Annotated in this window: 53 protein-coding genes, 2 tRNA genes and 1 pseudogene (1 of these 56 cut by a window edge); 29 read left to right on the forward strand and 27 right to left on the reverse strand. The window is 69.1% G+C overall.

What is annotated here, in order from left to right:
• Window positions 1–100: 100 nt before the first annotated feature.
• Window positions 101–1,699, reverse strand: coding sequence for a glycoside hydrolase family 13 protein (locus ACFSJG_RS02795; protein WP_378483751.1), 1,599 nt, complete (start codon window positions 1,697–1,699; stop codon window positions 101–103).
• Window positions 1,700–1,790: 91 nt separating this feature from the next.
• On the reverse strand, window positions 1,791–2,186 hold the full coding sequence (locus ACFSJG_RS02800) for a globin (RefSeq protein WP_378483690.1): 396 nt from the start codon (window positions 2,184–2,186) through the stop codon (window positions 1,791–1,793).
• 198 nt (window positions 2,187–2,384) lie between these two features.
• Between ACFSJG_RS02800 and ACFSJG_RS02805 the strand changes: the two genes are divergently transcribed.
• Entirely contained in the window at window positions 2,385–3,044 is a 660-nt protein-coding gene (locus ACFSJG_RS02805) for an HNH endonuclease (RefSeq protein ID WP_378483691.1), read from the forward strand.
• 15 nt (window positions 3,045–3,059) lie between these two features.
• On the opposite strand, the gene ACFSJG_RS02810 is transcribed toward ACFSJG_RS02805, so the two are convergent.
• On the reverse strand, window positions 3,060–4,766 hold the full coding sequence (locus ACFSJG_RS02810) for a cation:proton antiporter (RefSeq protein WP_378483692.1): 1,707 nt from the start codon (window positions 4,764–4,766) through the stop codon (window positions 3,060–3,062).
• Window positions 4,767–4,934: 168 nt separating this feature from the next.
• Between ACFSJG_RS02810 and ACFSJG_RS02815 the strand changes: the two genes are divergently transcribed.
• From ACFSJG_RS02815 to ACFSJG_RS02825, 3 genes are all read left to right on the forward strand, one after another.
• Complete coding sequence (locus ACFSJG_RS02815; protein WP_378483693.1) at window positions 4,935–5,093, forward strand: hypothetical protein; 159 nt, start codon at window positions 4,935–4,937, stop codon at window positions 5,091–5,093.
• A 67-nt stretch (window positions 5,094–5,160) separates the two neighbouring features.
• Window positions 5,161–5,421: an aa3-type cytochrome oxidase subunit CtaJ gene (gene ctaJ, locus ACFSJG_RS02820; RefSeq protein ID WP_378483694.1), complete on the forward strand. Its 261-nt coding sequence runs from the start codon at window positions 5,161–5,163 to the stop codon at window positions 5,419–5,421.
• Complete coding sequence (locus ACFSJG_RS02825) at window positions 5,408–5,881, forward strand: DUF5130 family protein (RefSeq protein WP_378483695.1); 474 nt, start codon at window positions 5,408–5,410, stop codon at window positions 5,879–5,881. The genes ctaJ and ACFSJG_RS02825 overlap by 14 nt, the downstream gene beginning before the upstream one ends.
• Window positions 5,882–5,959: 78 nt before the next feature.
• On the opposite strand, the gene pepN is transcribed toward ACFSJG_RS02825, so the two are convergent.
• On the reverse strand, window positions 5,960–8,539 hold the full coding sequence (pepN, locus tag ACFSJG_RS02830) for an aminopeptidase N (protein WP_378483696.1): 2,580 nt from the start codon (window positions 8,537–8,539) through the stop codon (window positions 5,960–5,962).
• Between the two features lie 76 nt (window positions 8,540–8,615).
• Complete coding sequence (locus tag ACFSJG_RS02835; protein WP_378483697.1) at window positions 8,616–9,848, reverse strand: NAD(P)/FAD-dependent oxidoreductase; 1,233 nt, start codon at window positions 9,846–9,848, stop codon at window positions 8,616–8,618.
• 149 nt (window positions 9,849–9,997) lie between these two features.
• Between ACFSJG_RS02835 and ACFSJG_RS02840 the strand changes: the two genes are divergently transcribed.
• A complete protein-coding gene (locus tag ACFSJG_RS02840) occupies window positions 9,998–10,615 on the forward strand; it encodes a mycothiol-dependent nitroreductase Rv2466c family protein (RefSeq protein ID WP_378483698.1) in 618 nt (205 codons plus the stop codon).
• Window positions 10,616–10,687: 72 nt separating this feature from the next.
• Here ACFSJG_RS02840 and ACFSJG_RS02845 read toward each other — a convergent pair whose 3' ends face one another.
• Window positions 10,688–11,464: an SDR family oxidoreductase gene (locus ACFSJG_RS02845; RefSeq protein ID WP_378483699.1), complete on the reverse strand. Its 777-nt coding sequence runs from the start codon at window positions 11,462–11,464 to the stop codon at window positions 10,688–10,690.
• An 84-nt stretch (window positions 11,465–11,548) separates the two neighbouring features.
• Here ACFSJG_RS02845 and ACFSJG_RS02850 point away from each other — a divergent pair, with 84 nt between their 5' ends.
• The gene (locus ACFSJG_RS02850) at window positions 11,549–12,022 is read left to right on the forward strand and encodes a ribose-5-phosphate isomerase (RefSeq protein WP_378483700.1); all 474 of its coding nucleotides are present in this window, start codon (window positions 11,549–11,551) and stop codon (window positions 12,020–12,022) included.
• A gap of 14 nt (window positions 12,023–12,036) precedes the next feature.
• The gene (locus ACFSJG_RS02855; protein ID WP_378483701.1) at window positions 12,037–12,834 is read left to right on the forward strand and encodes an Fpg/Nei family DNA glycosylase; all 798 of its coding nucleotides are present in this window, start codon (window positions 12,037–12,039) and stop codon (window positions 12,832–12,834) included.
• A gap of 11 nt (window positions 12,835–12,845) precedes the next feature.
• On the opposite strand, the gene ACFSJG_RS02860 is transcribed toward ACFSJG_RS02855, so the two are convergent.
• Window positions 12,846–13,778 carry an ABC transporter substrate-binding protein gene (locus ACFSJG_RS02860; protein ID WP_378483702.1) on the reverse strand — a complete coding sequence of 311 codons (933 nt, stop codon included), beginning with the start codon at window positions 13,776–13,778 and terminating at the stop codon, window positions 12,846–12,848.
• 111 nt (window positions 13,779–13,889) lie between these two features.
• Window positions 13,890–14,717, reverse strand: coding sequence for a DUF1542 domain-containing protein (locus ACFSJG_RS02865; RefSeq protein WP_378483703.1), 828 nt, complete (start codon window positions 14,715–14,717; stop codon window positions 13,890–13,892).
• Between the two features lie 159 nt (window positions 14,718–14,876).
• Between ACFSJG_RS02865 and dinB the strand changes: the two genes are divergently transcribed.
• A complete protein-coding gene (gene dinB / locus ACFSJG_RS02870) occupies window positions 14,877–16,184 on the forward strand; it encodes a DNA polymerase IV (protein WP_378483704.1) in 1,308 nt (435 codons plus the stop codon).
• 8 nt (window positions 16,185–16,192) lie between these two features.
• Here the strand turns inward: dinB and ACFSJG_RS02875 are convergent, their stop codons facing one another.
• From ACFSJG_RS02875 to ACFSJG_RS02890, 4 genes are all read right to left on the reverse strand, one after another.
• Window positions 16,193–17,326: a nitronate monooxygenase gene (locus tag ACFSJG_RS02875; protein WP_378483705.1), complete on the reverse strand. Its 1,134-nt coding sequence runs from the start codon at window positions 17,324–17,326 to the stop codon at window positions 16,193–16,195.
• A gap of 76 nt (window positions 17,327–17,402) precedes the next feature.
• Window positions 17,403–18,374, reverse strand: a complete 972-nt coding sequence (locus ACFSJG_RS02880; protein ID WP_378483706.1) for an SDR family oxidoreductase — start codon at window positions 18,372–18,374, stop codon at window positions 17,403–17,405.
• The gene (locus tag ACFSJG_RS02885) at window positions 18,371–19,297 is read right to left on the reverse strand and encodes a bile acid:sodium symporter family protein (protein ID WP_378483707.1); all 927 of its coding nucleotides are present in this window, start codon (window positions 19,295–19,297) and stop codon (window positions 18,371–18,373) included. Before ACFSJG_RS02885 ends, ACFSJG_RS02880 begins: the two co-directional genes overlap by 4 nt.
• Window positions 19,284–20,657: a flavin-containing monooxygenase gene (locus ACFSJG_RS02890; RefSeq protein ID WP_378483708.1), complete on the reverse strand. Its 1,374-nt coding sequence runs from the start codon at window positions 20,655–20,657 to the stop codon at window positions 19,284–19,286. The genes ACFSJG_RS02885 and ACFSJG_RS02890 overlap by 14 nt, the downstream gene beginning before the upstream one ends.
• Window positions 20,658–20,775: 118 nt before the next feature.
• Between ACFSJG_RS02890 and ACFSJG_RS02895 the strand changes: the two genes are divergently transcribed.
• Window positions 20,776–21,813 (forward strand): Lrp/AsnC family transcriptional regulator, encoded by a 1,038-nt coding sequence (locus ACFSJG_RS02895; protein ID WP_378483709.1) that lies wholly within the window; start codon window positions 20,776–20,778, stop codon window positions 21,811–21,813.
• 90 nt (window positions 21,814–21,903) lie between these two features.
• Here ACFSJG_RS02895 and ACFSJG_RS02900 read toward each other — a convergent pair.
• Window positions 21,904–21,977: transfer RNA gene (locus tag ACFSJG_RS02900), tRNA-Gly, on the reverse strand.
• A 154-nt stretch (window positions 21,978–22,131) separates the two neighbouring features.
• Here ACFSJG_RS02900 and ACFSJG_RS02905 point away from each other — a divergent pair.
• The 7 genes from ACFSJG_RS02905 to ACFSJG_RS02935 all read left to right on the forward strand — a co-directional run bounded on the left by ACFSJG_RS02905 (window position 22,132) and on the right by ACFSJG_RS02935 (window position 29,104).
• Window positions 22,132–22,208, forward strand: a tRNA-Pro gene (locus ACFSJG_RS02905).
• 77 nt (window positions 22,209–22,285) lie between these two features.
• Window positions 22,286–23,644, forward strand: coding sequence for a trigger factor (gene tig / locus ACFSJG_RS02910; protein ID WP_378483710.1), 1,359 nt, complete (start codon window positions 22,286–22,288; stop codon window positions 23,642–23,644).
• Window positions 23,645–23,808: 164 nt separating this feature from the next.
• Window positions 23,809–24,396 (forward strand): ATP-dependent Clp protease proteolytic subunit, encoded by a 588-nt coding sequence (locus tag ACFSJG_RS02915; RefSeq protein ID WP_378483711.1) that lies wholly within the window; start codon window positions 23,809–23,811, stop codon window positions 24,394–24,396.
• Between the two features lie 44 nt (window positions 24,397–24,440).
• The gene (locus tag ACFSJG_RS02920; RefSeq protein WP_378483712.1) at window positions 24,441–25,103 is read left to right on the forward strand and encodes an ATP-dependent Clp protease proteolytic subunit; all 663 of its coding nucleotides are present in this window, start codon (window positions 24,441–24,443) and stop codon (window positions 25,101–25,103) included.
• 231 nt (window positions 25,104–25,334) lie between these two features.
• Complete coding sequence (gene clpX / locus ACFSJG_RS02925; RefSeq protein WP_378483713.1) at window positions 25,335–26,612, forward strand: ATP-dependent Clp protease ATP-binding subunit ClpX; 1,278 nt, start codon at window positions 25,335–25,337, stop codon at window positions 26,610–26,612.
• A 153-nt stretch (window positions 26,613–26,765) separates the two neighbouring features.
• Window positions 26,766–27,206, forward strand: coding sequence for a type II 3-dehydroquinate dehydratase (gene aroQ, locus ACFSJG_RS02930; RefSeq protein WP_378483714.1), 441 nt, complete (start codon window positions 26,766–26,768; stop codon window positions 27,204–27,206).
• A complete protein-coding gene (locus ACFSJG_RS02935; protein WP_378483752.1) occupies window positions 27,206–29,104 on the forward strand; it encodes a sugar phosphate isomerase/epimerase and 4-hydroxyphenylpyruvate domain-containing protein in 1,899 nt (632 codons plus the stop codon). The genes aroQ and ACFSJG_RS02935 overlap by 1 nt, the downstream gene beginning before the upstream one ends.
• Before the next feature lie 276 nt (window positions 29,105–29,380).
• Here ACFSJG_RS02935 and ACFSJG_RS02940 read toward each other — a convergent pair whose 3' ends face one another.
• Entirely contained in the window at window positions 29,381–30,760 is a 1,380-nt protein-coding gene (locus ACFSJG_RS02940) for an MFS transporter (RefSeq protein ID WP_378483715.1), read from the reverse strand.
• A 107-nt stretch (window positions 30,761–30,867) separates the two neighbouring features.
• A complete protein-coding gene (locus ACFSJG_RS02945) occupies window positions 30,868–31,566 on the reverse strand; it encodes a TetR/AcrR family transcriptional regulator (protein ID WP_007532067.1) in 699 nt (232 codons plus the stop codon).
• A 125-nt stretch (window positions 31,567–31,691) separates the two neighbouring features.
• Here ACFSJG_RS02945 and ACFSJG_RS02950 point away from each other — a divergent pair, with 125 nt between their 5' ends.
• Window positions 31,692–32,597, forward strand: a complete 906-nt coding sequence (locus ACFSJG_RS02950) for a shikimate dehydrogenase (RefSeq protein ID WP_378483716.1) — start codon at window positions 31,692–31,694, stop codon at window positions 32,595–32,597.
• A 69-nt stretch (window positions 32,598–32,666) separates the two neighbouring features.
• On the opposite strand, the gene ACFSJG_RS02955 is transcribed toward ACFSJG_RS02950, so the two are convergent.
• From ACFSJG_RS02955 to pcaH, 6 genes are read right to left on the reverse strand one after another with little or no spacing between them, the layout of a single operon-like run.
• Window positions 32,667–33,878 (reverse strand): acetyl-CoA C-acetyltransferase, encoded by a 1,212-nt coding sequence (locus tag ACFSJG_RS02955; protein ID WP_378483717.1) that lies wholly within the window; start codon window positions 33,876–33,878, stop codon window positions 32,667–32,669.
• A 20-nt stretch (window positions 33,879–33,898) separates the two neighbouring features.
• Window positions 33,899–34,678: an IclR family transcriptional regulator domain-containing protein gene (locus tag ACFSJG_RS02960; protein WP_378483718.1), complete on the reverse strand. Its 780-nt coding sequence runs from the start codon at window positions 34,676–34,678 to the stop codon at window positions 33,899–33,901.
• A complete protein-coding gene (pcaDC, locus tag ACFSJG_RS02965; RefSeq protein ID WP_378483719.1) occupies window positions 34,675–35,892 on the reverse strand; it encodes a bifunctional 3-oxoadipate enol-lactonase/4-carboxymuconolactone decarboxylase PcaDC in 1,218 nt (405 codons plus the stop codon). Before pcaDC ends, ACFSJG_RS02960 begins: the two co-directional genes overlap by 4 nt.
• On the reverse strand, window positions 35,889–37,214 hold the full coding sequence (pcaB, locus tag ACFSJG_RS02970) for a 3-carboxy-cis,cis-muconate cycloisomerase (RefSeq protein WP_378483720.1): 1,326 nt from the start codon (window positions 37,212–37,214) through the stop codon (window positions 35,889–35,891). Before pcaB ends, pcaDC begins: the two co-directional genes overlap by 4 nt.
• Before the next feature lie 9 nt (window positions 37,215–37,223).
• Window positions 37,224–37,844, reverse strand: a complete 621-nt coding sequence (gene pcaG / locus ACFSJG_RS02975) for a protocatechuate 3,4-dioxygenase subunit alpha (RefSeq protein ID WP_378483721.1) — start codon at window positions 37,842–37,844, stop codon at window positions 37,224–37,226.
• Window positions 37,837–38,556 (reverse strand): protocatechuate 3,4-dioxygenase subunit beta, encoded by a 720-nt coding sequence (gene pcaH, locus ACFSJG_RS02980; protein WP_378483722.1) that lies wholly within the window; start codon window positions 38,554–38,556, stop codon window positions 37,837–37,839. The genes pcaG and pcaH overlap by 8 nt, the downstream gene beginning before the upstream one ends.
• A 193-nt stretch (window positions 38,557–38,749) precedes the next feature.
• Between pcaH and ACFSJG_RS02985 the strand changes: the two genes are divergently transcribed.
• From ACFSJG_RS02985 to ACFSJG_RS02995, 3 genes are read left to right on the forward strand one after another with little or no spacing between them, the layout of a single operon-like run.
• A complete protein-coding gene (locus ACFSJG_RS02985) occupies window positions 38,750–39,499 on the forward strand; it encodes a CoA transferase subunit A (RefSeq protein WP_378483753.1) in 750 nt (249 codons plus the stop codon).
• Complete coding sequence (locus tag ACFSJG_RS02990) at window positions 39,496–40,143, forward strand: CoA transferase subunit B (protein ID WP_378483723.1); 648 nt, start codon at window positions 39,496–39,498, stop codon at window positions 40,141–40,143. Before ACFSJG_RS02985 ends, ACFSJG_RS02990 begins: the two co-directional genes overlap by 4 nt.
• A gap of 33 nt (window positions 40,144–40,176) precedes the next feature.
• A complete protein-coding gene (locus tag ACFSJG_RS02995; RefSeq protein ID WP_378483724.1) occupies window positions 40,177–41,445 on the forward strand; it encodes a LuxR C-terminal-related transcriptional regulator in 1,269 nt (422 codons plus the stop codon).
• Here the strand turns inward: ACFSJG_RS02995 and ACFSJG_RS03000 are convergent.
• Window positions 41,442–42,131: an SGNH/GDSL hydrolase family protein gene (locus ACFSJG_RS03000; protein ID WP_378483725.1), complete on the reverse strand. Its 690-nt coding sequence runs from the start codon at window positions 42,129–42,131 to the stop codon at window positions 41,442–41,444. The two genes, ACFSJG_RS02995 and ACFSJG_RS03000, sit on opposite strands and share 4 nt — an antisense overlap.
• 101 nt (window positions 42,132–42,232) lie before the next feature.
• On the opposite strand from ACFSJG_RS03000, the gene ACFSJG_RS03005 reads away from it, so the two are divergent.
• The 4 genes from ACFSJG_RS03005 to ACFSJG_RS03020 all read left to right on the forward strand — a co-directional run bounded on the left by ACFSJG_RS03005 (window position 42,233) and on the right by ACFSJG_RS03020 (window position 46,208).
• The gene (locus tag ACFSJG_RS03005) at window positions 42,233–42,838 is read left to right on the forward strand and encodes a TetR/AcrR family transcriptional regulator (protein ID WP_378483726.1); all 606 of its coding nucleotides are present in this window, start codon (window positions 42,233–42,235) and stop codon (window positions 42,836–42,838) included.
• Window positions 42,839–42,997: 159 nt separating this feature from the next.
• Window positions 42,998–44,083: an S-(hydroxymethyl)mycothiol dehydrogenase gene (locus ACFSJG_RS03010; RefSeq protein ID WP_378483727.1), complete on the forward strand. Its 1,086-nt coding sequence runs from the start codon at window positions 42,998–43,000 to the stop codon at window positions 44,081–44,083.
• Complete coding sequence (locus tag ACFSJG_RS03015) at window positions 44,080–44,706, forward strand: MBL fold metallo-hydrolase (RefSeq protein ID WP_378483728.1); 627 nt, start codon at window positions 44,080–44,082, stop codon at window positions 44,704–44,706. The genes ACFSJG_RS03010 and ACFSJG_RS03015 overlap by 4 nt, the downstream gene beginning before the upstream one ends.
• A gap of 173 nt (window positions 44,707–44,879) precedes the next feature.
• Window positions 44,880–46,208, forward strand: a complete 1,329-nt coding sequence (locus ACFSJG_RS03020) for a lipase family protein (protein ID WP_378483729.1) — start codon at window positions 44,880–44,882, stop codon at window positions 46,206–46,208.
• Window positions 46,209–46,322: 114 nt separating this feature from the next.
• Here ACFSJG_RS03020 and fdhD read toward each other — a convergent pair whose 3' ends face one another.
• Together fdhD and ACFSJG_RS03030 are read right to left on the reverse strand one after the other, a co-directional pair.
• A complete protein-coding gene (gene fdhD, locus ACFSJG_RS03025; protein ID WP_378483730.1) occupies window positions 46,323–47,147 on the reverse strand; it encodes a formate dehydrogenase accessory sulfurtransferase FdhD in 825 nt (274 codons plus the stop codon).
• 1 nt (window position 47,148) lies between these two features.
• The gene (locus ACFSJG_RS03030) at window positions 47,149–49,461 is read right to left on the reverse strand and encodes an FdhF/YdeP family oxidoreductase (protein ID WP_378483731.1); all 2,313 of its coding nucleotides are present in this window, start codon (window positions 49,459–49,461) and stop codon (window positions 47,149–47,151) included.
• A gap of 108 nt (window positions 49,462–49,569) precedes the next feature.
• On the opposite strand from ACFSJG_RS03030, the gene ACFSJG_RS03035 reads away from it, so the two are divergent.
• Both ACFSJG_RS03035 and ACFSJG_RS03040 read left to right on the forward strand, forming a co-directional pair.
• Window positions 49,570–50,559, forward strand: coding sequence for an iron-siderophore ABC transporter substrate-binding protein (locus ACFSJG_RS03035; protein WP_378483732.1), 990 nt, complete (start codon window positions 49,570–49,572; stop codon window positions 50,557–50,559).
• Window positions 50,560–50,582: 23 nt separating this feature from the next.
• On the forward strand, window positions 50,583–51,254 hold the full coding sequence (locus tag ACFSJG_RS03040; RefSeq protein WP_378483733.1) for an AIM24 family protein: 672 nt from the start codon (window positions 50,583–50,585) through the stop codon (window positions 51,252–51,254).
• Between the two features lie 10 nt (window positions 51,255–51,264).
• On the opposite strand, the gene ACFSJG_RS03045 is transcribed toward ACFSJG_RS03040, so the two are convergent.
• Window positions 51,265–52,242, reverse strand: a complete 978-nt coding sequence (locus ACFSJG_RS03045) for a hypothetical protein (RefSeq protein WP_378483734.1) — start codon at window positions 52,240–52,242, stop codon at window positions 51,265–51,267.
• Between the two features lie 111 nt (window positions 52,243–52,353).
• Here ACFSJG_RS03045 and ACFSJG_RS03050 point away from each other — a divergent pair, with 111 nt between their 5' ends.
• Window positions 52,354–53,154 carry an SDR family oxidoreductase gene (locus tag ACFSJG_RS03050; RefSeq protein WP_378483735.1) on the forward strand — a complete coding sequence of 267 codons (801 nt, stop codon included), beginning with the start codon at window positions 52,354–52,356 and terminating at the stop codon, window positions 53,152–53,154.
• 18 nt (window positions 53,155–53,172) lie between these two features.
• On the opposite strand, the pseudogene ACFSJG_RS03055 reads toward ACFSJG_RS03050, so the two are convergent.
• Together ACFSJG_RS03055 and ACFSJG_RS03060 are read right to left on the reverse strand one after the other, a co-directional pair.
• Window positions 53,173–53,503 (reverse strand): annotated as a pseudogene (locus ACFSJG_RS03055) (DMT family transporter); the annotation flags it as partial.
• Window positions 53,500–53,826, reverse strand: a complete 327-nt coding sequence (locus ACFSJG_RS03060; protein ID WP_378483736.1) for a DMT family transporter — start codon at window positions 53,824–53,826, stop codon at window positions 53,500–53,502. The gene ACFSJG_RS03060 and the pseudogene ACFSJG_RS03055, both read right to left, overlap by 4 nt.
• A gap of 63 nt (window positions 53,827–53,889) precedes the next feature.
• Here ACFSJG_RS03060 and ACFSJG_RS03065 point away from each other — a divergent pair, with 63 nt between their 5' ends.
• Complete coding sequence (locus tag ACFSJG_RS03065) at window positions 53,890–54,495, forward strand: GNAT family N-acetyltransferase (protein ID WP_378483737.1); 606 nt, start codon at window positions 53,890–53,892, stop codon at window positions 54,493–54,495.
• 24 nt (window positions 54,496–54,519) lie between these two features.
• On the forward strand, window positions 54,520–55,843 hold the 5' portion of the coding sequence (locus ACFSJG_RS03070; RefSeq protein ID WP_378483738.1) for a valine--tRNA ligase. 1,340 nt of this gene lie beyond the right edge of the window; the window shows 1,324 of its 2,664 coding nt (coding positions 1–1,324); the start codon lies at window positions 54,520–54,522; its stop codon lies beyond the right edge, outside the window.

Here is a 55,843-nt window from a genome sequence, read left to right on the forward strand (position 1 = left end):
GACCTCGGACAGGGCTGCAGCATCCACCCGGTCATCGTCTCGAGAACCACTCCGAAACTCGAGCTCCCACACCAGCTGTGGCAGACCTAACAAAGTCCTACTAGATCAACCAGGCCGCTGCGTTCGCCGGGAGTGCGCCGTCGACGAGCGGGGCGCTCGACAGCAGGACCTCACCCGGTGGGAGTGGGATCGCGACGTCGGTCGCATTGAGCGCGCAGATCAGCCCGCCCGGGCGCCGGAACGCCAGGCAACCGGGCGGGCTGCCGTACCAGTCGACCCCGCCGCCCGCGAACTCCGGTCGTTGTGAGCGCAGTTCGATCGCCGTCCGGTACAGGGACAGCATCGACCCGACGTCCTCGAGCTGCGCCTCCACCGTCAGCGGGGCCCAGCTCTCGGGCATCGGCAACCAGGTCGACTCGCCGGTGGTGAATCCGAACGGCGGCTCGGACCCCTGCCACGGCAGCGGCACCCGGCATCCGTCGCGGCCGCGTTCGGTGTGCCCGGAGCGCTCCCAGACAGGGTCCTGCAGGGCCTCCTCGGGCAGGTCGTCGACGTTCGGGAGGCCCAGTTCGGCGCCGTTGTAGATGAACACGGCGCCCGGCAGGGCGAACTCGACGAGGGTCATGGCCCGCGCCCGCGCCCAGCCGACCGCGCCGCCGCCGTACCTCGTCACCTCGCGCTCCACATCGTGGTTCGACAGTGTCCACGTCGGGGTTCCGCCCACCGAGGCGACGGCGGCGAGCGAGTTGTCGATGGCCGCCCGCACCTGCTCTGCGCTGAACTTCGCCTCGGCCAGCCGGAAGTTGAACCCCAGGTGCAGCTCGTCGGGGCGGATGTACTCGCCGAAACGCTCGTTGTCTCGGACCCAGATCTCGCCGACCGCCATGGTGTCGGGGAACTCGTTCATCACCTTGCGGATGCCGCGGTGGATCTCGTGCACGCCCTGATTGTTGAACCGGGGGTCGTCGTCGTCGTTGCGCATCAGCTCGTTGAGCGCCCAGTCGTGATCCGGCAGGCCCTCGGGCTTCGCCATGCCGTGCGCGACGTCGATCCGGAACCCGTCCACGCCGCGGCCGAGCCAGAACCGGAGCGTCGTGTGCAGGTCCTCGGCAACCTCCGGGTTGTCCCAGTTCAGGTCGGGCTGCTCGCGCGCGAAGATGTGCAGGTACCACTCGCCGGGGCTGCCGTCCGCCTCGGTGACACGCGTCCACGCCGGTCCGCCGAAGATCGACGGCCAGTTGTTCGGCGGCTCGTCGCCGTTCGGACCGCGGCCCTCGCGGAAGATGTAGCGGTCGCGCTCGCGGCTGCCCGGTTCGGCGCGCAGCGCGGCCTGGAACCACGGATGCTGCTCACTGGTGTGATTCGGCACCAGGTCCATCGTCACCTTGATGCGCCGGGCGTGCGCCTCGGCGATCAGGGCATCCATCGCGGCGAGATCGCCGAACAGGGGGTCGATGTCCCGCGGGTCCGACACGTCGTACCCGTGGTCGGCCATCGGGGAGCGCATCACCGGGCTGAGCCAGATCGCGTCGATCCCGAGCAGCTCCAGATAGCCGAGCCGGTCGCGGACTCCGCCCAGGTCACCGACACCGTCGTCGCCGCCGTCCGAGAACGAGCGCGGGTAGATCTGGTAGAACACCCCGGTCGTCCACCACTGGTCGGATTCCGCCTGTCCCGCAACCCCCTGCGGGCTCACCACGCTGCTCACGACGGTCACAGTGCCACACGTCCGCGACAGTCACGACTCGTGGCACCGCACAGCGGACGCGATGTCGGTCGGACGGTCGACCTCAGACGGGGGAGTTCACGAGAGAGTTCGCGGCCATGTCCATGTAGTCGACCAGCGCGCGGCGGTGTTCCGCGTCCAGGGTCTGCTCGTCGATCGAGTCGATCGCGATGTGCATGCACCGCAGCCACGCGTCCCGTTCCAGCGGGCCGATCCTGAACGGGTTGTGTCGCATCCGGAGGCGAGGATGGCCGCGTTCCTCCGAGTACGTCCGCGGACCGCCCCAGTACTGCTCCAGGAACATCCGCATCCGGCGCTCCGCGGGACCCAGATCCTCCTCGGGATAGAGGGGGCGCACGATCTCGTCCTTCGCGACCTCCTCGTAGAAACGGGAGGTCAGCTTGCGGAACGTCTCGGCTCCGCCGATCGCGTCGTAGAAACTCATCTCGGCATCACTCATGGCGCCACCATTGTGCCCTCCGGTCGCCGTGGCGTCGATCCGCGCCCGCGAGCAGGTGGGTCGCGGGTGTCGACGAGACGCGCCCGACGTCGGGTGTCGTCTCCTGTTCACCGGCCTGCCTGCAAACTGTCGCGGAAATGCACGTGCATGGGCGGGTCATCCGTGGTCAACTGGGACAGGTCCTGCACCGGAGGTCGCATGAAGCACCGACACAATGCCCGAGCGCACCGACAACTCGAGCCCGCCGACGCCCGTCACAAACCGGGGTCGGGGGCTTCCCCGCTCTATGCGATCAACGAGGGTGTCAGACCCTCCGACCCGGGCGACGATGCGGTACCCGCCTGGGTCAAACGCCGGGTGCTGCTGCTCAACGCCACCTATGAACCTCTCACCGCCCTCCCTGTCCGCCGTGCGGTCGTGCTCCTGGTCTGCGACAAGGCCGATTCCGTCCACGAGGATCCGCTCGGGCAGGTCATCCATTCCGCCGGCTGTTCGATCCAGGTTCCGTCGGTGATCCGGCTCCGGAACTACGTGCGCGTGCCCTACCGCGCCCGGATCCCCATGACCAGGGCCGCACTCATGCATCGTGACCGTTTCCGATGCGCCTACTGCGGCGACAAGGCGGAGACGATCGACCACGTGATCCCCCGCAGTCGCGGCGGCGAGCACTCCTGGGAGAATTGCGTCGCCTGCTGTGCGCCCTGCAACCACCGCAAAGCGGACAAACTGCTCAGTGAGCTCGGCTGGACGCTCCGCGCCGCCCTCGTTCCCCCGAAGGGCCAGCACTGGAGGCTCCTCGCGTCCACCAAGGAACTGGATCCGCAGTGGCTGCGCTACCTCGGCGAGGGCGCGGCCTGACCGCCGGTCGGGCGCTCACTCCGTCATCGGATCCGTGAGGATTTCCAGGCGCGTCTCCTCGAGGTCGAGCCGGCGCTGAGCTGCCGCGAGCGTGTCCGAGCTGTATCTGCCGTCCGACCGCGCCCGCAGCAGTGCGCCGCGCTCGGCGCGAAGGGCCACCAGTCTGAGCGCGAGGTACTCGTCGCGACGCCGGTCGTGGTCGGGATCCGGACGGTCACCCACCGCGTCCCGCTTGCCGATGAGACTGTCCGCGCGCACCCGTTCGAGCACCCCGGGGTCCACGTCCGACGCCAGGGTCAGCCTCGATTCGGCGGCATCGGCCAGCTCGGTGAGCAGTTGCGTGTACTCGGCCTGCAGTCGTTCGGTGTCGTCGCCGGGAACCTTCAACCAGCGAATGACCAGGGGAAGGGTCAGCCCCTGGAGCAGCAGGGTCGTCACGGCGACCACGAACGCGATGAAGATCAGCTCCGCCCGGAACGGGGTGCCGTAGGGCAGTGTCTGGGCAGCGGCGAGGGTGATGGCGCCCCGCATGCCCGACCACGCCAGCACAACCCCACCCCGCCAGCCGAGGGCCTCGTTCAGCTCGAACTCGATGTCCGCTGCCGCTCGCCGGAAACGGCGACGCAGGTACGCCTGCTTCCGCGGGTTCACGTCGTCGCGTTCGGCCATCCGGTCCAACCGCAACTGCATGCTGTCGAGATGCGGGACGATCTGCCGGGCGCGCCGTTCGTCCCGGCGCAGCACGCCGACCAGTGGGACGATGAACGCGGCCCGGACCGCGATGACGAACGCGGTGGCGATCAATCCGTAGAGCAGTCCCTGACCGGGGGAGAGTTGGGCGTCGCGCACCTCGTCCACCAGGTGTTCGAGGCTCAGGCCCATCGTCAGGAACACCGCGGACTCGAGAAGGAAGGCGATGGTGCGCCAGTTCATCTCCTCGGTGACCCGGTTCCGGGCCGAGAGGTGGCGTGGCGCCATGTGGCCGGTCACGACACCTGTGACGACGACGGCGAGCACTCCGGATGCGCCGAGTTCCTCCGCCGGAAGGTAGGCGACGAACGGGACGACGAACGAGATCGCGGTGTTGAGGACGGTGTCGTCGGTGAACCTGCCGCGAATCCGGACGTTCACGATGCCGATGACGATGCCGACCACGGTCGCGATCACCACCGCGTACACGAAGTCGCCGGCGACGTGCCACAGGGAGACCGCACCGGCGGTCGCGGCGATCGCGGACCGCAGCAGCACGAGCGAGGTGGCGTCGTTGGCCAGACTCTCGCCTTCGACCACGGTCAGCAGGCGCGACGGCAGGCCCAGCCTGCGGCCGACGGAGGTCGCTGCGACGGCGTCGGTCGGACTGATCACCGCGCCGAGGGCGAACGCCGTCGCCCAGCCGATGTCGGGGATCAGGAAGTGAAACAGCACGGCCGCACCGGCTGTGGTGACGAGGACGAGGAGCACCGCGAGTCCGGTGATCGCCTTGATGTTCCGCCGGAAGTCCTGGGCGGGAATGTTCACCGCGCCGGCGTAGAGCAGGGGCGGAAGGACCCCGGCGAGCATGACTTCGGGGCCCAGGACGACGTCGGGCACGCCCGGGATGTACCCGATGACGATTCCGACCACGACCAGGCTCAGGGGAGCGGCGAGGCCCAGTCGCTTCGAGAACGCAGCCACCGCAACGATGCTCGCGACACCGATGACCGCAATCAGCGTGTACTGCATGACGATCATTGTGTGCGCGCACCACGGAGCCTGCTGGTCGACACGGCGCGAGACCGGGGGGTGATTCGGACTCCGCTCGCGACGTCCCCAACGGATCGCGGCAGTTGAGTAGGTTCACCGAGAAGAGGGTTGTCGACTCGAACATCTGCACAGGGGGAGGACGGCCGAATGCGCAGGATTGCCGTGGTCGTGGCGCTGGCAGCGCTGGCAGCGCTGCTCGGACGAAGGCGGGTCGGGCGGGATCGTCCGTACCGGCGCGGTTTCGCGGTCGGGACCGACGACTTCGGTTACGACCCCGGGCTCGACCCGGACAGCGATCTCGACTGACACCGGCGTTGTCCGCTCCGACCGGGTTGTCGGGACCGGCAGCCGTTCGGTGGGCTACCGTTGGCGCGTGAGCATTCTCGAGACAACGCTGATTTTCGTCGGGATTCCCGTCGTCATCACGGCGATCATCGCGGGGCTGAGTTACCTGGCTCCGCGCGAAGCCGGTGAGACCCCCGCCCATTACTCGCTCGACGAGGAGTGGACCCACAAGCCGGTGCTGTGGTCCGCCGTCGACGAGGTGACGACCCGCCCGGGCCACCACGGTGGTCACGCGGAGATCGAGGGCTCGGCAGATCTGATCGGAGGTTCCGCAAGTGGCCGGTGGTAGCAAGTTCCCCGCAGTCGTCGAGGCCGATCTCCCGGTCGGTTCGGCGGTCACGCCCAGCGGTCGCGTCTCGGGCGTGCACCGTATCGGTGAGCCCTTCGTCGACGACCTTCCGTTCACCGTCGACGAGCTCGTCGCCCTCGACGACGCCCTGACCGACGCGACCCGCCTGACCAAGGTGCGGTTCAACGTCTACGTCGGCGCACTCGGAGAGGACCCGGCCGCCGGTGTGGCGGCGCTGTTCCCGACCACGCCCGAGGCCGAGCGGTCCGTGCTGATCGCCGTGTCGCCGAACCAGCGTGTCATCGAGGTGCGCTCCGGCAAGGGCGTCGAGGATCGCGTCACCGACCGCGTCGCGCAGCTCGGTGTCACGGCCGCGGTGTCGTCGTTCGCCGAGGCGGATCTGATCGACGGCATCATCAGCGCCGTCAACGTGATGAGCGCGGCCATCGGCCGGCCGTAACCCGCACCACCCGGTGGGCTGAATGTCACATCGTGCCGACTCGATGCGCACGATGTGGCATTCGGCCCATTCGCTTCTCTAACCGGCGTCGAATGCGCGGGCCTGCAACGAGCGGACGATGCCGGCCCGGCCCTCGACCACCAGGCGCCGGAGCGCGGGCGGATGATCGCCCGCCAGGAACTCGTCGGCCGCCGCGACCGAGTCGTCGCTGATCGACCACGACGGGTACAGCCCGATGACGACGGTCTGCGCCACCTCACTGGAGCGACGCTCCCAGACCCCGGCGATGTCGGCGAAGTACTTCGCGACGAACGGTTCCAGCAGTGCCGCCTGACCGGCGCCGGCGAAGCCGCCGATGATCGAGCGGGCCGTGATGTTCGGGATCGCGTCGTCGTGGACGACCGACTGCCACGTCTGCTCCTTCACCGCGGCCTGCGGACGCGCCGCCCGTGCCGCGGCCGCGGCCCGCGCACCGGCCGCCGTCGGGTCGCGCTTCGCCTCCGCGTCGACGAACGGCGACTCCGGACCGTCGGCGTCCACCTCACCGGCCGCGGCGAGTGCCGTCACGATCCGCCAGCGCAGGTCGGTGTCGACGACGAGGCCGGGCAGGCCCACCGTCGCCGGATCCGCGTCCAACAGCTCCGCGAGCACCTCGGTGTGCCACGCCGACAGCTGCGCGCCGGTCAGCGCGTTCACGAACGCCAACTGGTGGTCCGAGCCCGCCTCCGCCTCGCGGGCCAGCTCCAGCAGCCGGTTCGCGAACGCCGGCCACCCGATTTCGGCCGCCCAACCGGGCTCCGCGTAGCTGGCGATCGCGGTGTGCGCCTGCATGAGCAGCCGCTGCACCACACCCACCTCGGTCTCGGCGCCGATGCCGCGCTGGACCAGCGCGACGAAGTCGCGGGCCTTCATCTCCGCCTGCCGTGTCATCTCCCACGCCGCCGACCACACCAGCGTGCGAGGGAGCGGTTCGACGATGTCGCCGACCCGGGCGATCGCGGTGTCCAGTGACTCGGGATCGAGGCGCACCGAGCAGTAGGTGAGGTCGTCGTCGTTGACCAGCACCAGCTTGCCCCGCGGCACGCCGACCAGCTCCGGCACCTCGGTGCGCGCTCCCTCGACGTCCAGCTCGATCCGCTGCGTCCGCACGAGCCTGCCGCTCGCGTCGTCGTCGTAGACGCCGACGGCGAGCCGGTGCACGCGGGTCTCGCCGGCGCCGGGCGCGGCACCGTCCTGGAGGACCGCGAACGACGTGAACTTCCTGTCGGCGTCCACCTCGAAATCGGGACGCAGGGTGTTCAGACCGGTGGTCTTGAGCCACTGCGCACCCCAGTCGGACAGGTCCCGCCCCGACGACTTCTCCAGCGCGGCGAGCAGGTCGTCGAAGGTGGCGTTGTCGTAGGCGTGGTCCTGGAAGTAGGCGCGCAGGCCGGCGAGGAACGGTTCGAGGCCTACGTACGCGACGAGCTGCTTGAGCACCGACGCGCCCTTGGCGTACGTGATGCCGTCGAAGTTCACCTCGACGGCGGCGAGGTCCGGGATGTCCGCGGCGATCGGGTGCGTCGACGGCAACTGGTCCTGCCGGTACGCCCAGGACTTCTCGACGTTGGCGAACGTCGTCCACGCGTTCGTGTACTCGGTCGCCTCGGACTGGCAGAGCACCGAGGCGAACGTCGCGAACGACTCGTTCAGCCACAGGTCGTCCCACCAGCGCATGGTGACCAGGTCGCCGAACCACATGTGCGCCATCTCGTGGAGCACGGTCTCTGCGCGCCGCTCGTACGAGTAGCGGGTCACCTTGGACCGGAAGACGTAGTCCTCCAGGAACGTGACCGCGCCTGCGTTCTCCATCGCGCCTGCGTTGAACTCGGGGACGAACAGCTGGTCGTACTTGCCGAACGCGTAGGGCACCCCGAAGTTGCGGTGGTAGAACGCGAATCCCTGTTTCGTCTCCGTGAACAGCCGGTCGGCGTCCATGTGCTCGGCGAGGGAGGACCGGCAGAAGATGCCGAGTGGGATGTCGCCGTGCTCGTCGGAGTAGACGTCGTTCCACTCGGCGTACGGGCCCGCGATGAGCGCAACCAGGTAGGTGCTCATCCGCGGCGTTGTGCGGAACCGGTGCTCACCCGGTGTCGCGACCAGCGTCTCGACGACGGCGGAGTTCGAGATCACCTTCCAGTCCACCGGGGCGGTGACCGAGAGGGTGAACGTCGCCTTGAGGTCGGGCTGGTCGAAGCAGGCGAACATCCGCTTCGCGTCGGCGGTCTCGAACTGCGTGTACAGGTACACCGAGCCGTCCGTCGGGTCGACGAAGCGGTGCAAGCCCTCGCCGGTGTTCGTGTACAGGCACTCGGCGTCCACGACGAGGTCGTTCTCCGCTGCGAGACCGGTCAGCGCGAGGCCCGTCTCCTCGGTGTACCCGGACACGTCGACGGGCGAGCCGTTCAGCGTCGCCGAGTTGACGTTCTTCGCGATCAGGTCGACGAAGGTGGAGCTGCCTTCCGTCGCGGCGAACCGGACGGTGGTCACGGAGCGGAACGTCGTCTCGCCCGGGGCCCCGGCACCGTCCGTGAGATCGAGGTCGATGCCGTAGTGGTCGACGGTCAGCAACGCCGCGCGCTCGGCTGCCTGCTCGCGGGTCAGGTTCGGTGGGGCCACGTTTCGACGCTCCTCGGGGTCTGTTCGTTCACGGACGACCCCTATCCCACCACGTACGGGCGACGGCTTCGACCCCTCAGGTGGCCGCGTCGCCCAGCGCGACCGTCGGATCGGCCAGCAGGGCCGGATTCACGGGCGTGCGCGCGCTCACCAGCGCCTTGATGTCGTCGGTGACATCCCAGACGTTGACGTTCATTCCGGCGAGGACGCGGTCGGAGTCGTCGAGCCAGAACGCGACGAACTCCCGCCGGGTGACCTCCCCGCGGACGACGAGCCGCGTGTAGCCGTCGGGGGTGTGGCCCACGTACTCCATGCCGAGGTCGTACTGGTCGGTGAAGAAGTACGGGAGATTGGTGTACTCGGCGCTCTCGCCCAGCATCGTCGCCGCGGCGACCGCGGGCTGGTTCAGTGCGTTCGCCCAGTGCTCGACCCGTACCCGGGTGCCGAGGACGGGGTGTTGTTGCGCGGCGATGTCGCCGAGCGCCACGACGTCCGGATCGCTCGTCTGCAGGGAGGCGTCGACGAGGACACCCCCGTCGACGGCGAGTCCGGCGTCCTCCGCCAGCTCGATGTTGGGCCGGGCCCCGACCGCGACGAGCACCGCGTCCGCATTGAGGGTCTCTCCGGTGCCGAGATGCACCCCGACCGCTCGGCCGTCGCGGGTCACGACCTCCTCCACCGAGGCGTCGAGACGCAGGTCCACGCCGTGTTCGCGGTGGAGTTCGGCGAACACCGTGCCCATCTCGGGGCCGAGCGGCCCCATCAGCGGTAGCGGCGCGGACTCGACGACGGTCACCCCGGTGCCGCGGCCGCGCGCCGCGGCGGCGACCTCCAGGCCGATCCATCCTCCGCCGACGATCACCAGGTGAGACTGCGGCGTCAGGGCGGCGAGCAACGCATCCGATTCGTCCACCGTCCGGAGGTAGTGGACGCCGTGCGCGTCCGCACCGGGAATCGGGGGCCGCCGGGATCGTGAGCCGGTCGCCAGCGCGGCCTTGTCGTAGGAGACGGTGGAGCCGTCCGGCAGCGTCACGGTGTGTGCGGCCGGGTCGAGCGCGGTGACGGTGGTGCCGAGTCGGACGTCGACGTGGTGGTCACGCATCCAGTCGCCGGTGTGCACGGTGAACTCGGTGAGCGGTTTCCCCGCGACGAGGTGGTCCTTCGACAGCGGTGGCCGCTCGTACGGGAGGTGGTCCTCCGCGCAGAACAGCACGACGTCACCGTCGAAGTCCTTGGCGCGCAACGCTTCGGCGACCTTGGCTCCGGCGAGCCCGCCGCCGACGATCACGAATGTCCGGTTCTGCGACATGTGGCATCCTCCGGTTTCGGGTGCAACGGTCCCGGATTCGACGGTACTCGCGGGAGGAGCTTTCGCAGCCGGGGAAGCATTCGATTGCGGGGTGTGTTGTGCCGTCGGGGGCCTCCGTGCCCGCAACCGACTATCGATGGGAGCTTCGAGTGAGTGCGACACCGGCCAAGGACACTGCCGACTTCTGGTTCGACCCGCTGTGCCCGTGGTGCTGGATCACCTCGCGGTGGATCCTGGAGGTCGAGAAGGTTCGCGACATCGAGGCCAACTTCCACGTGATGAGCCTGGCGGTCCTCAACGAGGGTCGTGAACTCCCCGAGGAGTACGCCGAGCTCATGAAGAAGGCGTGGGGACCGGTCCGCGTCGCGATCGCCGCCGCACAGGCCCACGGCGACGAGGTCCTGGCTCCGCTCTACACGGCGATGGGTACCCGCATCCACGACCAGGGCAACAAGGATCTCGAGGTGGTGATCAAGGAGGCGCTGGCCGAGGTGGGCCTGCCCGCCGAGTTGGCTGGCGCCGCGGACGCCGACGACCACGACGAGGCGCTGCGCGCCAGCCACAAGGCCGGCATGGATGCGGTCGGTGACGACGTCGGCACTCCGACGATCCACGTCAACGGTGTCGCGTTCTTCGGTCCGGTGCTGTCGCGGATTCCGCGGGGCGAGGACGCGGGCAAGGTGTGGGACGGCGTGGTCGCGCTGGCCGGCTACCCCCACTTCTACGAGCTCAAGCGCAGCCGCACCGAGGGCCCGGTCTTCGACTGAGGCACTCCGTGCTCGTGCGCGCTTTACAGGTCCAGGGACCCGCAAAGCGCGCACGAGTGGCGTAGCCGCTTGCTACTTCGGGGGCATCCGGATGCCGCCGTCGACGCGGACGACCTCGGCGTTCATGTAGGAGTTGGTGAGCAGTTCGAGGACCATGCTCGCGAGCTCGTCCGGCACACCGAGACGGTTCGGGTACAGCACGCTCTCGCCGAGCTTCGCCTTGAACGCCTCGGCCTGCGGGCCCGAGCCGTAGATCGGGGTGTCGATCAGGCCGGGGGCGACGGTGTTGAGGCGGATGCCTGCGGCCGCGAGGTCGCGGGCGACGGGCAGGGTCATGCCGACGACACCACCCTTGGAGGAGGAGTACGCGGCCTGGCCGATCTGGCCGTCGAACGCGGCCACGGAGGCCATGTTGACGATCGCGCCGCGCTCGCCGGACTCGGTGAGCTCGAGGCGGCTCATCGCGGTCGCGGCGATGCGGGTGACGTCGAAGGTGCCGATCAGGTTGATCTCGATGACCTTCTTGTAGACGTCGAGATTGAAGGCCGACTCGTACGAGCCGTCGCGGCCGATGGTGCGGGCCGCGGAGCCGATGCCGGCGGAGTTGACGGCCGCGCGCAGCGGGCCGAGCTCGGAGGCGGTGTCGACGGCCTCGACGATCTGCTCGGTGTTGGTGACGTCGACCTGGACGAATGCGCCGCCGATCTCCTTCGCGAGGGCGGTGCCGACCTCGACGTTGAGGTCGGCGATGACGACCTTGGAGCCGCGGGCGGCGAGCTGACGGGCGGTGGCGGCACCGATGCCGGACGCGCCACCGGTGACGACTGAACTGGTTCCGTTGAGTTCCATGCCGGTCACACTAGCGCTCGTTCAACACCGCCTGCGGCGGTGTCCGTTTCGGGAGGACGATCCTCGGTCCCTATCATCGAGGGCATGCGCGTTTACCTGGGTGCCGACCACGCCGGCTTCGAGCTCAAGAACAAGATCAAGGACCATCTGATCGCGAACGGCCACGAGGCCGTCGACTGCGGAGCGCACGAGTACGACGCGCTCGACGACTACCCCGCCTTCTGCATCGACGCGGCCCGCCGGGTCGTCGCCGACGAGGGCAGCCTCGGCATCGTCCTCGGCGGCAGCGGCAACGGTGAGCAGATCGCCGCGAACAAGGTTCCCGGCGCCCGTTGCGCTCTGGCCTGGAGCGTCGAGACCGCACAGCTCGCCCGTCAGCACAACAAGGCGCAGCTGATCGGTATCGGCGGCCGCATGCACTCGGAGGAGGAGGCGCTCGCGATCGTCGACGCGTTCCTCGCCACCCCGTGGTCGGGGGAGGAACGCCACCAGCGCCGCATCGACATCCTCGCCGAGTACGAGCGGACCGGCGAAGCGCCGGCCGTTCCGGGCGCATAGCGCAGGGCGCCTGAGTGCCCGAGGGCCACACCCTCCATCGACTCGCACGGGAGCATCGGCGACACTTCGCCGGTGCTCCCGTGCGCGTGTCCAGCCCGCAGGGCCGGTTCACGGACGGCGCCGCGACGGTCGACGGACGGATCCTGGAGCGGGCCGAGGCGAACGGCAAACACCTGCTGCACCACTACGAGGGCGGCGCGGTCGTGCACGTCCATCTCGGCCTGTACGGCAAGTTCACCGATGCCGCTCTCCCGATGGGCGAACCGGTCGGGCAGGTGCGGATGCGGATGGTCGGGGCGGAGATCGGATCCGACCTGCGTGGCCCCACCGCCTGCGAGATCTGGGACCCGACGCAGGTGGTCGCACTCGAGCAGCGACTCGGACCCGATCCGCTGCGACCCGACGCCGACCCCGACCGGGCGTGGCGCCGGATCTCCAAGTCGCAGAAGGCGATCGGGGCGCTACTCATGGATCAGGCGGTGCTCGCCGGCGTCGGGAACGTGTACCGCGCCGAAGTGCTGTTCCGGCACGGCATCCATCCCGAGCGGCGCGGCCGCGACCTCACCCGCACCGAGTGGGACGAGATCTGGGCCGACCTCGTCGTGCTGATGGCGGTCGGTGTCGAGGCCGGCGTGATGCACGTCGTCCGGCCCGAACACGATCACGGTGCACCCGCGTACGCAGTGGACCGGCCGCGTACCTACGTCTATCGTCGCGCGGGTGAACCGTGCCGCGTGTGCGGCACCCCGGTCCTGCACACCGTGATGGAGACCCGAAACCTGTTCTGGTGCCCCGTCTGTCAGGAATCCTGACCGAGGCCGGATCAGGTCAGCGCTGCCTCGAGTTGGTCGAGGACGAGTCCGGCGCCCACCACCCCGATGCCGACCATCCACGTCTCGTCCTCCATCTCGTGGACGTTTCCGGCCGCGACCGCGGGTAGCGCGCCCCACACGCGGGTGACCGCAGGCATCGTTCCCGCGTTCGGGTCTCCGGCGGGATTCGTGTAGAACACCACGTCACCGTCGATCTGCGTGAACATCTCCGGGCTCAGTTCGAGCATCGAGTACTCGTTCCAGTCGCGCTGACCGAGGTCGAAGCCCGCCTCGGTCAGGATCGAACCCGAGAAGGTGCTCGGCCCGTACAGCCTGAAGTTGTCGGTGCGGAAGCGGACGATCGACGCGGAGCGGCCCTGCGCGCCGACCTTGTCGCCGACCTCGACCGCTCGATCCGAGATCCCGGTCAGCAACCGGTCCATGTCGTCGCTCTCGTTCACCGCCGCTGCGGTGATGCGCGCCTGCTCCCGCCAGTCGGTTCCCGAGTTCTCGGAGAAGACGGTCGGTGCAATCGCCGAAAGCTGGTCGTAGAGCGCCTCGTGGCGGACCTTCGCTCCGATGATGAGGTCGGGAGCCAGGTTCGCGATCGCTTCGAGATTCGGTTCGGAGGTCTGGCCGACGCTCGTCGTCCCGTCGAGGTTGTCCGCGAGATAGCCCGGAAATCCGTTGCTCGCACCCGATTCGGTGGCGCCGACCGGTGTGATGCCCAGTGCGACAAGGGCATCAAGATGGGGGGAGTCGATGACGACGATGCGTTCGGGTGTGCCGTCGAGAACGGTCGTGCCCATCGCGTGTTCCACCGTGTAGGCGTCGTCGCTCGTGCTCTCTGCGGTCGAACTGCCACACGCGGTGAGGAACAGGGCGGTGGCTGCCAGGGCCGCGCCGGCGAAACGGCGGACCGAGCGCTGTTGTGAATCGGACATGGGGGCACGCTAGCAGAATTAGGTTAGGCAACCTTCAGATGCAGTGGTCGGGAAAGACCGCGACGGGCGGATCGAGGTCGAGGTGACCCTGGTCCGCCCGCCGCTGCCTGCTCAGAAGTCGAAGCCGCCGAAGTCCCCGCCCCCGAAGTCGCCGCCGCCGAAATCTCCACCGAAGTCGCCGCCGCCGAAGTCCTCGCCGCCGCCCATGTCGCCGCCCATGTCCTCGCCGCCCGCGTCGCCACCGGCGTCGCCGCCCGCGTCGCCGCCCGCGTCGCCACCGGCGTCGGTGCCGTCACCGGCGCCGCTCTCGAAGTCCTGGGCACCGTAGGCCACGCCTGCCATTCCGCTGAACATGGCGGAGAACAGGAGCATCGAGCCGACGCCCCAGGCGCCGGCCACGAGCGCGGGCTTCCACCACGGCTCGGAGTACCAGCCGGCCGGGACCGGGCGGCCCGCGACGCGACCGCCGGGGTAGTAGTTCGGGGTCCGCTGCGACGGATTCGGCGACGCCGCCACCTGGCGTCCCTCGAACTCGATCTCACGGTCCTCGCTGACGTGGCCCGCGGCCTTCTGTCCGTCCAGGCTCGGGACCTCGGGTCCCGGGTCCATGTCCATGGCGATGCGCGCGGCGCGGATGTAGTAGAGGCCCTCGAGTGCAGTCTGCTTCGCCAGGCGCGCCTGGGCCGGGCTGTTGGCCTGCTCGATCTGGGAGCCGGCCGCGGTGTACCGCTCGGATGCGTCGGCGAGCGCCTGCTTCGAGGCGTTGTCGGTTCCGGTCAGGTTGTAGACCTGACCGCCGAGGCGTTCGATCGCCTGCCGGGCATCGGCCTTGGCGTCCTCGAGTTGGGTTGCGGAGTGTCCGGCGCTCTTGTTCTTCTGGCTCTTCGAGACCAGGAAGACGACAGCGCCGATGACGGCGACGATCAGGAGAAGTTCCACGCGAGACCTTCCAGCGAGCCCGACCGCGGTGGCATGGAACTCCAGGCGACCGGGCGGCGACTCGACACAGGGACAAATCGGACACCTTCAGGATACCGGGGGTCCAGGCGGGCGGCCCGTTCGCCGTTCGTGAAACCTGTCGGTGGGCGATGCGAACATATGTTCGTGCCCGATGGTGTTCCGCTCCCGCGACCTGCCGGGATCGTCCGCTCCGATGCGACGATCCTGCACGCCGACCTGGACTCCTTCTACGCCTCGGTCGAGCAGCGCGACGATCCGTCCCTGCGGGGGCGGCCGGTCATCGTCGGCGGCGGTGTGGTTCTCGCGGCGAGCTACGAGGCGAAGGCGTTCGGGGTTCGGACGCCCAGTAGCGCCGGGCAGGCACTGCGCCTGTGCCCGCAGGCCGTGGTCGTGCGTCCGCGGATGTCGGCGTACGCCGAGGCGAGCAAGGCGGTGTTCGAGGTGTTCCGGAACACCACACCGCTGGTCGAGGGCATCTCGATCGACGAGGCCTTCCTAGACGTGGGTGGGCTGGCCCGGGTGTCGGGCACACCGCTCGAGATCGCGACCCGGCTGCGGGCGGAGGTTCGGGAGAAGGTCGGCCTGCCGATCACCGTCGGCATCGCCCGCACCAAGTTCCTCGCGAAGGTGGCCAGCGCGGTCGGCAAGCCCGACGGTCTGCTGCTGGTGCCGCCCGGTCGTGAGCTGGAGTTCCTGCATCCCCTCCCGGTGGAGCGCCTGTGGGGTGTCGGCGCCGTCACCGCGGGCAAGCTCCACGCGTACGGGATCGAGACGGTCGGGCAGATGGCCGTGCTGCCCGAGCGGGAACTCATGGCCGTCGTCGGGCAGGGCGCCGGGCGTCACCTGCACGCGTTGTCCTGGGCGCGGGATCCGCGCCGGGTGCAGACGGGTACCCGGCGGCGCTCGATCGGCGCCCAGCACGCCCTCGGTCGCCGGCAGCGGTCCTTCGACGAGATCGAGGCGGTCGCGGCGTCGCTGGTCGACCGGGTGACGCGGCGGCTGCGCCGTGCCGGTCGGGTGTCCCGGACGGTGGTGCTGCGACTGCGGTTCGGTGACTTCACCCGCGCCACCCGGTCCATGACCGTCGGGCAGGCGACGGCGCGCACCGAGACGATCCTGTCCGCGGTACGCGCCCTCCTTCACGAGGTCAGGCCACTGATTCTCGATCGGGGCCTGACGCTCGTCGGTGTCGCGCTGACCAACCTCGACAGGGAAGGAGCCGAGCAACTCGCGCTGCCGCTCGACCTGGGCGGGGAGGATCGGGTCACCGGCGGCGGACCGCCCGATGCGAACACCGTGCGTTCGGTTCCGGCAGCCGCCCGCGACGCCGTCGCCCTCGACGCCGCGCTGGACTCCGTTCGCGACCGCTTCGGTTCCGTGGCGGTCACGCGGGCCGCGATGCTGGGCCGCGACCGCGGCGTGAGCGTCCCGATCCTCCCCGACTGACGCGAGGGTCAGACGCTCGCGGCCTCGTTCAGCTGCTCCAGCGTGCCGGTCGCCTCCAGGTACTCCTGCACCCAGCGTTCGATGACCGCCGAGGTCTTCTCGACCTTCTCGAACTGCCCGACGACCTGGCCGACCGGGTTGAACGCGACGTCGACGGTCTCGTCGGGGTACTTGTGGGTGGCTGCGACGGCCATGCCGGACACCATGTACTGCAGCGGCATGCCGAGGGGCTCCGGGTTGCCCTCCTTCTCCCACGCCTCGGTCCAGTCGTTGCGCAGCATGCGGCACGGCTTGCCGGTGAAGGAGCGGCTGCGGACCGTGTCGCGGCTGGAGGCGTCGATGTATGCCTGCTGCTGGACCGCGGTGTTCTCCGCCTCTTCGACCATCAGCCACTGCGAGCCGGACCACGCACCCTGTGCGCCGAGCGCGAGTGCTGCCGCGATCTGCTGGCCGCTGCCGATGCCGCCTGCGGCGAGCACCGGAACCGGTGCGACCTCCTTGACGACCTGCGGCCACAGCACGATCGAGCCGACCTCACCGCAGTGTCCGCCGCCCTCGCCGCCCTGGGCGATGATGATGTCGACACCGGCGTCGGCGTGCTTGCGGGCCTGGTAGGGCGAGCCGCACAGGGCGGCGACCTTGCGTCCGGCCTTGTGGATGTGCTCGATCATGTCCGCCGGAGGGGTACCGAGCGCGTTCGCGATCAGGGTGACCTTCGGGTGCTGCAGCGCGACCTCGACCTGCGGGGTCGCGGTGGCCTCGGTCCAGCCGAGAAGCTGCAACGCGTTCTCGCTGCCGTCGTCGGCGAGCGGAACGCCGTGGTCGGTGAGGATCTTGCGGCCGAACTCGAGGGTCTCCTTGGGGACCATGTTCTGCAGCATGGTGGTCAGTTCTTCGCCGGACAGGTTCGAGTCCATGCCCTCGTACTTGTTGGGGATGACGATGTCGACGCCGTACGGGTGGTCGCCGATGTGCTCGTCGATCCACTTCAGCTCGATCTCGAGTTCCTCGGGGGTGAAGCCGACCGCGCCGAGGACGCCGAATCCGCCCGCCTTGCTGACCGCGACGACGACGTCCCGGCAGTGGGTGAACGCGAAGATCGGGAACTCGATGCCGAGGTCGTCACAGATGGGGGTGTGCATGGGCGCTCCTTCGGTGAGGCAGGTGGCAGACTGAAACAGGTTCTACCTTATGGGGAGCGGCCTGCGATAGGGGTGACTATGCGCGGGATCGACTACGGTCGCCCGACGTCGGCGCGGAGCGGGCGGACTGCCAGGCCGCGAACGCCTCCCGGGTGGTGTAGCGCGGGGTGTATCCGAACACGCATTTGAGTCTGTTGTTGTCGAGGACCGGTCGGTACTGCAGGAACTTGACCTGCTCAGGTCCGTGCACCGTGAGCTTCAGGGCGTGACCCACGCGCAGCCCAAGACGGACCAGTCCCGGCGGCACGGTCCGTGTCCGCTTTCCGAGTGCGTCGGCGATCTCGTCCACCGTCATCGCACCGTCGCCCGCGACGTTGAAGATCCCCGTCCGGGAGCCGAGGCACGCCTGGACCATCGCGGACGCCACGTCCTGGTCCCAGACGAACACGAACGGACTGTCACTGCCCGCGATCTTGAGGAGGCGGTCCTTCTCGAACAGGGCGGTGATCTGGTTGTCGACGTCCGCGCCCAGGATGGTGCCGATCCGGAAGATCGTCTGCTCCAGCGCGGGATGGTCCCGGCGGTACTCCGCCAGCATCTCCTCGACCAGACGCTTGTGCCGGGAGTACGGGAAGGTGTCGTTTCCGCGCAGGGGAGTGTCCTCGGTGATCCACGACGGGTTGTCGTCGTGGTAGCCGTAGGCCGCGCCACTCGACGAGACGACGATGCGGCGGACGCCGTGGGCAACGCAGGCGCCCAGCACCGTTCGTGATCCCTCCACGTCGACCCGATACTCCTGCTCCGGCGTCGTCGACCGGCCGGGGTTCACGATCGACGCGAGGTGCACCACCGTCTCGACGTCGTGGTCGGCGAGGACCGCCGACATCGAAGCGGGATCGCAGACGTCGCCGACGGCGTAGGTGACGCCGTCGAGCGGATCGGAGGGGGCGCGCAGGTCGACGCTCACCACTCGCTGATTCGCGCCCCGCAGTCCTCGGACCACCGACCGGCCGAGGAAGCCGCTGCCTCCGGTCACCATCACCGTCATGCCGATGCCCCTTCCGTTCGTTGCGGCGCCGAGGTGCGTCTCCTCGACCAGATTCCCGCCAGCACCAGGCCGGCGACGATGTCCCAGATGCCCCACCAGCCGGCGACGATCGCCATGCCGCCCAGTCCGTCGAAGAACGTGAACACCAGACCGAGACCGAGTCCCGCGTTGCGTATCCCGACCTCGAACGTGACCGCGCGCCGGCTGCGCTCGTCGAGGCCCGTCGCGACTCCGCACCCGTAACCGAGCGCCAGAGCGACCGCGTCGTGAAGGAACACCGCGAGCAACACGATCCCGATGTACTCGGTGAACACCGAGAAGTTGCCCGCCAGTGCCGCGACGATGAACGCCAGCAGCGCCAGCAGGGACAGGTTCTTGACCCACGGCTCCGCAGCGGCCGCCCACCGCGGCCGGACCCGGGCCACGAGCAGTCCCGCGGCGAACGGCAATCCGATGACGAGCGCGATGTCCGCGAGCATGTCCGCGGGGCTGAGGGACACCGATCGCAACAGCGCGTCGGTTTCCGGCTGCAGGCTTCCCCAGAACGCGATGTTGATCGGCATCAGGAAGATCGCGAGGACGTTCGACACCGCAGTCATCGAGACCGACAGCGCGACATTGCCTTTCGCGCGGTGCGTCAGCACGTTGGAGATGTTGCCCGGCGGACAGCACGCCACCAGGATCATGCCGAGCGCGATCGACGGTGCCGGGTTCAGCAGCAGTGTGAGCACGAACGTCACGGCGGGCAGCAGCAGGAACTGCGCCGCGATCCCGACCGCCATCGCGCGCGGCATCCGCAGCGCCGCCCGGAAGTCGTCGACCGAGGTGTCCAGGGCGATCCCGAACATGATCCCGGCGAGGACGATGCTCAGCAGCGTCAGCGAGTTCTCGTTGAAATCGAGCACCACGTCATCGATGGGCATGGGCATCCTTCGGGGAGGGCACGGCGGTACCGCGTCGTGCGTTACGCCCGGCGTCCAGCCGGGCGATGTGCTCGGTGACGGTCCGGCGGTACGCGTCCTTGTTCACGTAGTACGACATCCGGTCGAGATCGAGATAGCGGTAGCCGCCGGTCAGATCGGGCTCGGGCCCGGCGACCCTGGCCGCGAACTCGGCGGCCAGGTCGGGGGAGTCGCGCTGGGCCCGGATCACCTTCGCCACCAGTTCGGCCTGCTCGTGACGCCCCTGCCAGCCGATTCCCGACGCCTCGATCATCCCGAGGATGAACAGGTTCGGATGCCTGCGGGACGCGATGTTGAGGTAGAGCGACGGGGCGCGTCCACTCCAGTCGAGGTGCTCCGGCGCGATGAACGGATAGTGCAGCCGGTATCCGGTCGCACACACGACGAGGTCGTAGTCGCCCACGTATCCGTTCGTGAAGTGCACGAGATTGCCGTCGAAGCGGTCGACGTCGGCGCGGACCACCACGTCGCCGTGGCCCGCGTGGTGCAGGATCAGCGAGTTCACGATGGGATGGGCCTCGTACAGCCGGTGGTCGGGTTGCGGGAAACCGAACCGGACGGGATCTCCGGTGAACATCCCGAGCAGGCGCGAGTCGATGCGCTGTTTGAGCCGCGGCGGCAGGGACAGCCGCCCGCCGAGGGTGTCGGCGGGGCGACCGAACACGTACTTCGGGACGAAGTGGTAGCCGCGCCGAACGCTGATGTCGACGGATCTGGCGTGGTGGACGGCGTCCACCGCGATGTCGCAGCCGCTGTTGCCCGCGCCGATGATCAGCACCCGCTTGCTGTCGAAGATCCGCGGATCGCGATACCCGCTCGTGTGCAGGAGTTCGCCGGTGAACGTGCCGGGGAAGGCAGGCAGGTTCGGTTCGGACAGTGTGCCGTTGGCGACGATCACCCCGCGATAGCGGGCGGTCGTCGGGGTGCCGTCGGTCTCGGTCGCGACGATCCACCCGTCGCCGTCGGGTTCGACCCGCGTGACGGTCGTCCCGAAGCGGAAGTGGCGATGCAGGTCGAACCGCTGTGCGTAGGCCTCGAAGTACTCCCGCAGCGCACGGTGCCCGGGATAGTCCGGGGTTTCGGGCGGCATCGGGAACTCGGTGAACTGTGTCGTCGTCTTCGACGAGATCAGATGGGCGGAGTAGTAGACGGTGCTGCGCGGATTGTCGATGTTCCACAGCCCACCGACATCGGTGTGCGACTCGAACCCGTCGAACGGGATGCCGAGCCGGGACAGGTTGCGGGCCCCGGCGAGGCCGGACGGGCCCGCCCCGATCAGGGCGTACCGATCGGCGGTGGACGTGGACGAGGGTGCGGACACGGTGACCCGACCTTTCCTGCGAGGCCGGGTCCCCCACGGCCCCGGCTGGTCAGCCCGAATCGTCCCGGCGGATGCCATGGATTCCAACATTTGCAGGAATCGGTGAGAATAATCCGTCATGACGCAGGAAACGGACAGGATCATCGACGAGATCGATCTTCGGCTCATCAATGCGCTCCAGCTCGCACCCCGCGCGTCGTGGGTCCAGCTGGGTGACGCGCTCGAGCTCGACCCCGTCACCCTGGCCAGGCGGTGGGGCCGCCTGTGCGAATCGGGAAACGCCTGGATCACGGTCTCGCCCTCGACGAGCGTGTTCCGGCAGGTCTGCACGGCATTCCTCGAGATCAGGTGCCGTCCGGACCGCTGCGAATCCGTGGCGAGTGCCCTGGTCGAGCACACCTACGCGGTGACGGTGGAATGCGCCGGCGGCGACGTCGACCTGCTCGTGACCGCGGGTACCCCGGACCTGGAGGCGATGTCACGGTTCGCCCTCGAGGTCGTCGCGGCGATCGACGGGGTCGAGTCCGTACGCACGAGGCTGATCACCCAGTGGTTCACCGAGGGCAGTCGTTGGCGACTGAACGCGCTCGCGCCGGGGGAGCGCTCCACCCTTCCCGCGGCGCGGGCGGCGGGCGGTGGTTCCGGCCCGTCCGCGCTCTCCGCTCCGGACCGGGCCCTCCTGCGGGAGCTGTCGCGGGACGGGCGCAGGTCGTGGGCCGAACTCGGTGCCGATCTCGGTGTCAGTGCGCCGAGTGTCCGGCGGCGTCTGGACCGGCTGCTGCAGCTCGAACTGGTGACCATGCGCTGCGAGTTCGCCAGGCCGCTCGCCGGTTACGCGGTCCTCACGACCTTCTGGGGGCGGGTGGCACCCGCCCGGCTCGAGGACACCGGACGTCGCCTCAGCCGGGAACCGGAGACGCGGAACTGCTTCGCCGTACACGGACCGAACAACCTGGTGGTGCAGACCTGGCTGCGGTCGGTCGGCGACCTCGGAGCGTTCGAGCAGCGCCTCGCCGACTCCTATCCCGATCTCGACATCCGGGATCGATCGGTGGTCCTGCGGCTGCACAAGCTGCTCGGGCACGTCCTGGACGGGCGTGGGCGCCGCGTCCGATCGGTCGTGCCGGACGTGTGGGAGGTGACGGGCGGCCGGTGACCGCGTGGGTGCAGGCCCGGAAACGTCGAAAGCCCGCCACCTGGAAAGGTGGCGGGCTTTCGCTCCTGCTCATCGGGCATTTCTGCCCTTTGGAGGGGATGACGGGAATCGAACCCGCGTAGCTAGTTTGGAAGACTAGGGCTCTACCATTGAGCTACATCCCCAGGTGCACACGACTCATGGGATCGCCATGACTGCCGTCTGCGTTGGAGACTGTACATAACCTCGCTTTGGATTCGCCAATCGGGTGGTCGTAGGATTCTCACCCGGTGCCGATACTGTGGGGATCTCACGGTGCTTCGGTGCAACGCGAACGGACGGGGTGTGGCGCAGCTTGGTAGCGCATCCGCTTTGGGAGCGGAGGGTCGCAGGTTCAAATCCTGTCACCCCGACCAGGGACAACACGAAGAACGGCGGGCATCTGGGAGTCAGATGCCCGCGACTCAGATAGACCACACGAAGGAGCATGTCCGTGAAGAGCACCGTCGAGCAGCTGAGCCCGACGCGGGTCCGTATCAACGTCGAGGTGCCCTTCGAGGAGCTCAAGCCCGACTTCGACAAGGCGTACAAGGCCCTCGCACAGCAGATCCGTCTCCCCGGCTTCCGCCCGGGCAAGGCGCCGGCCAAGCTGCTCGAGGCACGGGTCGGCCGCGGCGCGGTCCTGGAGCAGGTCGTCAACGACGCCCTCCCGGGTCGCTACCAGGAGGCCGTCGTCTCCGGTGAGATCAAGGTCATCGGCCAGCCCGAGATCGAGATCACCAAGATCGAGGACGGCGAGGAGCTCGCCTTCACCGCCGAGGTCGACATCCGCCCCGAGATCACCCTTCCCGATTTCGCGACGCTCTCCGTCGAGGTGGATCCGATCGAGATCTCCGACGAGGACGTCGACGCACAGCTGCTGTCGCTGCGTCAGCGCTTCGGCACCCTCGTCGGTGTCGACCGCGCCGTCGAGGAGGGCGACTTCGTCTCCATCGACCTGTCGGCGACCGTCGACGGTGAGGACGTCCCCGAGGCGTCGACCACGGGCCTGTCCCACGAGGTCGGCTCCGGTCAGCTGATCGAGGGCCTCGACGAGGCGATCGTCGGCCTCAAGGCGGGCGAGTCGAAGGAGTTCACCACCAAGCTGGTCGCCGGCGAGCACGCGGACAAGGAGTCGGTCGTCACCGTCAAGGTCGACACCGTCAAGAAGCGTGAGCTGCCCGAGGCCGACGACGAGTTCGCCCAGATGGCCAGCGAGTTCGACACCCTCGAGGAGCTGAACGCCGACCTGCGTGAGCGCGTCGAGCGCGTGAAGAAGGTCGAGCAGGCCGGTCAGATCCGCGACAAGGTCCTCGAGACGCTGCTCGAGACCGTCGAGGTACCGCTGCCCGAGGCCGTCGTCAAGGCCGAGGTCGACGCGGCTGTGCACGACGCCATCCACGGCCTCGACCACGACGAGGCCAAGCTCGCCGAGCTCCTCGAGGCGCAGGGCTCCTCCCGCGAGGAGTTCGACAAGGACGCCAAGGAAGCCGCCGAGAAGTCGGTCAAGACCCAGCTGCTGCTCGACGCGATCGCCGAGGATGCGGGCACCAGCGTCGGCCAGCAGGAGCTGACCGAGCGGATCCTGTTCCAGGCGCAGCAGTACGGCATGTCGCCGGATCAGTTCATCCAGCAGATCCAGCAGGCCGGTCAGCTCGGCGCGGTGTTCGCGGACGTCCGTCGCGGCAAGGCGCTCGCCGGTGTCGTCGAGCAGTTCACGGTCACCGACACCTCCGGCGCGACCGTCGACACCAAGGAGCTGTTCGGCAGCCCCGACGAGGCCGACGAGGCCGAGGGCTCCGACGAGAGCTGAGTTTTCACGCCATAAGCGAACAGGGGCGGCACCGGGACTCCGGGGCCGCCCCTGTTCGTTACTGTCTGTGTCGAGAACCAACGATTCGTGATCGAGAAACTTCAGCGATCGAGAAGGCAGGTACCGTGATTTCACACAACCCGGCGGCTTCGCAGGGCCCCGCCATGACTTCGGCCACGTCCGGTCTGAACCTGAGCGACTCGGTGTACGAGCGGCTGCTCCGTGAGCGCATCATCTTCCTCGGTACCCAGGTTGACGACGACATCGCCAACAAGCTCTGCGCCCAGATCCTGCTGCTGTCCGCCGAGGATCCGACGCGCGACATCTCGCTGTACATCAACTCGCCCGGCGGCTCGGTGACGGCAGGCATGGCCATCTTCGACACCATGCAGTTCGCCGAGTGCGACGTCGCCACCTTCGGTATGGGCCTCGCGGCGTCGATGGGGCAGTTCCTGCTCTCCGCGGGCACCCCGGGCAAGCGGTACGCCCTGCCGCACGCGCGGATCATGATGCACCAGCCGTCCGCGGGTATCGGTGGCACCGCCTCCGACATCGCGATCATGGCCGAGCAGTTCGCGCACACCAAGCGTGAGATGGCCGAGCTGATCGCCGAGCACACCGGCCAGACGGTCGAGCAGATCACCGCGGACTCCGACCGCGACCGCTGGTTCACGGCGACCGAGGCCAAGGAGTACGGCTTCGTCGACCACGTCATCTCCCGCGCGCGGCAGGCAGGCGGCACCGGCAACTGAGCCCGGTCGCGCCCCACCGCCCACTACTCACCTTGGAGACACAGATGGCAAACCTCTTCGATCCCCGCGGCCTGGCAGGCGCCGCTCCGGCGGCTCCGAACGCGCGCTACATCCTGCCGCAGTTCACCGAGCAGACCAGCTACGGCGTCAAGACCTCCGACCCGTACAACAAGCTGTTCGAGGAGCGAATCATCTTCCTGGGCAACCAGGTCGACGACGTCTCCGCGAACGACCTGATGGCGCAGCTGCTCGTGCTGGAGTCGCAGGACCCGGATCGTGACATCACGATGTACATCAACTCGCCCGGTGGTTCGTTCACCGCGCTGATGGCGATCTACGACACCATGCAGTACGTGCGCGCCGACATCACCACCGTCTGCCTCGGTCAGGCGGCCTCGGCGGCGGCCGTGCTGCTCGCCGCGGGCACCCCGGGCAAGCGCCTGGCGCTGCCGAACGCCCGGGTGCTGATCCATCAGCCGGCGACCGGTGGCATCCAGGGCCAGGTCTCCGATCTGGAGATCCAGGCCAAGGAAATCGAGCGCATGCGCAGGCTGATGGAGGAGACCCTCGGCCGGCACACCGGAAAGGATCCGCAGGTGATCCGCAAGGACACCGATCGAGACAAGATCCTGACGGCCGACGAGGCCAAGGACTACGGAATCATCGACAACGTCCTGGAGTACCGGAAGCTCTCCGCCCAGAAGTAGTCGCGTCGGCGGTCGCCCCGCCCGGACGGTCGTCGTTCGGGCGGGGCACCGCGAAACACGGTCAACAAGTCGACCTCGTTCCGGAAACACGGGTACGGTCACTGTCAGGGGTTTCGCCCGAACAGGGCGGCGTCCACGACCGGGACCGCACGGCGTCCGCGACGCCGGCGCTCCGCGGAACGGTCAGCGCAACTAGCGAGTGCAGTCGAGAAGGAAGTAGGACCTGACGAGATGGCACGCATCGGTGACGGCGGCGACCTGCTGAAGTGCTCTTTCTGCGGCAAGAGCCAGAAGCAGGTGAAGAAGCTCATCGCGGGTCCGGGTGTCTACATCTGTGACGAGTGCATCGACCTCTGCAACGAGATCATCGAGGAGGAGCTCGCGGAGTCCAGCGAGGTCAAGCTCGACGAGTTGCCGAAGCCGGCGGAGATCCGGGACTTCCTCGAGAACTACGTCATCGGCCAGGACGACGCCAAGCGGACGCTCGCGGTCGCGGTCTACAACCACTACAAGCGCATCCAGGCCGGCGACAAGGGTCGTGACGTGCGCGGTGAGACCGTCGAGCTCGCCAAGTCGAACATCCTCATGCTGGGCCCGACGGGCTGCGGCAAGACGTACCTGGCGCAGACGCTGGCGAAGATGCTGAACGTTCCGTTCGCCATCGCCGACGCGACCGCGCTGACGGAGGCCGGCTATGTCGGCGAGGACGTCGAGAACATCCTGCTCAAGCTGATCCAGGCCGCCGATTACGACGTCAAGCGCGCCGAGACCGGCATCATCTACATCGACGAGGTCGACAAGATCGCCCGCAAGTCGGAGAACCCGTCGATCACCCGTGACGTCTCCGGTGAGGGCGTTCAGCAGGCGCTGCTGAAGATCCTGGAGGGAACGCAGGCGAGCGTGCCCCCGCAGGGTGGACGCAAGCACCCGCACCAGGAGTTCATCCAGATCGACACCACCAACGTGCTGTTCATCGTGGCCGGTGCGTTCGCGGGACTCGAGAAGATCGTGTCCGACCGCATCGGCAAGCGGGGTATCGGCTTCGGCGCCGAGGTCCGGTCGAAGGCGGAGATCGACACCCAGGACCACTTCGCCGAGGTCATGCCGGAGGATCTGATCAAGTTCGGTCTGATCCCCGAGTTCATCGGCCGCCTGCCCGTCGTCGCATCGGTGACGAACCTGGACAAGGACTCGCTGGTGCAGATCCTGTCCGAGCCGAAGAACGCGTTGGTCAAGCAGTACACGCGCCTCTTCGAGATGGACGGTGTCGAACTGGAATTCAGCTCGGACGCCCTGGAGGCGATCGCCGACCAGGCGATCCTGCGGGGGACCGGTGCCCGTGGTCTGCGCGCCATCATGGAAGAGGTTCTGCTTCCGGTGATGTACGACATCCCCAGCCGCGACGACGTCGCAAAGGTTGTCGTGACGGCGGAGACGGTCAACGACAACGTCCTGCCGACCATCGTTCCGCGCAAGCCGGAGCGGGAGCGGCGCGACAAGTCGGCGTAACGACGACGAACAACCACGCGACAAGGCGTCCCCACCGCTCGGTGGGGACGCCTTGTCGTTCGTGATGTCGGTGTCCGGGTCGCGACGGCCGGTACCCGCGCTATCCTGGTACGAACTAATTCACTGTTTCGTACATAGCGATGGAGGCCTGTCGTGGCGACACCCGGACCGATCTACGTCCTGAACGGACCGAACCTGAATCTGCTGGGTCAGCGCCAGCCAGAGGTCTACGGCCACGAGACGCTCGACGACGTGGTGTCGCTGTGCGACGACGTCGCAGGACGGTTCGGGCGCACGGTCTTGGCGCGTCAGTCGAATCACGAGGGCGTGCTGATCGACTGGGTTCACGAGGCGCGGACCGAGGCCTCCGGTGTCGTCATCAACCCCGGCGGGTACACCCACACGTCGGTCGCCCTGCGCGACGCGCTGGTGACGCTAGACGTTCCTCTCGTCGAGGTGCACATCAGCAACGTGCACGGGCGGGAGGAGTTCCGTCGGCATTCGTTCGTCTCGCCGGTCGCGACCGGTGTGATCGCGGGCCTCGGCATCGCCGGCTACGGATTGGCCGTCGAGTACCTCTGCCGCAGGGGCTGATCGTGGACCGCGTGCGCACGTCCATCGCCACCGTCTCGCTGAGCGGCACGCTCGACGAGAAGCTGGCCGCGATCGCCGCGGCGGGTTTCGACGGGTTCGAGGTGTTCGAACCGGACTTCGTCGGCTCGCCGCTCTCGGCGCCGGACCTCGCGGCGCGGGCGCGGGATCTCGGACTCACCGTCGACCTGTACCAGCCGTTCCGCGACCTCGACTCCGTGGACCCGGACACCTTCGCGCGCAACCTGGTTCGCGCGGAACGCAAGTTCGACGTGATGGAGCAGCTGGGCTGCGACACACTCCTGGTGTGCTCGTCGCCGCTGCCGCAGGCGGTGCGCGACGACGAGCTGCTCACCGAGCAGTTGTCCGTCCTCGCCGACGCGGCGCACCGGCGTGGTCTGCGGATCGCGTACGAGGCGCTCGCGTGGGGCGCGCACGTCAACACGTACCGGCACTCGTGGAAGGTCGTGCGTGCCGCCGACCACCCCGCGCTCGGTGTGTGCCTCGACAGCTTCCACATCCTCTCGCGCGGTGACGACCCGTCGGGCATCAGGGACATCCCTGGCGACAAGATCTTCTTCCTGCAACTCGCGGACGCCCCGGCGATGGCGATGGACGTGCTGCAGTGGAGCAGGCACTACCGGAACTTCCCGGGCCAGGGCAACTTCGACCTCACCGCGTTCGGCACGCACGTCCAGGCGGCAGGCTATCGCGGACCCTGGTCGCTGGAGATCTTCAACGACACGTTCCGCGGGTCGGACACCGGCAGGACCGCCGCCGACGCCCACCGGTCCCTGCTGTACCTGGAGGGGGAGGTGGCGCGTCAGGTCACGGCGGACTCCTCGCCCGCACTGTTCGAACCGCCGGCCGCCTCGCCGTTGGAAGGTGTTGTCTCCCTGCGGATCGCCGCGGGTCCCGGCAAGGACGACGCGCTGCGCACCGTGCTCGGTCAGCTCGGGTTCCGGCTGGCCGGGGTGCACGGTGCCCACGACCTCCAGTTGTGGCGTCACGCGGGAGTGACAGTCGTCGTCGACGCGAGTGCCGGCACCGTCTGGACCGCGCCGGGCCTCCCCGCGCACCTGCCCGTTCTCACCCAGATCGGCGTTCGCTCGGCCGACCCGGAGTCGTGGGCCGCGCGGGCCCGCGCGCTCGAGGTGCGCGCCCGCGACGTCGCGATGCCTGGTGCCGACGGTGGAACCGACACGGACGTCGTGCGGCTCGACGTCACCGACGCGACGTCGCTCGACGTCCGCGGTCCGGCCAGCGCGGCGGCGTGGGAGGCGGCATTCGAGCTGTACCCCAGCGGGCGTGGCTGGGAGGACGACGTGCCGTTGTTCACCGGCGTCGACCACGTCGGCCTGGCGATTCCGTCCGACAACTGGGACGGCGTGATGCTGTTGCTGCGTTCGGTTTTCGCGATGGAACCGCACGAGGGCCTCGACGTCACCGATGCCGTGGGGATGTTGCGCAACCGCGCGCTTGAGGAGCCGGCGGGCGGCGCGGACCCGCTGCGACTGACGCTGGGCATGGTGCCCGGCTCGGTCACGTCCCACCTCGGAGCCGCACGTCGCGGTGGGATCGGGCACGTCGCCTTCGGGTGCAGCGACATCTTCACCACGGCCGCGTCGATGCGGGCGAGGGGGTTCGAGCCGCTACCGATTCCGTCGAACTACTACGACGATCTCGACGCGCGGTTCGGTCTGCCACGCGCGCTGCTCGACCGGATGGCCGAGTCGGGAATCCTCTACGACACGGACGGCGACGGGGAGTTCTTCCACCTGTTCACGCCGACGGTCGGCGCCGACTTCTTCTTCGAGGTCGTGCAGCGGGTCCGTGGCTACCGCGGCTACGGCGACGCGAACGCCGCGGTCCGCCTCGCCGCCCAGCTGCGAGCTGTGTAGGGCGCGTCCCCCATCCCCATTCGGCGCCTCCGACGTCCCCGATCGCCCGCCTGCTGTGTTGTCGTCGGCCGCCGAACCGCGGTGTCGGCTTCTCCTCCGCGCTGGAGCGGAGCCCGCGGAGCGACTCCTCTGCGCTGGAGCGACTCCTTCGGTCTTGCAGGCCGGCTATGGTCGCGCGGGTGCATTCGAGAGGGAATGGGTGACACGCCCTGGCCCTCGAACGCGGATGGGCCCCAACCGGAATCCGGTTGGGGCCCATCCGCGTGTGTCCGGCGATCAGACGCCGGCGAGCGTCCGCTCCGGAGCGTGTTTGTCCAGATCCGCGAGCGGAGTGCGGGAGTTCTCCGGCGAGGTGGAGGCGGACGTGGCGGCGATCAGCGCGCAGACTGCGGTGAACGCGGCTACGGGAATCCAGTTGTGGGGATCGGCACCGCGTAGTGCCTGCGCGATCGTCGGGGCGAAACCGGCCAGGGCGAAGCCGAGCTGGGTGCCGATCGCCATGCCGGAGTACCGGACCCGCGACGAGAACATCTCCGCGTAGAACGCGGGCCAGATGGCGTTGGTGGCGGCGTAGACGCCGCCCATGAGGGCGATGCCGGCGGCGAAGATCGCGATCACGTTGCCGGACCCGATCGCGGCGAAGTAGAGGAAGATGCCCGCCGCGGACCCGACGGCGCCGCCGATGAAGACGGGTTTGCGGCCGATCCGGTCCGACAGGATGCCGAACAGGGGCTGCGACACCAGGGCGACGGCGTTGGCGGCGATCGCGACCCACAGCATCGTCGTCCGGCTCATCCCGATCTCCGGGGTGGTGGCGTAGGCCAGGCCGAAGACGGAGAACACGGTGCTGACGACGGCGATGAAGGCGCAGAAGACGACGCGCAGGACATCACGCCAGTGGGTCCGGAACAGGTCGACGACCGGCAAGGGTGCGGACGTCTTCGACTCGGCGAGCGCCTCCTTGGTGGCGACGAAGATCTCGGGCTCCTCGAGCTTGCGCCGCACGACGTAGGCGACGACGAGCACGATCAGGCTGCACCAGAACGGAACTCGCCAGCCCCACGAGTAGAGGGTCTCGTCGGGCAGGGCCGCGACCGGGATGAACGCGAGGCTCGCGAGAATGAACCCGGCTTGGGTCCCCGTGAGCGTCCAGCTGCAGAAGAAGCCACGGCGGTTGGCGGGTGAGTGCTCGAGGGTGAGCGAGCCCGCACCCGACTGCTCGCCCGCAGCGGAGATGCCCTGGAACACGCGGAGCACGACCAGCAGGATCGGTCCGACGGCGCCCGCGGTGGCGGATGACGGGAGACATCCGATCAGGAAGGTGACCACGCCCATCAGCACCAGGCAGAACATCATCACCTTCTTGCGGCCGGCACGGTCGCCGAAGTGGCCGAGCACGACGGCGCCGACCGGGCGCGCGATGTACGAGATGCCGAAGGTCGCCAGGGAGAGCAGCACCGGGTTCTTCGAGCCTTCGAAGAAGACGTGGGGAAACACCAGCGCCGCCGCCGACGCGAATATGTAGAAGTCGTAGTACTCCAGCATGCTGCCGAAGAAGGCGGCCTTCGCCGACATCTTCGCCTTCGCGGGATCGGCGTTGGGGTCGCTCGAACCGACGTCGGGGGAGGGTCGGTCGGTGCTGTGGTCGAGGGTCATCGGAACTCCTGATTGGCCTGGTGTTCGCGATACGAACGTGTGGTGCGTACCGCGCACAAGCCAAGGTAATCCAGGTCACAGGGCTACGTCAATAATGGTCGAACTGGTTAGTTAACTCGCCGCGGTCGGGACCGCAGGTAGGACAGCACCACGTCACCGAGCATCGTCCGCAGGTGGGAGCGGTGTTCGGGGGCCGCCGGATCCCAATCGAACAGGGTCCCGAAGGTGTACCGGTTGGCGATCCGGAAGACGCAGTACGAGCTGATCAGGATGTGGACGTCGAGCGACGAGACGTCGGCCCGGAACAGTCCCTGCTCGCGGCCCCGCACGAGGATGCGCTCGAGCGTCTCGATGGCGGGCTGCTGGGTTTCCGCCATGCCCTCGATCGCCGCCAGGTTCTCGCCGCGATGGGTGTTCTCGATGGACACCAGCCGGATGAAGTCCGGGTGGGCCTCGTGGTGGTCGAAGGTGATCTCCGCGACCGCGCGGATTGCGTCCTCGGGGTCGAGGTGGTCGATGTCGACCTGGGCCTCCTCGTACCGGATCTCCTGGTAGGCGTTCGCGAGAACGGCCCGGTACAGGCCCTCTTTGTCGCCGAAGTAGTAGTACAGCATTCGCTTGGTGGTCGCGGTCTTGGCGGCGATCTCGTCGATGCGGGCCCCGGAGAGGCCCTTGTCCGCGAATTCGGCCGTGGCAACGCGGAGGATGTCCTCGCGGGTGCGCTCGGGGTTCCGGGTGCGTCCGGTCCTGTTTCGTCCCGCCGCCTTCTTTGCGGGGTCCTTCTGGTCGGTCTCGGCCGGCGCCATCGTCGCTCCTGGGATTCGGTGTCGTCTGCGAACTCCTGCGTCGTTCGGCGCTGTTCGCGTCCCGAATCGTATGCTACGGTGAGCTAACTCACTGGATAGTTAATTACACGCCCGGAAGTGATCGCATGACGCTCGTCGCCCACCCTGCCCCGTCCGCTCGCATCGAGGCGCCGACGGCGCCGTCGTTCCTCTGCGGGTTGATCGGGTCCGGCATCGCCCGGTCCCTCACCCCCACGCTGCACGAGGCCGAGGGTCGCGCGCAGGGAGTCGGGTACGTGTACCGGATCCTCGACATCGACTCGCGTGGCGGGGTGGAGTCCCTTCCCCGGATCATCAACGCCGCAGTCGAATTCGGGTTCGACGGACTCAACGTGACGCACCCCTGCAAGCAGGCGGTGATCCCCCTGCTCGACGACCTCTCGCCGGACGCCCGGATGCTCGGCGCCGTGAACACCGTCAAGATCGACGGGGACCGGCTGACCGGCCACAACACCGACTGGACCGGCTTCTCCCGCAATCTCGAGATCGGCCTCGGTGACACGCCGCTCGGCGGGGTGGTCCAGCTGGGAGCGGGCGGCGCCGGGGTCGCGGTCGCCTACGCGACGATGAAACGCGGTGCCGAGACGTTCACCGTCATCGACGCCGACCCCACGCGCTCGGCGGCGCTCGCAGACCGTCTCCGGAGCCAGTTCCCGGGCCGCACGGTCGCGTCCGGCGGGCTCACGGACGTCCCGGACGCGGTCCGATCCGCGAACGGACTGGTGCACGCGACGCCGATCGGCATGGCCGCGCATCCCGGCATCGCGCTCGATCCGGAATTGCTGCGGCCGGACCTGTGGGTGGCGGACGTGGTGTACCGCCCGACGGAGACCGAACTGCTGCGCCGCGCGCGGGCTCTGGGGGCCCGGACCGTCAGCGGAATCGGGATGACGGTCGGTCAGGCCGTCGACTCGTTCCGCATCTTCACCGGCCGCGAGGCCGACGAGGCCCGGATGTCCGCACACATGAAGCAGATTCTCGCCGCCGAGTAACAACCGGCAGGGGCCGAATGCCGCACCGTGTCGATCCGACGCCCACGGTGCGACATTCGGCCCCCCGGTTCAGCGCAGGTTTTCGAAGACGGCCGCGAGACCCTGCCCACCGCCGATGCACATCGTCTCGAGGCCGTAGCGTCCCTCGCGGCGGTCGAGCTCACGCAGCATCGTCGCGAGGATCCGCGCGCCGGTGGCGCCGACGGGGTGGCCGAGCGAGATGCCGGACCCGTTCGGGTTGAGCCGGGTGTCGGTGGGGTCGAGATCCCAGGTCCGCAGGACCGCGAGGGCCTGCGCCGCGAACGCCTCGTTCAATTCGATGATGTCGAGGTCGGCGAGCGTGAGTCCGAGTCTGCCCAGCACCCGCTCGGTCGCCGGGACCGGCCCGATGCCCATCGTGCGCGGTGGCACCCCGGCCACCGCCCAGCCCGCGAGCCGGGCCAGCGGGCGCAGTCCCAACGACGAGGCCTTCTCCGCGGTCGTGACGATGCACGCGGCGGCGCCGTCGTTCTGGCCGCTCGCGTTGCCCGCGGTCACGGTGGACTCGGGGTCCACCTTCGCCCGGATCGCGCGCAGCTTCGCGAGCGACTCGACCGAGGTGTCCGCGCGGGGGTGTTCGTCGGTGTCGACGACGATCGGGTCGCCCTTGCGCTGCGGCACGGTCACTCCGACGATCTCGTCGGCGAAGCGGCCCGCCTGCTGCGCTGCCACGGCCCGTTGGTGCGACTGCACCGCGAGGGCGTCCTGGTCGGCGCGACTGATGGAGAACTCGGCGCGCAGGTTCTCCGCCGTCTCGATCATGCCGCCGGGGACGGGAAAGTTCTTGCCGCCCGCCGTGACCCGGGCCCGGGCCAGGCGGTCGCTGAGTGCGACGGCCTCGCCCTTGACGCCCCAGCGCATTCCGGTGGCGTAGAACTCGGCCTGGCTCATCGACTCGACGCCGCCGGCCAGGATCAGGTCGGACGCCCCGGTCGCGACCTGCATGCACGCCTGGAGCACGGCCTGCAGCCCGGATCCGCAGCGCCGGTCCACCTGGACGCCGGGCACGTCGATGCCGAGGCCTGCGTCGAGCGCGGCGACCCGCCCGATCGCCGGGGCGTCGCCACCGGGGGAGGCCTGCCCGAGGATGACGTCGTCGACCTGCGCGCCGTCGATGCCGGTGCGGGCGACGAGTTCGGCGATCACCGTCGCCGCGAGGGTTTCGGGAGCGATGTCCGTGAACACGCCGCCGAATCGGCCGACCGGGGTGCGCAGGGGTTCACAGATGACGGCGTCGAGCATTGGGGTACCTCATGTTTCGTTCACGGAGTCGATTGCAGGCGCACCAGGTCGAGGCCGATCGCCCTGGCGGTGTTCAACAGTTCGGGCAACAGGTCGGCGCGCACGGCGTCGGCCGAGTATCGGGCGGCCTGGGTGGAGATGTTGGCGGCGGCGACGACCGCACCGCTGCCGTCGCGGATCGGGGCGGCGAGCGATCGCAGCCCCTCCTCGAGTTCCTGGTCGACGATGCAGAAGCCGTCGGAGCGGACGCGGGCGACCTCGTCGCGGAGGGCTTCGGGAGTCGCGATCGTGCGACCGGTGAGCGGAGTGAGGGTGACCGTGCGCAGGTACTCGTCGAACGCGGATTCCGAGAGTCCCGCGAGCAGCACCCGGCCCATCGACGTGGCGTATGCAGGGAACCGGGTCCCGATGGTGATCGCGACGGTCATGATCCGGCTGACGGGGACGCGGGCCACGTACACGACCTCGCCACCGTCGAGGATCGACACCGACGCCGACTCACGCACTTTCTTCGTCAAGGACTCCAGGTGCGGGACCGCGACCTCGGGCAGCGTCAGGCTCGACAGGTAGCTGTAGCCCAGTTCGAGGACCCGCGGCGTCAGCCAGAACACCGATCCGTCGGTTCGGACGTACCCCAGTTCGGCGAGGGTGAGCAGGAACCGGCGTGCCGTGGCACGAGTCAGGTCGGTGGCCTTCGCGACCTCACTGAGGGTCTGCCGCGGGTGGGCGGCGTCGAATGCACGAATGACGGACAGTCCCCGGGCCAGGGACTGCACGTAGTCGGGTGACGGTTCGGTCATGGTCCGGACTGCTCCTCGATCTCGGCGGGGGCACCGAGGGGGTCGGCGCCCGGAGCCGTACCGGCCGATCCGGCGTGCTCCGCCAGAGCATTCTTGCCGAGTGCGAAGGCCCGGTTGCTGTTCGGCACACCCGCGTAGATCGCCGTGTGCAGGAACACCTCGGCGAGTTCGTCCGGCGTGACGTCGTCGCGGAGCGCCGCGCGGATGTGCATGTCCAGCTCGTGCTCGTTTCCGACCGCCGTGAGGATCGCGAGAGTGAGCAGGCGTCGGGTGTGGTGGTCCAGTCCGGTCCGGGACCAGATGTCACCCCACGCGGTGCGGGTGATGAAATCCTGGAAGGGGGCGGTGAACTCGGTGGTGCCCGCGATCGAGCGATCGACGTGCGCGTCGCCGAGCACCGCGCGTCGCACCTGCATCCCGGTCTCGTAGGCCTCACTGCGCCGGGCGGGTCCGTCCACGTGCGCGGCGATCAGGGCGGTGACCCGGCCGGCCTGCTCGACACTCGCCAGGTGCGCGCCGGGGTCGAGCACGTGCAGGGTCGCATTCGCGATTCCTTCCGCGATGCTCCGCAGGTCGTCGGGTGTGGTCGCCGGGTCCTGGCGACCGGCGATCACCAGGGTCGGTGCCGCGATGCGGGCCAGGTCGGCGCGACCGTCCCACGCCGACAGGGCCTCGCAGCAGGCGGCGTAGCCCTCGTCCGGGGTGGCCGCGACCATCGCGCGTGACGACGCGACGAGATCGGGGTCACGAGCGGCGAGTTCGCCGGTGTACCAGCGATCGACGACGGCCTCGGCGATCGACTCGGTGCCCTCCGAACGGACCGCGGCGGCACGGTCGAGCCACCCCGTGGGTTCGCCGAACTTCGCGGACGTGCACAAGAGCGTCAGGGTCTGGATCCGCGTGGGCGAGTGGGTGGCGAGCCACTGGGCCACCGCGCCGCCCAGCGAGAGTCCGACCACGTGTGCCGCAGGAAGGGCCAGATCGTCGAGCAGGGCGAGCACGTCACCGCCGAGTTCGGCCACGGTGTACGGGCCGGGAGGAACGGGAGACGCGCCGTGTCCGCGCAGGTCGACGGCGAGAACGTTGAACCGGTCGGACAGTGTCCGCACCTGCGGTCCCCACATGGACCGGTCCGACCCGAGAGACCCGAGCAGGACGACGGTGGGGGCGCCCGGGCCGGGGCCGGTGAGTTCGTGGGCGAGGCTGACGGTCACCGCGACGCCTCCTCGGCCGTGGCTCGGGAGGCCAGCACGCGGTCGACGAGATCGCCTGCGTGGCCGAGATAATGTGCGGGATCGAGCAGTTCGCGAACGGTCTCGGCGTCGAGGTGGGCGAGGACGGACGGATCGCTGTCGAGCGCGCGTCCCGCGGCGCAGGCGGCGGTGACGAGGTCACGCGCGGCGTCCGTGTGCGCGGCCAGGGCGCCGGCGACGCGTTCGGCGAGCAGCATCCCACCGGTCGCGTCGAGGTTGTCGCGCATCGCGGTCGCGTCCACCTGCAGGCCGCCGAGCGAATTCGCGATGCGGTGCGCGGCGCCCCCGGTGAGCCGGAGCAGGTCGGTGACGGTCTCCCATTCCGCGTGCCATGCGCCCGCGGCGCGCTGGAACTCGTGGGCCATCGCGCCGAGCACCGTGGACACCAGCCCGGGGACCCGGAGCGCGGCACCTCGCGCGGTCACGGCGGCGACGGGATTTCGCTTGTGCGGCATCGCGGACGATCCGCCGGGCGAGTTCTCGGTGACCTCGCCGACCTCGGTCGCCGCCATCAGAACGATGTCGGTCGCCACCTTGGCGATCGCCCCGGCGGCGACGCCGAGTGCGGCGGCGAGTTCGCCGATCCGCACCCGGTCGGTGTGCCATGGCACGGTCTGCCTGGCCAGCCCGAGTTCGTCGGCGAGTCGATCCGCGACGTCGAGGCCGTGCGGATGCAGCGCGGCGAGAGTGCCTGCGGCCCCGCCGAACTGGACCGGAAGCGCTGTGAGTACCAGGCGCAGTGCCCGGTGTGCGCGGTCGAGGCCCGCGCACCATCCGGCGGCGAGCGCACCGAACGTGGTGGGCAGTGCCTGCTGACCGAGGGTGCGTCCTGCCATGGGGGTGTCCCGATGGCGGGCGGCCAGGTCCGCGGCGGCCTCCGCCGCCGCGGCCAGATCGTCGGCGACGACCGTTCCGGCGCGGTGCGCGAGCAGCATCAGAGCGGTGTCGATCACGTCCTGACTCGTCGCTCCGGTGTGCACCGCGGAGCCGGGCACACCGGCGGGTGCACACGCCGTTCGGAGGTGCCGGACCAGGGGGATCACCGGATTGCCCCCGGCCGCGCCCTCGACACCGAGCAACGCCGGGTCGAGGGTGCCCGAGAGGTCTCGGGCGGCAGAGGCGATGATCACGGCGTGGTCGGCGGTGATCACGCCGGAGTCGGCGGCCGCGTGGGCGAGCGCGCCCTCGACCTCGAGCATCGCCGACAGCCAAGCGCGGTCCGAGAGCAGCGGACCCAGCCGCTCCCCGCCGAACACCGGATCGAACAGTTCACCCCGAGTCACACGAGCCCCCTAGAAGCGGAAGAACGGCGTTTCGGCGCCGTTCGGATCGGTGTCCTGGACCACGATGTCGAAGTGGTACCCGGTCGATGTCGCGCGGGCAACGAGTTTGGCGCGCTGGGCTTCCGGCAGGGACGACAGTACCGGGTCGGCGGCGTTCGCCTCTTCCTCGTCGGGGAAGTAGATGCGAGTGATCGCGCGGTCGAGCATCCCGCGTGCGAACACCGACACGTCGATGTGCGGGGCCTCCCACAGTCCGTTCTCGGCGGGCAGGGCGCCGGGCTTGACGGTGGTGATCGCCACGGTGCCCGACGCGTCGGCGGGCACTCGGCCGAAGCCGCGGAAGGTGCAGTCCTGCGAGCCGCGCGGATCGTCGGGGTGGTCGAAGCGGCCCTCGGCGTCGGCCTGCCAGGTCTCGACCAGGGCGTCGGCGATCGGTTCTCGGTTGCCGTCCACCACCGTCACCGTGACCCGGACGGCGCCCGGGGTGCCGGGGGCGACCACGTTCGCACCGTCGGCCCACGGCAGTCCGATGTGCAGGTAGGGGCCGACGGTCTGGCTCGGGGTTGCGCCGAACTTCACCGTGGTGAAGTCGCCCGGGACCACCGGGTAGCGCGGTGCGAAATCAGTCATCGTGGTCGTCCTCCTCGAAGGGGGTGGCGTCGTGGCCGCGCAGAACGATGTCGAAACGGAATCCGAGCGCCCAGTTGTCGGTGGTGGCCTCGTAGTCGAACACGCTGATCATCCGCTGACGTGCGCCGTCCGGCACCGAGTTGTAGATGGGGTCCTGGAAGAACAGCGGGTCGTCCGGGAAGTACATCTGCGTGACCAGGCGCTGCGTGAACGCACGGCCGAACAGTGAGAAATGGATGTGCGCGGGTCGCCATGCGTTGTGGTGGTTGCCCCACGGGTATGCGCCCGGCTTGATCGTGGTGAACGAGTAGCGGCCCTGCGCGTCCGTCATCGTGCGGCCGACGCCGTTGAAGAAGGGGTCGAGCGGGGCCGGCCACTGGTCTCCCTGATGCCGGTAGCGTCCCGCCGAGTTGGCCTGCCACACCTCGAGGAGGGTGTTCGGCACAGGACGGCGGTCGCTGTCGAGTACCTGCCCGTGAACGACGATCCGTTGTCCGCTCGCCTCGCCGCCGTTGGCCAGGGTGAGGTCGGCGTCGGTCGCGGTGACCCGCTCCTCGCCGAGAACGGGCCCGGTCAGTTCGGTCAGCCGCTGGGGCAGCAGGGTCAGGGGCTGCCTCGGCGTCCGCAGGGACGTCGTGCGGTAGTCGGCGAAGTCGAGGGGTGCCTCCTCGGCGTCGTCCTTGCCGCGGTAGCGCGGGGGCAGGTGGATCATGCTCTGGCCATTTCGTCGAAGGGAGCCGTTTGGCGGGTCTGGGCGGGCATTGTGTTCGCATGGTGCACATAGCGCCGCTATACGAACGAGCATAGGCCTCCGGGGTGGCGTGGGCAACGAGTGCCCTCGAAATTGTTCGCGATGCGGATGGGTGTTCACATTGCGGACCGAACGGGTTATCGTGGTCGGCGTGATGGACAAAGTCATTCCCACAGCAGCCGAGGCGGTGGCCGACATCCCGAACGGCGCCTCCCTCGCGGTCGGCGGATTCGGGTTGGTCGGAGTGCCGGAGGCGCTCATCGCGGCACTGCACCTGCAGGGTGCGACGGGTCTCGAGACCGTCACCAACAATCTCGGCACCGATGGATTCGGGCTGGGCGTCCTCCTGGCGTCGCACCGCATCCGACGCACCATCAGCTCCTATGTCGGACAGAACAAGGAGTTCGCGCGGCAGTACCTGGCCGGTGAGCTCGAGGTGGAGTTGACGCCGCAGGGTTCCCTCGCCGAGCGCATGCGCGCCGGCGGCGCGGGCATCCCGGCCTTCTTCACTCCGGCCGGTGTCGGCACCCAGGTCGCGTCCGGCGGCCTGCCGCGCCGATACGACGGCAACGGCGAGGTCGCGATCGCGAGCCCGCCGAAGGAGAGCCGGGAATTCGACGGCGTCACCTACGTGATGGAACGCGCGATCGTCACCGACTACGCGCTCGTGCACGCCTGGAAGGGCGACCGGCACGGAAACCTGGTGTACCGCAAGAGCGGTCGCAACTTCAATCCGCCCGCCGCCGCCGCCGGGCGAATCACCATCGCCGAAGTCGAGCACCTCGTCGAACCCGGCGAGATCGATCCGGATGACGTGCACACCCCTGGGATCCACGTGCAGCGCGTGGTGCACATTCCGGTGGCGGGAGACAAGCCGATCGAGAAGAGGACGGTGCGGAAGTGAGCTGGAGCAGGGACGAGATGGCGGCCCGCGCGGCCAGGGAACTCGAGGACGGGCAGTACGTCAACCTCGGTATCGGGATGCCGACGCTGATCCCGAACCACATCCCCGACGACGTCGAAGTGGTGCTGCACTCCGAGAACGGCGTCCTCGGAGTCGGGCCGTACCCGGACGAGGACGAGGTGGACGCGGACCTCATCAACGCGGGCAAGGAGACCATCACGGTCCTGCCCGGTGCGTCCTTCTTCGACTCCGCGCACTCCTTCGGGATGATCCGCGGCGGGCAGGTCGACGTCGCGGTCCTCGGCGCGATGCAGGTCAGCGAAACCGGTGACCTCGCGAACTGGATGATTCCCGGCGCCATGGTCAAGGGAATGGGAGGCGCGATGGACCTGGTCCACGGTGCGCGCCGCGTCATCGTCCTGACCGACCACTGCAGCAAGTCGGGTGAACCGAAGATCGTCGCCGAGTGCACGCTGCCACTGACCGGCGAACGGTGCGTCAACCGCATCATCACCGACCTCTGTGTTCTCGACGTCTCCGATGACGGCCTGCGTCTGGTCGAGACCGCACCCGGGGTCACCGTCGACGAGGTTCGCGCCGCGACCGGAGCGGAACTGCTCGTCGACGCCGTCGCGGTCGGCTGACCGGGGCCGGCGGTGCCTCACTAGGGTGGCGGCATGACAGGCCGCGCTGAGGAAGATCGTCTCGACGCGCTCCGCGGGGTGCTGGTCGGCCCGCTGCCGGACATCGGTCGCCGGTTCTCCGCCCTGGTGGCGCAGCTCGTGCCGCACTCGGCGTTGGTGATATTCACTCGCGAGTGCACCGGGCGACCGCGCAAGGTGGCGGGCGATCCACGGATAGTCGATCGCGTCACCGTTGCCGAGCTCGACAGGGTGCGCTCGGAGCTCGGTCCGGCCCAGCGCGATTCGTCTGTCGTCCGCCGAACCGCCGCGACGCTGGGCGGACGTGAGCATTCGGTGTACGCGATCCTAGACAGCACAGACACCCTGCTCGTCGTCGTCCCCCGTGGCACAGTCGACGTGGACACTCGACTGCTCGCGGCACTGTTCGCGGTCGTCGCGCTCGGCATCCAGCAGCAGGTACGGCACGCGAGTCCCGCCTACCTCGCCGAGTCCCGCGCCGCATCGGCGGAACGGGCGCGCACGGTGGCCGAACTCACCGAGGCGCATGCCGCGACTCTCGAGACGATCCTGGCGACCCTCCGGTCACCCGACCTCGACGACACCAGGGCCCGCACGACGGCGCGGGAGTTCGCGACCTCCGCCCTGATCGGGCTGCGCACCGCCGTCGACCAGCACCGCGAGATGGCGGAGGAGGCGGTCACCACCGCGTTCGCCCGGCTGCGCGGTGAACTGCGGGGCCTGGTGCCGTCCGGGGTCGTCGTCGAGTTCGTCGATCCTCCGGTGGGTGGACGCGGCCTGCCCGGTGAGGTCGCGCACGCCGCCCGCGCCGTGGTCCGCGGCGCGGTGCTCGGGCTCGTGGTGCAGCCCGACCTCAGTCGGGTGCGAGTCGCCTGGGACTGCGACGGCGCCAACCTGCTCATCGACGTCCGGGACGACGGCCGCGGAGCCGTCGACCTGGCGGAGCTCGCCCGGCAGTTGCGCCCGCGCATCGAAACACTCGGTGGTACATACGAATCCGAGTCGACTCCCGGTTGGGGGTCGCGGCTGGCGGCGACGCTGCCCCTGGACCACGCCGAGCCTGCCGAGGGGCGGCACACCCTGTCGGTGTTGGGCCCCCGCGAGATCGAGGTCCTCGAGCATCTTGTCGCGGGCCGGCGGAACCGGGTGATCGCCGAACGGCTCAGGGTCAGTGAGAGCACCGTGAAGTTCCACGTCGCCGCGGTCCTGCGCAAGCTCGACGTGGGGACCCGAGGTGAGGCGGCCGCCTTGGCCTCCGAGGCGGGAGTCCGCGCCGCCCCCTAGCCTTCTCGGACGAGCCGATCGTGCAGTGCCGTCACCATCTCCGACGCCATCACGGCGTGTCCGCTCATCGCGAAGTGGATGGCGTCGGCGCTGAGCACGTCTTCGCGCAGCCGGATCGGGTGCTCCCACATCTCCACGCAGACCAGGTCGTATCGGCCGGCGATCGCGCGCACCACGTCGTTGAGGCGCATCATCCGTTCGCGCATCGCCCGCATCCGTGGATCCCGGAAGTTGTCGGCGAGGGTGAGGGTCGTGACGGTGGCTCCGGTCGCCACCAGTTTCTCGGTGAGCGTGGTGAGGTTCGCGGTGGTGGTGGCGAGGTCGGCGTCCGGGGACCACAGGTCGTTGGCGCCGCAGGTGACGTGTACGAGGTCCGGGGCGTAGTCGAGGACGGCGTCGAGTTGGGTGTCGAGCACCCGGCTGCTGGTGGCGCCCATGCGTCCGGTGTTGAGGTAGGCGAGATCGGGCTGGACCGTGCGCAGGGTGTTCGCTACCCGGTCCGCCCAGGGGGAGGTGGTGTAGCCGGGGCTGGGGTCGCCGATGCCCTCGGAGATGGAGTCGCCGAGGACGGCGTAGCGCTGCCACGGCGCTCCTTCGAGCAAGGACGTGAGCTGTTCGGCAGGGAGGCAGAAGGGGTCGGTGTCCTCCGTGAGGATGGACGGCCGGTCGGTGTCGGTGGTGGTCATCGGGCTCTCCTCTGGTCGGTCCAACAAAACGTACGATCGGTCGTACAGATAACCGTACGACCGTTCGTGCACTTGTGCAACGGGCGTGTCAGGATGGATTCATGACCGATGCCACGACCGACCAGCGGCTGATCAAGGGCGCCCGGGCGCGCGCCACGATCGCGCGACACGCAGCCGACGTGGCGTCGACCGAGGGGCTGACGGGTCTGAGCCTCGGGCGACTCGCCGCCGATCTCGGGCTCAGCAAGAGTGGGGTCGCGACGCTGTTCGGCAGCAAGGAGAACCTGCAGCTGGCCGCGGTGCAGTCCGCGCGCGAGGTGTTCGTCGAGCGGGTGGTCCGTCCGGCGCTGGCCGCTGGCCCGGGTGTGGACAGGGTGCGTGCGCTCGTCGACGAGTGGCTGGAGTACGTGCGCGAGCCGGTGTTCCCCGGGGGCTGTTTCCGGTCCGCGACCATCGCCGAGTTCGACAGCCGGCCCGGGGCGATCCGGGACGCGTTGATCGCCGACCGGGCGGATTGGCTCGGTCTCCTGTCGCGGGAAATCGCTCGGGCGCAGGCTGATTCGGATTCCTCGGCGCGCGACCCCGACGGCGTGGCATTCGAGATCGACGCCGTGCTCGTCGCCACCAACACGGCACTGCAACTCGGCGACTCGGACGCGATCGAGCGGTCGCGCGGCGTCGTCGAGTGGATCCTCGCCGACCTGTAGGCGCTGGCCAGGCGCGGAGGTACCTGTCCTATCGGACAGGCCGAACCGATCTTTCGGCCAGGTCGCGTCGTCCGGTCGGCGGGTTACGGTCGGTATGCGGGTATCGCCATGCGTGCATCCCGCGAGGCACCGCACCACCACACGTGAGGAGAGCAGGCCATGCCGCAGCAGGTACGAGGAGTGATCGCGCGCGCCAAGGGCGCACCGGTCGAAATCGTCCCGATCAACATCCCCGACCCGGGTCCGGGCGAGGTCGTCGTCGCGATCGCCGCCTGCGGCGTCTGCCACACGGACCTCACCTACCGTGAGGGTGGCATCAACGACGAGTTCCCGTTCCTGCTCGGCCACGAGGCCGCCGGTGTCGTCGAGAGCGTCGGCGAGGGCGTCGAGTCCGTCGCCGTCGGCGACTTCGTCGTCCTGAACTGGCGCGCCGTGTGCGGCCAGTGTCGCGCCTGCAAGCGCGGTCGCCCGCAGTACTGTTTCGACACCTTCAACGCGACGCAGAAGATGACCCTCGAGGACGGCACCGAGCTGACCCCGGCACTGGGTATCGGAGCCTTCGCGGACAAGACACTCGTCCACGCCGGTCAGTGCACCAAGGTCGACCCGTCCGCCGACCCGGCCGTCGTCGGACTGCTCGGCTGCGGTGTCATGGCCGGCCTGGGTGCTGCCGTGAACACCGGCAATGTCGGCCGTGGTGACTCGGTCGCCGTGATCGGCTGCGGCGGCGTCGGCGACGCGGCCATCGTGGGCGCGCGCCTCGCGGGGGCGAACAAGATCATCGCCGTCGACCGCGACAACACGAAGCTCGACTGGGCGCGCGACCTCGGCGCCACCCACACCATCAACGCCACCGAGTTCGACGTCGTCGAGGCCGTGCAGGACCTGACCGGCGGCTTCGGCGCGGACGTGGTCATCGACGCCGTCGGTCGTCCGGAGACGTGGAAGCAGGCGTTCTACGCCCGCGACCTCGCAGGCACCGTCGTCCTCGTCGGTGTGCCGACCCCCGACATGACCCTCGACATGCCGCTCATCGACTTCTTCTCCCGCGGTGGGGCGCTCAAGTCGTCCTGGTACGGCGACTGCCTGCCCGAGCGCGACTTCCCGATGCTGGTCGACCTGTACCAGCAGGGCCGGCTGCCGCTGGAGAAGTTCGTCACCGAGCGCATCGCCCTCGATGCGGTCGAGGAGGCGTTCGAGTCGATGCACCGCGGCGAGGTACTGCGCTCGGTGGTGGTCCTGTGAGTCTGCGGGTCGACCGGGTCGTCACCAGCGGCACCTTCGCGCTCGACGGAGGCGAGTGGGAGGTCGACAACAACATCTGGCTGATCGGTGACGACTCCGAGGTCGTCATCGTCGACGCGGCGCACACCGCGCAGCCGATCGTCGACGCCGTCGGCGGGCGGAAGGTCGTCGCGATCGTGTGCACGCACGCGCACAACGACCACATCACCGTGGCGCCGGAACTCTCCGAGCGTCTCGACGCGCCGATCCTGCTCAACCCCGCCGACAACATGCTGTGGGAGATGACCCACCCCGGTGTCGCGCACGGCTTGCTGGAGGACGGGCAGCGGATCACGGTGGCTGGCACAGACATCCAGGCCATCGCCACGCCCGGCCACTCGCCGGGTTCGACGTGCCTGTACCTGCCCGAGGCGGGGGAGCTGTTCACCGGCGACACCCTGTTCTCCGGCGGCCCCGGCGCGACCGGTCGCTCGTTCTCGGACTTCCCGACGATCATCGGGTCGATCCGCGACAAGCTGTTCGCCCTCCCCGCCGACACCAAGGTGCACACCGGTCACGGCGACGGCACCACCATCGGCACCGAGTCCCCACACCTCGAGGAGTGGATCAAACGCGGTAGCTGAGCGGTCGAGAAGGGGTGTGCACACAGGTTTTCCGTCGTGCACACCCCTGTTCGGCGTGTATCGGGCCTGCGCGTGCGGGACCACCCCTGTGCACAGGGTGTCGACGGCGCTCGGCGGGCGGCTGGTAGTGCCGATCGCCCATGGTTTGACGCTCCGCCGCCTACACTCCGACGATGCGCCTTCGCCTACGTGTGTTGAGTGTTCTGCTGACGGTGTGTGGAGCCCTGGTGTCGGTCCCGGCCGCTGCATCCGCCGAGCTCCCGGGTATCGACGACTTCTACCGCGCACCAGCTGGTTTCGAGTCGGCGAAGCCGGGGACGATCCTGGGGGAGCGCCCCGTTCGGTTGGCCTCCTACTCGGAACTGCCGTTCAACGCGCAGGCGTGGCAGCTGCTGTATCGGACCACGGATTTCACGGGCGCGCCGACCACGACGGTGACAACGGTGATCCTGCCTGCGGGCGCGCCGCCGACGGGAGGGCGCCCCCTGCTGTCGTATCAGGTGGCCCACGACAGCAGCGATCCGGCCTGCGGACCGTCGGTGGCGATGCGGGCGGGGTCGGGTCCCGAAGGGGTGTTCACACAGAGTGAGATGACCTTCGTCGATCACGCGCTGCAGCAGGGATGGGCGGTGTCGGTGCCCGATCACGAGGGCCCGTCGGCGCGAATCGCAGCACCCCGCGAACCCGGATACGCGGTCCTCGACGGAATCCGGGCTGCGCAGGCGTTCGCGCCGCTCGGCCTGGCCGGGACACGGACCCCGGTCGGGCTGTGGGGCTACTCGGGTGGCGGGCTCGCGACCGGGTGGGCCGCGCAGGTGCAGCCGACGTACGCGCCGGAGCTGGATCTGCGCGGCGTCGCGATGGGCTCGCCGGCGCCGGATCCGGCGGCCGTCACCCAGCTCGGCGGGACGGCGTGGTCGGGGCTGGCCGTCGCCGTGCTCGCGTCGCTGCGGCAGGTGTACCCGGACGTGGGCCGGGTGATGGACGCCCACCTCACGCCCGGCGGTCGGGCTGCCGTCGACGCCATGTCCGGCCAGTGCGTGGCCCGGGCGGTCGCGTCGAATGCCTTCCGTCCCACTTCCGACTTCCTCACCGTGTCGTACGCACAGCTGGTGGCCGACCCCGCGGTGGCCGCCGCACTCGCGGATGCGGGGTTGGGTGGCTCGGCTCCCACCGCACCGGTGTACGTGTACAGCGGCGTCCACGACGAGATCATCCCCATCTCGACCGTCGACACGATGGTGGACCGGTACTGCCGCGGCGGAACCCCGGTCACCTACCGCCGCGACGAGACGAGCCTGCACGCCACGCTGATCGTCACCGGTGCCTCCGACGCACTGAACTGGCTGCGAGCCCGGTTCGACGGTGCTCCGGTCCCGTCCGGCTGCGACACCCGTACCGTGACGTCCACGGTGATGGAGCCGGGTGCGGCGAACACTTACGTGTCCACCAACTCCGGAGTCCTCGGAACGATGCTGGGGGTTCCGATCGGACCACGCTGATCGGTGTGAGCGTCGGAATCGTCCCGCGTTGCAGCCGGAGGAGGGTGCACCGACTGGGCGGTTGCCGGATGCGCCTCTCGTGCGATGGTCCGGCAACCGCCCGTTCGGCGCAGGTCACCCCAGCTTGATCCGCTGTTCGCCGGTGTAGATGTTCATAGTCTCGCCGCGCAGGAATCCGACGAGGGTCAGGTCGGATTCCGCGGCGAGGTCGACGGCCAGGGACGAGGGGGCCGAGACCGCGGCCAGCATCGGGACGCCCGCGACCACCGCCTTCTGCACCAGCTCGAACGAGGCGCGACCACTGACGGCGAGGATCGCCTCCGTCAGCGGAACCCGGCCCTCGGTGACCGCCCAGCCGAGCACCTTGTCGACGGCGTTGTGCCGTCCGACGTCCTCCCGCAGGGCGAGAAGGACACCGTCGGAGGTGAAGAGCCCCGCTGCGTGCAGGCCGCCTGTGGAGTCGAAAACGCGTTGCCGGGACCGCATCGCGTCGGGCAGGGACGCGAGAACCTCGGCGGACACCGTGAGTGTCGACGTGGACAGGTCGTAGGGGGCCTTGACCCGCACCGCGTCGAGCGACGACTTCCCGCACACGCCGCACGCCGAGGTGGACAGGAAATTGCGCTGCGCCACAACCGGTTCCGGGACGCCCGCCGCGAGTGCGACGTCGAGCACGTTGTAGGTGTTCGCGCCGTCCTCGTCGACGCCGTCGCAGTACCGGATCACCGCGACGTCCGCCGCCGACCGGATGATGCCCTCGCCGAGAAGGAAGCCGTGCACGAGGTCGATGTCGTGGCCGGGGGTCCTCATGGTGACGGTCAGCGACCGCCCACCCATACGGATTTCCAGGGGTTCCTCGACCGCGAGACTGTCGGGCCGGCGCACGGGACCGTTCGGGCCGATGCGCAGGACCGGTCTTCTCGCCGTGACTCGTCCCATCTCAGTTGCTCCCGGCCGGCTCCAGCCGCACGACGACGGCCTTCGAGACCGGCGTGTTGGACTTGGCGGCTACGTGGTCGAGCGGGATCAGCGGGTTGGTCTCGGGGTAGTAGGCGGCGGCGTTGCCCTTCGGCGTCGAGTACTCGACGATGCGGAAGCCCCGCACCCGGCGCTCCTCGACGGTGCCGTCCGCGGCGGTCCACTCCGACACCACGTCCACCAGGGCACCGTCGACGAGTCCCTGCTCGGCGAGGTCGGCGGCCGACACGAAGACAACCCGGCGGCCGCCCTTGACGCCGCGGTAGCGGTCGTCGAGGCCGTAGATGGTGGTGTTGTACTGGTCGTGGCTGCGCATGGTCTGCAGGATCAGCCGTCCCGGAGGGGTTCGGACCCACTGCAGTTCGCCGGTGACGAAGTTCGCCTTGCCCGTGTGCGTGGGGAACTCGCGACGGTCCCGGGGTGGGTGCGGCAGCTGGAAGCCGTCCGGCTGCCGGACGCGCTCGTTGTAGTTCTCGCAGCCGGGGACGACGCGGGAGATGACGTCGCGGATCAGGTCGTAGTTTCCGGACAGGGTCGCCCACGGCACCGAGTGGTCGGCCCCGAACAGCGCCTCGGCGAGCCGGCAGACGATCGCGACCTCGCTGCGCAGGTGCTCGCTCGCCGGGGTGAGGCTGCCTCGGGACAGGTGCACCATGGACATCGAATCCTCCACGGACACGAGCTGTTTCCCGCTCGCCTGGACGTCCTTGTCGGTGCGTCCGAGCGTGGGCAGGATCAATGCCGTCCGGCCGGTCACCACGTGGGAGCGGTTGAGTTTGGTGGAGACCTGCACCGTCAGGCTGCACCGTCGCAGGGCATCCTCCGTGGCGTCCGTGTCGGGTGTCGCGCGGAGGAAGTTGCCGCCCATCGCCATGAACACCGACGCGTGGCCGTCGCGCATCGCCCGGATCGCGTCGACGGTGTCGTATCCGTGTTTGCGGGGGCTGGTGATCCCGAACTCGCTGTCCAACGCGGCGAGGAACCTCTCCGGCATCTTCTCCCAGATACCCATCGTCCGGTCGCCCTGCACGTTCGAATGCCCGCGCACCGGGCATACACCGGCTCCGGGCTTGCCCATCATGCCGCGCATCAGCAGCAGGTTCGTCAGCTCCTGGATCGTCGCGACACCGTGTGTCTGCTGCGTCAGGCCCATCGCCCAGCACGCGATGGTGCGGTCGGAGGCGATCAGCGCGTCGGCCGTGCCGCGCACCTGCTCGATCGTCAGCCCGGTCGCCTCGAGCACCGTGTCGAAATCGACGGCACGGGCGGACTTCTCGAACTCGTCGAAGCCCGCGCAGTGCTCGGCGACGAAGGCGCGGTCGACGACCGTGCCCGGTGCCGCGTCGTCCGCCTCGAACAGCAGTCGCGCCAAGCCCCGGAACAGCGCCATGTCGCCGCCGAGCCGGATCTGCAGGAAGTCGTCCGCGATCTCCACGCCGTCGCCGACGACCCCGTCGACGGTCTGCGGGTCCTTGAACCGCAGCAGGCCGGCCTCGGGGAGAGGATTGACGGCGATGATCCTCGCGCCGTTGCGCTTGGCGGCACGCAGTGTCGACAGCATGCGCGGATGGTTCGTTCCGGGATTCTGGCCCGCGATGAGGATCAGGTCCGCGAACTCCAGGTCCGGCACGGTCACCGACCCCTTGCCGATGCCGATCGACTCGGACAGTGCGCTGCCCGACGACTCGTGGCACATGTTGGAGCAGTCCGGCATGTTGTTGGTGCCGAAGCTGCGAATCATCAACTGGTACAGGAACGCGGCCTCGTTGCTGGTGCGGCCCGAGGTGTAGAACACGGACTCGTCGGGTGACGACAGTGCCCGCAGTTCGTCCGCGATCAGCCGGTACGCCTCGTCCCACTCGATCGGCGTGTAGTGCGTCGCGCCGTCCCGCAGCACCATCGGGTGCGTGAGCCGCCCCTGCTGGCCGAGCCAGTAGTCCGTCTTGCCGGCCAGCTCGGCGACGGAGTGGGCCGCGAAGAACTCGGGCGTCACGGTGCGGCGGGTGGCCTCCTCGGCGACCGCCTTCGCGCCGTTCTCGCAGAACTCCGCGGGCTTGCGGTGCCCGGGGTTCTCCGGCCACGCGCAGCCGGGGCAGTCGAACCCGTGCCGCTGGTTGAGGCGGGTCAGGGTCTGTGCGGTCCGCACCGCTCCCATCTGCTCGACCGCCCGCTGCATGGTGATCGCGACGGCTTTGACGCCCGCCGCATGGTCCTTCGGGCCGGTGACCACCAGATCGGTCTCGTCGATGTCGTGGGAGGGGGCTTTCCGCGTCATGTGTGCATTGTCGCGTGTGCCCGCCGACGTGGGTAGGGGGAACCCCGTCGGTGCGGGATCGGGTCGGCTAGCCTTGCCTCACTTGACGGTCGACGAGGGGAGCATCGGGTGGCGTACAGCGTGTCTCGGCGGGGGTTTCTGATCGGCTCGTCCGGGGTGCTGCTGGCCCTCGCGACGGCGTGCAGCAGCGACGACGGGGCCGGCGGATCGACCGGCGCCACGGTCGCCGACAAGTACGGCGAGACCGTCGTCCCCGCCGACCCGCAGCGCGTGGTCAGCGTCGGATACAACGACCAGGACGCCATCCTCGCCCTCGGTGTGGTGCCGGTCGGCGTCTTCGACTGGTACGGCGACCAGCCCGACGCGACCTGGCCGTGGGCGCACGACCTGCTCGGCGGCGCGCAGCCGGCGATCGTCGGAACCGCGAGCTCCGGAATCCAGATGGAGAAGGTCGCCGCGGCCGCGCCCGACCTGATCCTCGGAACCTACTCGGGTGTCACCCAGTCCCAGCACGACAAGCTCTCGGCCCTCGCGCCGACCGTGACACAGCCCGCGGACTTCGAGGACTACGGGGTGCCGTGGCAGGAACAGACCCGGATCATCGGTACCGCCCTCGGGAAGAGCGACAAGGCCGAGGAACTGGTCACGTCGGTACAGCAGCAGTTCACCGACGTGGCCGCGGCGCACCCCGAGTTCGCCGGGAAGACCGTGATCGTCGGTGCGCTCAAGGCGCCCGGCGAGTTCGGCGTCTACGGACCCGAGGACCCGAAGGTGCGTTTCTTCACCGAACTCGGTTTCGTCAATCCGCCTGTCACCCAGCAGATCACCGGCACCAACTTCGCGCCGATCAGCACCGAGCAGCTCACCCTCGCCGAGGCGGACCTGCTCGTCTGGTACGCGGGCGGCGGCTTCGGCGACAAGCTGCGCGCCGAACTGGCGAACACGCCCGTCTACGCCGAACTCCCGGCCGTCAAGGAGGGTCGCGTGATCATCCTCGAGGACGAGGCGGCCGAGGCGATGACGTGGAGCACGGTGCTGTCGCTGCCCTACGCTCTGGAGAACATCCCGCCCCGCATCGCGCCGCTGCTCGGCGCCTGACGGGCACCGACGGAAGGACACCCGTGCGCAGCGACCTGTTCACCAATGCCGAACGAAGCGGAACACCGGGCAAGTTCCTGCTGCAGAACCCACGGATGCTCAAGGTCGACCTCCGTGGCACCGGCGGGCACTTCCTGGCCCGCCAGGGATCGATGGTCGCCTACCAGGGCGACGTCGACTTCGCCTACAAGGGCAGCGGCGGCATCGGGAAGTTCTTCAAGAAGGCGCTGACCGGCGAGGGCATGCCGCTGATGCAGGTGTCCGGCAGCGGCGACGTGTTCCTCGCCGCGGATGCCGACGAGATCTTCCTGTTCGAACTCGAAGGTGAGTCGGTCACCGTCAACGGCTCGAACGTGCTGGCGTTCGAGAGCTCCCTGGAATGGGACATCAAGCGGGTCGAGGGCGCGTCGATGCTCAGCGGCGGCCTGTTCAACACGACGTTCAGCGGACACGGTGTCCTCGCGATCACGACCTACGGCACCCCCGTGGTGCTGAACGTGGACGTGCCCACCTTCGTCGACATGCAGAGCGCGGTGATGTGGTCGAGCGGACTGCAGTCGACGATCCGCAAGACCGCGAAGCTCGGCGCCGTCGTCGGACGCGGGTCGGGGGAGGCCTACCAGTTGGGGCTGACCGGAACGGGATTCGTCGTCGTCCAGGCGTCGGAGGGGCATCCGCCGATCCCGAGCAGCTGACCGCGCGGCGCTACCGTCGCACAGGCTCTCGCGGATGCAGCGCCGCCTGCAACTGGACGAGCGAATCGTCGTCGATCCCGAGGTCGTAGAGCATCACCGCCCAGTCGAAGTCCGTTGTCGACCACATGCGCACCTGGCCACTCCAGTTCAGATCCCAGGCTGTGTCGTTACGTGGTCTGCGGGCGAGCATGCCGGAGATGCTTCCGTTACCGAGGTTTGCGGTGAACGAGCCGTCATCGGAGTGGGTGTGGACCCAGCTCACGTCGATCGGGACGGCGACGGTGATCCCGAGCGGTGACGCTGTGACGTGGTCGGCGAACCATCGAAGCCGTGACTCGCGATCGGCGTCCTGCCGTGCGCGCATGGCCCGCTGCGCTTCCGCATTGGTTCTGACCGGTCCGTTCCAGGTGAACAGTTCCGGGCCGGAGGGCGTACCGAGAGCTAGATCGACGTAGGAGACGGACCACCCCGCAGCGTCGTTGCGCTGCTGCAACACGGCGCCGGACGCTTTGTCGACGACGATCTGGATGGGGGCGGGTTTGCGTGGCGGCGGGGCGAGTTCGACTTCCCAGCAGGGGCGGCCGAGGAACTCGGAGTCGACGACCGGGCCGGTGGGGTGGGTGAAGTCGTCACCGATCCAGTCCGACGCCGGCCGCGTGATCGCGAGCTCACGGCCGGCGCCGAGATAGTGGACCCGACGGGCATCCGCTCGAAGCGGAAGTTCCTCGTCCGGTTCGAACCGCCAGGCCGTGGTGCCGTCGGTGATGAACAACGGCTCGCCGGCAGTGGTCTCGATACGCGTGCGGGAACCGTCCCGCCACACACGGACGTCATCGGCGCCCAGACCGACGAACATCGGAGGTTCGCCCGCGTACGCGAAGTTGACGCGCTCCGGCTTGCTGTCGGCATCCACTGTCCGAACGGTGCCGTGCACAGGCTCGCTCGGGCCTTCGGCCATCGCAACGAGCACCTCGATCCACCGGGTCATGAGTCCACAGTCGCACGCCCGCGCTCGGGGGCGCGCCCGAACGGACCGTGTCGTGCATTAGGTTCGGCGGCACCGGTGCCGACTCCGGCACGAGACGAAGGGCGGAAGCAGATGGTCGCTACACGGACGGCTCTCGTGACGGGGGCGTCGTCGGGCATCGGTGAGGCGGTGGCGCGGGCGCTCGTCGCTCGAGGCTGGAAGGTGTACGGCACCAGCCGCAACCCCGATGCCGTGGCCCGGCCGATCCCCGGCGTCGAGTACCTGGCCCTCGATCTCACCGACGACGCGAGCATCGTCGCGTGCGCGAAGGCCGCCGGAGACGTCGACGTCCTGGTGAACAACGCGGGGGAGAGCCAGAGCGGTCCGCTCGAGGAACTGCCGATGGACGCGATCGACCGCCTGTTCCGCACCAACGTGTTCGGCGCGGTCCGGCTCACCCAACTGCTGCTGCCGGGCATGCGTGCCCGCCGCTACGGCCGGGTGGTGATGATCGGGTCGATGCTCGCGAGTTTCCCTCTCGCACACCGGTCCTCGTACGTCGCCGCCAAGGCCGCGATCCGCGGTTTCGCGACCGCCGCACGGCGCGAGGTGTCGCCCTTCGGAATCGGCGTCACCACCGTCGAACCCGGATCGATCGCCACGGGCATCGGCGAGCGGCGCACCCACTACCTGCAGGACGGCTCGCCCTACACAGCCGACTACAACACGATGATCGAGCACCTCGACGCCAACGAGCGCGGCGGCATCACCGCTGACACCGTCGCACAGACTGTGCTCAAGGCGATCGACGCCGACAAGCCGAAGGTGCTGTACGCAGTCGGCAGCAACGCGCCGCTCGTGTTCGCGCTACGTCGGATCGCGCCGCGCGGACTCGTCGAGAAGATCGTCTCCCGCAAGCACGGGCTCAGCTGACTGCTCCTCGGCGGCGCCGTGCGCGCCGCCGAGGTTGAGGACCACCACACCGGCGACGATCAGCGCGATGCCGCCGACCTTCGCCACCGACAGTTCCTCACCGAGTGCGAGGACACCGATCAGCGCGACCGTCGCGGTCCCGATGCCCGACCACATCGCGTAGGCGAGGCTGATCGGCAGCGTCCGCAGCGCCTGCGCGAGGAAGGCGAACGACAGGATGTAGCCGACGCACGACCACGGACGGCAGCAGCCGGGTGAACTGCTCTGTGCTGCCGAGCAACACGGTCGCCGTGATCTCGGACGCGATCGCCGCGATCAGAAACGTCCACGCCCGGACGGTCGCGCTCATGCCGCGCCGCCCATGTTGAGCACGACCACACCCGCGACCACCAGGGCGATCCCGGCGATCCGGGACGCGGTGCGCGGCTCCTTCAGCACCAGCATCCCGATCGCGGCGATCAACGCGGTTCCGACGCCCGCCCAGACGGCGTACGCGACGCCGACGTCCAGGTGGCGCAGCGCCTGCGAGAGCAGGTACAGCGCCGTCCCGTACAACGCCAACACCGCGATCGTCGGCACCGGCCTGCGGAACCCGTCGGTGCGCGGTAGGAGGCTCGTGCCGAGCACCTCCGCGCAGATCGCCACCGCCAGGAACAGCCACGCCGTCGTCATGGCGCAAACCTAGGTGATCCCCGCCGCCGGGCGGACCCGATCCCGCCGCAGTACCGTCGCCGCATGGCCATCGTGCGCTCCGCCACCCGGTCCGACGTCCCCGCGGTCGCGGAGGTGCTCGCCCGGGCCTTCCAGGACGACCCGGTCTCGATCTGGATGTGGCCCGATCCGGAGGAGCGCAGGCGGGGCCTGCCCCGCGCGTTCGGTGCGTTCACCCGATATCACCATCTCGCCCTCGGCGGCGTCGAGCTCGCCGCCGACGGCGGGGCGGGTGCCGTCGGCGCGGCGCTGTGGGATCCGCCGGACCGGTGGAAGCAGTCGCGCTGGACCCAGTTGCGGATGGTGCCTGCGCTCCTGCGCTCCTTCGGGCGCCGGATCGACGTGGCCCGCACCGTGGGGGAGACGATGGAGGCGTCGCACCCGGAGGAGCCGCACTGGTACCTGAACACGATCGGGACCGACCCGACCGCCCGTGGTGCAGGCCACGGGCAGGCGCTGATGCGGTCGCGGCTCGACCGCGTGGACGCCGAACACGCGCCCGCCTATCTGGAGTCGAGCAAGGAGTCGAACATCCCCTACTACCAGCGGTTCGGCTTCGAGGTCACCGGGGAGATCACCGTTCCGGGTGGAGGCCCGACGCTGTGGGCCATGTGGCGCGAAGCACAGTGAGGTTCGTTCTCTAGAATTGACCGGGTGACCAGTGCCGCGCCGCAAGAATCCAGTAACCCCGCCGATGCCCTCCCGAAGAGCTGGGACCCCAGCGCCGTCGAGGAGCAGCTGTACGAGGGCTGGGTAGCGGCCGGGTACTTCGAGGCCGACGCGACCAGCGACAAGCCCGGCTACTCCATCGTGCTGCCGCCGCCGAACGTCACCGGCAGCCTGCACATGGGCCATGCCCTCGACCACACCCTCATGGACGCGCTGACCCGCCGCAAGCGGATGCAGGGCTTCGAGGTGCTGTGGCTGCCCGGCATGGACCACGCGGGCATCGCCACCCAGACCATCGTCGAGAAGCAGCTCGCCGCCGACGGCGTCACCAAGGCGGACCTCGGCCGCGAAGCCTTCATCGAGAAGGTCTGGGACTGGAAGCGCGAGTCCGGCGGCATGATCCAGGGCCAGATGCGACGCATCGGCGACGGCGTCGACTGGTCCCGCGACCGCTTCACCATGGACGAGGGCCTCTCCCGGGCCGTCCAGACCATCTTCAAGCGGATGTACGACGACGGCCTGATCTACCGCGCCGAGCGTCTCGTGAACTGGTCGCCCGTGCTGCAGACCGCGATCTCGGACATCGAGGTGAAGTTCGAGGAGGTCGAGGGCGAGCTGGTCTCGCTGCGCTACGGCTCCCTGAGCGACGACGAGCCGCACGTCATCGTCGCGACCACCCGCGTCGAGACGATGCTCGGTGACACCGCCGTCGCCGTCCACCCCGAGGACGAGCGCTACAAGCACCTCGTCGGCACCACCCTCGAGCACCCGTTCACGGGCCGCGCGATCCCGATCATCGCCGACGACTACGTCGACCCCGAGTTCGGCACCGGCGCCGTGAAGATCACGCCTGCACACGACCCCAACGACTTCGAGATGGGTCTGCGGCACAACCTGCCGATGCCCACGATCATGGACAAGACCGGCAAGATCGCCGACACCGGAACGCAGTTCGACGGCATGGACCGCTTCGAGGCCCGCGTCAAGGTGCGTGAGGCCCTCGCCGAGCAGGGCCGCGTCGTCGCCGAGAAGCGCCCGTACCTGCACAGCGTCGGCCACTCCGAGCGGTCCGGCGAGACCATCGAGCCGCGGCTGTCGATGCAGTGGTGGGTGAAGGTCGACGGGCTGGCGAAGGCCGCCGGTGACGCGGTCCGCGGCGGCGAGACCACCATCCACCCGGCCAGCCAGGAACCCCGCTGGTTCGCGTGGGTCGACCACATGCACGACTGGTGCATCTCCCGTCAGCTGTGGTGGGGCCACCGGATCCCGATCTGGTACGGCCCGAACGGCGAGGTCCAGTGCTTCGGCC

It is taken from the genome of Rhodococcus gannanensis (assembly GCF_042681175.1).
In the GTDB taxonomy this organism is placed as follows: domain Bacteria; phylum Actinomycetota; class Actinomycetes; order Mycobacteriales; family Mycobacteriaceae; genus Rhodococcus_G; species Rhodococcus_G gannanensis.

What these genes read in the sequence shown, in the direction of transcription:
- ACFSJG_RS02800 (WP_378483690.1), bottom strand. Translation starts at nt 2,186, where the DNA reads ATGAGTGATGCCGAGATGAGTTTCTACGACGCGATCGGCGGAGCCGAG.
- ACFSJG_RS02805 (WP_378483691.1), top strand. Translation starts at nt 2,385, where the DNA reads ATGAAGCACCGACACAATGCCCGAGCGCACCGACAACTCGAGCCCGCC.
- ACFSJG_RS02810 (WP_378483692.1), bottom strand. Translation starts at nt 4,766, where the DNA reads ATGCAGTACACGCTGATTGCGGTCATCGGTGTCGCGAGCATCGTTGCG.
- ACFSJG_RS02815 (WP_378483693.1), top strand. Translation starts at nt 4,935, where the DNA reads ATGCGCAGGATTGCCGTGGTCGTGGCGCTGGCAGCGCTGGCAGCGCTG.
- ACFSJG_RS02835 (WP_378483697.1), bottom strand. Translation starts at nt 9,848, where the DNA reads ATGTCGCAGAACCGGACATTCGTGATCGTCGGCGGCGGGCTCGCCGGA.
- ACFSJG_RS02845 (WP_378483699.1), bottom strand. Translation starts at nt 11,464, where the DNA reads ATGGAACTCAACGGAACCAGTTCAGTCGTCACCGGTGGCGCGTCCGGC.
- ACFSJG_RS02850 (WP_378483700.1), top strand. Translation starts at nt 11,549, where the DNA reads ATGCGCGTTTACCTGGGTGCCGACCACGCCGGCTTCGAGCTCAAGAAC.
- ACFSJG_RS02860 (WP_378483702.1), bottom strand. Translation starts at nt 13,778, where the DNA reads ATGTCCGATTCACAACAGCGCTCGGTCCGCCGTTTCGCCGGCGCGGCC.
- dinB (WP_378483704.1), top strand. Translation starts at nt 14,877, where the DNA reads ATGTTCGTGCCCGATGGTGTTCCGCTCCCGCGACCTGCCGGGATCGTC.
- ACFSJG_RS02875 (WP_378483705.1), bottom strand. Translation starts at nt 17,326, where the DNA reads ATGCACACCCCCATCTGTGACGACCTCGGCATCGAGTTCCCGATCTTC.
- ACFSJG_RS02880 (WP_378483706.1), bottom strand. Translation starts at nt 18,374, where the DNA reads ATGACGGTGATGGTGACCGGAGGCAGCGGCTTCCTCGGCCGGTCGGTG.
- ACFSJG_RS02885 (WP_378483707.1), bottom strand. Translation starts at nt 19,297, where the DNA reads ATGCCCATCGATGACGTGGTGCTCGATTTCAACGAGAACTCGCTGACG.
- ACFSJG_RS02895 (WP_378483709.1), top strand. Translation starts at nt 20,776, where the DNA reads ATGACGCAGGAAACGGACAGGATCATCGACGAGATCGATCTTCGGCTC.
- ACFSJG_RS02915 (WP_378483711.1), top strand. Translation starts at nt 23,809, where the DNA reads ATGACTTCGGCCACGTCCGGTCTGAACCTGAGCGACTCGGTGTACGAG.
- ACFSJG_RS02920 (WP_378483712.1), top strand. Translation starts at nt 24,441, where the DNA reads ATGGCAAACCTCTTCGATCCCCGCGGCCTGGCAGGCGCCGCTCCGGCG.
- clpX (WP_378483713.1), top strand. Translation starts at nt 25,335, where the DNA reads ATGGCACGCATCGGTGACGGCGGCGACCTGCTGAAGTGCTCTTTCTGC.
- ACFSJG_RS02940 (WP_378483715.1), bottom strand. Translation starts at nt 30,760, where the DNA reads ATGACCCTCGACCACAGCACCGACCGACCCTCCCCCGACGTCGGTTCG.
- ACFSJG_RS02945 (WP_007532067.1), bottom strand. Translation starts at nt 31,566, where the DNA reads ATGGCGCCGGCCGAGACCGACCAGAAGGACCCCGCAAAGAAGGCGGCG.
- ACFSJG_RS02950 (WP_378483716.1), top strand. Translation starts at nt 31,692, where the DNA reads ATGACGCTCGTCGCCCACCCTGCCCCGTCCGCTCGCATCGAGGCGCCG.
- ACFSJG_RS02955 (WP_378483717.1), bottom strand. Translation starts at nt 33,878, where the DNA reads ATGCTCGACGCCGTCATCTGTGAACCCCTGCGCACCCCGGTCGGCCGA.
- ACFSJG_RS02960 (WP_378483718.1), bottom strand. Translation starts at nt 34,678, where the DNA reads ATGACCGAACCGTCACCCGACTACGTGCAGTCCCTGGCCCGGGGACTG.
- pcaG (WP_378483721.1), bottom strand. Translation starts at nt 37,844, where the DNA reads ATGACTGATTTCGCACCGCGCTACCCGGTGGTCCCGGGCGACTTCACC.
- pcaH (WP_378483722.1), bottom strand. Translation starts at nt 38,556, where the DNA reads ATGATCCACCTGCCCCCGCGCTACCGCGGCAAGGACGACGCCGAGGAG.
- ACFSJG_RS02985 (WP_378483753.1), top strand. Translation starts at nt 38,750, where the DNA reads ATGGACAAAGTCATTCCCACAGCAGCCGAGGCGGTGGCCGACATCCCG.
- ACFSJG_RS02995 (WP_378483724.1), top strand. Translation starts at nt 40,177, where the DNA reads ATGACAGGCCGCGCTGAGGAAGATCGTCTCGACGCGCTCCGCGGGGTG.
- ACFSJG_RS03000 (WP_378483725.1), bottom strand. Translation starts at nt 42,131, where the DNA reads ATGACCACCACCGACACCGACCGGCCGTCCATCCTCACGGAGGACACC.
- ACFSJG_RS03005 (WP_378483726.1), top strand. Translation starts at nt 42,233, where the DNA reads ATGACCGATGCCACGACCGACCAGCGGCTGATCAAGGGCGCCCGGGCG.
- ACFSJG_RS03010 (WP_378483727.1), top strand. Translation starts at nt 42,998, where the DNA reads ATGCCGCAGCAGGTACGAGGAGTGATCGCGCGCGCCAAGGGCGCACCG.
- ACFSJG_RS03020 (WP_378483729.1), top strand. Translation starts at nt 44,880, where the DNA reads ATGCGCCTTCGCCTACGTGTGTTGAGTGTTCTGCTGACGGTGTGTGGA.
- fdhD (WP_378483730.1), bottom strand. Translation starts at nt 47,147, where the DNA reads ATGGGACGAGTCACGGCGAGAAGACCGGTCCTGCGCATCGGCCCGAAC.
- ACFSJG_RS03030 (WP_378483731.1), bottom strand. Translation starts at nt 49,461, where the DNA reads ATGACGCGGAAAGCCCCCTCCCACGACATCGACGAGACCGATCTGGTG.
- ACFSJG_RS03045 (WP_378483734.1), bottom strand. Translation starts at nt 52,242, where the DNA reads ATGACCCGGTGGATCGAGGTGCTCGTTGCGATGGCCGAAGGCCCGAGC.
- ACFSJG_RS03050 (WP_378483735.1), top strand. Translation starts at nt 52,354, where the DNA reads ATGGTCGCTACACGGACGGCTCTCGTGACGGGGGCGTCGTCGGGCATC.
- ACFSJG_RS03060 (WP_378483736.1), bottom strand. Translation starts at nt 53,826, where the DNA reads ATGACGACGGCGTGGCTGTTCCTGGCGGTGGCGATCTGCGCGGAGGTG.
- ACFSJG_RS03065 (WP_378483737.1), top strand. Translation starts at nt 53,890, where the DNA reads ATGGCCATCGTGCGCTCCGCCACCCGGTCCGACGTCCCCGCGGTCGCG.